32 protein-coding genes and 1 pseudogene are annotated in these 41,627 nt (G+C 65.2%); 13 read left to right on the forward strand and 20 right to left on the reverse strand.

Features of this window, described 5'->3' with window-relative positions; translation table 11 throughout:
• The 4 genes from rimO to AC1DKD_RS09870 all read left to right on the forward strand — a co-directional run.
• Positions 1–892 (forward strand): 30S ribosomal protein S12 methylthiotransferase RimO (rimO, locus tag AC1DKD_RS09855; protein WP_477143227.1); only part of this gene is annotated, 892 nt, incomplete at its 5' end.
• 103 nt (positions 893–995) lie between these two features.
• On the forward strand, positions 996–2,180 hold the full coding sequence (bktB, locus tag AC1DKD_RS09860) for a beta-ketothiolase BktB (RefSeq protein WP_441631216.1): 1,185 nt from the start codon (positions 996–998) through the stop codon (positions 2,178–2,180).
• A gap of 12 nt (positions 2,181–2,192) precedes the next feature.
• Positions 2,193–2,846, forward strand: coding sequence for a hypothetical protein (locus tag AC1DKD_RS09865; RefSeq protein ID WP_441631214.1), 654 nt, complete (start codon positions 2,193–2,195; stop codon positions 2,844–2,846).
• Between the two features lie 105 nt (positions 2,847–2,951).
• Positions 2,952–4,178, forward strand: coding sequence for a cystathionine beta-lyase (locus AC1DKD_RS09870; RefSeq protein ID WP_477111177.1), 1,227 nt, complete (start codon positions 2,952–2,954; stop codon positions 4,176–4,178).
• 60 nt (positions 4,179–4,238) lie between these two features.
• Here the strand turns inward: AC1DKD_RS09870 and serB are convergent, their stop codons facing one another.
• Complete coding sequence (gene serB, locus AC1DKD_RS09875) at positions 4,239–5,093, reverse strand: phosphoserine phosphatase SerB (protein WP_441631210.1); 855 nt, start codon at positions 5,091–5,093, stop codon at positions 4,239–4,241.
• Positions 5,094–5,411: 318 nt separating this feature from the next.
• On the opposite strand from serB, the pseudogene AC1DKD_RS09880 reads away from it, so the two are divergent.
• The 4 genes and pseudogenes from AC1DKD_RS09880 to AC1DKD_RS09895 all read left to right on the forward strand — a co-directional run bounded on the left by AC1DKD_RS09880 (position 5,412) and on the right by AC1DKD_RS09895 (position 11,317).
• Positions 5,412–5,653 (forward strand): annotated as a pseudogene (locus AC1DKD_RS09880) (type II toxin-antitoxin system Phd/YefM family antitoxin).
• Between the two features lie 495 nt (positions 5,654–6,148).
• Complete coding sequence (locus tag AC1DKD_RS09885; protein WP_477111178.1) at positions 6,149–7,042, forward strand: lecithin retinol acyltransferase family protein; 894 nt, start codon at positions 6,149–6,151, stop codon at positions 7,040–7,042.
• Between the two features lie 149 nt (positions 7,043–7,191).
• Entirely contained in the window at positions 7,192–8,952 is a 1,761-nt protein-coding gene (locus AC1DKD_RS09890) for a DUF262 domain-containing protein (protein WP_477143228.1), read from the forward strand.
• 25 nt (positions 8,953–8,977) lie between these two features.
• Positions 8,978–11,317 (forward strand): GmrSD restriction endonuclease domain-containing protein, encoded by a 2,340-nt coding sequence (locus AC1DKD_RS09895; RefSeq protein WP_477111180.1) that lies wholly within the window; start codon positions 8,978–8,980, stop codon positions 11,315–11,317.
• Between the two features lie 278 nt (positions 11,318–11,595).
• Here the strand turns inward: AC1DKD_RS09895 and AC1DKD_RS09900 are convergent, their stop codons facing one another.
• The 4 genes from AC1DKD_RS09900 to mfd form a co-directional block, all read right to left on the reverse strand.
• Complete coding sequence (locus AC1DKD_RS09900; protein ID WP_477111181.1) at positions 11,596–12,984, reverse strand: amidohydrolase; 1,389 nt, start codon at positions 12,982–12,984, stop codon at positions 11,596–11,598.
• A 79-nt stretch (positions 12,985–13,063) separates the two neighbouring features.
• Entirely contained in the window at positions 13,064–14,368 is a 1,305-nt protein-coding gene (locus AC1DKD_RS09905) for an MFS transporter (protein ID WP_441634006.1), read from the reverse strand.
• A gap of 80 nt (positions 14,369–14,448) precedes the next feature.
• Positions 14,449–15,654: an acetylornithine deacetylase gene (gene argE / locus AC1DKD_RS09910; RefSeq protein WP_441634008.1), complete on the reverse strand. Its 1,206-nt coding sequence runs from the start codon at positions 15,652–15,654 to the stop codon at positions 14,449–14,451.
• A 173-nt stretch (positions 15,655–15,827) separates the two neighbouring features.
• Positions 15,828–19,289, reverse strand: a complete 3,462-nt coding sequence (gene mfd / locus AC1DKD_RS09915) for a transcription-repair coupling factor (RefSeq protein ID WP_441634010.1) — start codon at positions 19,287–19,289, stop codon at positions 15,828–15,830.
• A gap of 350 nt (positions 19,290–19,639) precedes the next feature.
• Between mfd and ispD the strand changes: the two genes are divergently transcribed.
• A complete protein-coding gene (ispD, locus tag AC1DKD_RS09920; RefSeq protein WP_441634012.1) occupies positions 19,640–20,416 on the forward strand; it encodes a 2-C-methyl-D-erythritol 4-phosphate cytidylyltransferase in 777 nt (258 codons plus the stop codon).
• Positions 20,417–20,456: 40 nt separating this feature from the next.
• The gene (ispF, locus tag AC1DKD_RS09925) at positions 20,457–20,966 is read left to right on the forward strand and encodes a 2-C-methyl-D-erythritol 2,4-cyclodiphosphate synthase (protein WP_477103203.1); all 510 of its coding nucleotides are present in this window, start codon (positions 20,457–20,459) and stop codon (positions 20,964–20,966) included.
• A gap of 52 nt (positions 20,967–21,018) precedes the next feature.
• On the opposite strand, the gene AC1DKD_RS09930 is transcribed toward ispF, so the two are convergent.
• The 6 genes from AC1DKD_RS09930 to ompR all read right to left on the reverse strand — a co-directional run bounded on the left by AC1DKD_RS09930 (position 21,019) and on the right by ompR (position 27,251).
• Positions 21,019–21,600, reverse strand: coding sequence for a GNAT family N-acetyltransferase (locus tag AC1DKD_RS09930; protein WP_477103204.1), 582 nt, complete (start codon positions 21,598–21,600; stop codon positions 21,019–21,021).
• Between the two features lie 212 nt (positions 21,601–21,812).
• Positions 21,813–22,334, reverse strand: a complete 522-nt coding sequence (locus AC1DKD_RS09935; RefSeq protein WP_035860200.1) for a carboxymuconolactone decarboxylase family protein — start codon at positions 22,332–22,334, stop codon at positions 21,813–21,815.
• Positions 22,335–22,475: 141 nt separating this feature from the next.
• On the reverse strand, positions 22,476–23,024 hold the full coding sequence (locus AC1DKD_RS09940; protein WP_020201245.1) for a peroxiredoxin: 549 nt from the start codon (positions 23,022–23,024) through the stop codon (positions 22,476–22,478).
• Between the two features lie 289 nt (positions 23,025–23,313).
• On the reverse strand, positions 23,314–24,615 hold the full coding sequence (tcuC, locus tag AC1DKD_RS09945) for an MFS transporter (RefSeq protein WP_441634018.1): 1,302 nt from the start codon (positions 24,613–24,615) through the stop codon (positions 23,314–23,316).
• Between the two features lie 550 nt (positions 24,616–25,165).
• The gene (locus AC1DKD_RS09950; protein ID WP_477143229.1) at positions 25,166–26,515 is read right to left on the reverse strand and encodes an ATP-binding protein; all 1,350 of its coding nucleotides are present in this window, start codon (positions 26,513–26,515) and stop codon (positions 25,166–25,168) included.
• A gap of 13 nt (positions 26,516–26,528) precedes the next feature.
• A complete protein-coding gene (gene ompR / locus AC1DKD_RS09955) occupies positions 26,529–27,251 on the reverse strand; it encodes an osmolarity response regulator transcription factor OmpR (protein WP_006576352.1) in 723 nt (240 codons plus the stop codon).
• A 256-nt stretch (positions 27,252–27,507) separates the two neighbouring features.
• Between ompR and AC1DKD_RS09960 the strand changes: the two genes are divergently transcribed.
• On the forward strand, positions 27,508–27,834 hold the full coding sequence (locus AC1DKD_RS09960; RefSeq protein ID WP_441634021.1) for a hypothetical protein: 327 nt from the start codon (positions 27,508–27,510) through the stop codon (positions 27,832–27,834).
• Between the two features lie 163 nt (positions 27,835–27,997).
• Here the strand turns inward: AC1DKD_RS09960 and AC1DKD_RS09965 are convergent, their stop codons facing one another.
• From AC1DKD_RS09965 to hpnD, 3 genes are all read right to left on the reverse strand, one after another.
• Positions 27,998–28,894 (reverse strand): SMP-30/gluconolactonase/LRE family protein, encoded by an 897-nt coding sequence (locus AC1DKD_RS09965; RefSeq protein WP_035871026.1) that lies wholly within the window; start codon positions 28,892–28,894, stop codon positions 27,998–28,000.
• Positions 28,895–28,996: 102 nt separating this feature from the next.
• Entirely contained in the window at positions 28,997–30,271 is a 1,275-nt protein-coding gene (locus tag AC1DKD_RS09970; RefSeq protein ID WP_441634023.1) for a Zn-dependent hydrolase, read from the reverse strand.
• Positions 30,272–30,404: 133 nt separating this feature from the next.
• The gene (gene hpnD / locus AC1DKD_RS09975; protein ID WP_477143230.1) at positions 30,405–31,241 is read right to left on the reverse strand and encodes a presqualene diphosphate synthase HpnD; all 837 of its coding nucleotides are present in this window, start codon (positions 31,239–31,241) and stop codon (positions 30,405–30,407) included.
• Between the two features lie 599 nt (positions 31,242–31,840).
• On the opposite strand from hpnD, the gene AC1DKD_RS09980 reads away from it, so the two are divergent.
• Positions 31,841–32,968, forward strand: coding sequence for an efflux RND transporter periplasmic adaptor subunit (locus AC1DKD_RS09980; RefSeq protein WP_477111182.1), 1,128 nt, complete (start codon positions 31,841–31,843; stop codon positions 32,966–32,968).
• Between the two features lie 10 nt (positions 32,969–32,978).
• Complete coding sequence (locus AC1DKD_RS09985) at positions 32,979–36,092, forward strand: efflux RND transporter permease subunit (RefSeq protein ID WP_477143231.1); 3,114 nt, start codon at positions 32,979–32,981, stop codon at positions 36,090–36,092.
• 53 nt (positions 36,093–36,145) lie between these two features.
• Here the strand turns inward: AC1DKD_RS09985 and AC1DKD_RS09990 are convergent, their stop codons facing one another.
• From AC1DKD_RS09990 to AC1DKD_RS10015, 6 genes are all read right to left on the reverse strand, one after another.
• Positions 36,146–36,556 (reverse strand): DUF3830 family protein, encoded by a 411-nt coding sequence (locus AC1DKD_RS09990; protein WP_035871016.1) that lies wholly within the window; start codon positions 36,554–36,556, stop codon positions 36,146–36,148.
• A gap of 33 nt (positions 36,557–36,589) precedes the next feature.
• A complete protein-coding gene (locus AC1DKD_RS09995) occupies positions 36,590–37,780 on the reverse strand; it encodes an amidase (protein ID WP_477111183.1) in 1,191 nt (396 codons plus the stop codon).
• A 111-nt stretch (positions 37,781–37,891) separates the two neighbouring features.
• Positions 37,892–38,875 carry an ABC transporter ATP-binding protein gene (locus AC1DKD_RS10000; protein ID WP_441634044.1) on the reverse strand — a complete coding sequence of 328 codons (984 nt, stop codon included), beginning with the start codon at positions 38,873–38,875 and terminating at the stop codon, positions 37,892–37,894.
• A 55-nt stretch (positions 38,876–38,930) separates the two neighbouring features.
• Positions 38,931–40,004 (reverse strand): ABC transporter ATP-binding protein, encoded by a 1,074-nt coding sequence (locus AC1DKD_RS10005; protein WP_477143232.1) that lies wholly within the window; start codon positions 40,002–40,004, stop codon positions 38,931–38,933.
• A gap of 4 nt (positions 40,005–40,008) precedes the next feature.
• Positions 40,009–40,893 carry an ABC transporter permease gene (locus AC1DKD_RS10010; protein WP_477111184.1) on the reverse strand — a complete coding sequence of 295 codons (885 nt, stop codon included), beginning with the start codon at positions 40,891–40,893 and terminating at the stop codon, positions 40,009–40,011.
• Positions 40,894–40,931: 38 nt separating this feature from the next.
• A partial coding sequence (locus AC1DKD_RS10015) for an ABC transporter permease (RefSeq protein WP_477143233.1) occupies positions 40,932–41,627 on the reverse strand: 696 nt, incomplete at its 5' end.

Here is a 41,627-nt window from a genome sequence, read left to right on the forward strand (position 1 = left end):
TCGCTGCTCTTTCTGCATCATCCCTTCGATGCGCGGCGACCTGGTCTCGCGTCCGGTGGCGGAAGTCATGCTGGAAGCCGAGAACCTGTTCAAGTCCGGCGTCAAGGAACTGCTGGTGATCTCGCAGGACACCAGCGCGTACGGTGTGGATGTGAAGTACCGCACCGGCTTCTGGGACGGCCGCCCGCTCAAGACGCGCATGACCGAACTGGTCGCGGCGCTGGGCGAACTCGCCGCCAGGTACGGCGCCTGGGTCCGTCTGCATTACGTGTACCCGTACCCGCACGTCGACGAGATCATTCCGCTGATGTCGCAAGGCCATGTGCTGCCTTACCTGGATGTGCCGTTGCAGCACGCCCACCCGGACGTGCTCAAGCGCATGAAGCGCCCGGCCAATGCCGAGAAGACCATGGACCGCATCCGGGCCTGGCGCGAGATCTGCCCCGAACTGACCATCCGCAGCACCTTTATCGCGGGCTTCCCCGGCGAGACGGAGGAAGAGTTCCAGACGCTGCTGGACTTTATCGCCGAGGCCGAACTGGACCGCGTGGGCTGCTTTGCCTATTCGCCCGTAGAGGGTGCCACCGCCAACGATCTGCCAGGCGCCTTGCCTGACGAGGTCCGCGAAGAGCGCCGCGCGCGCTTCATGGAAGTGGCGGAGGAAGTGTCCGCCCGGCGGCTGCAGCGCAAGGTCGGGCAGACCCTGCGCGTGCTGGTCGACGAGGTCAACCAGGATGGCGGTATCGGCCGTTCCTCGGCTGACGCGCCGGAAATCGACGGCCTGGTTTATATCGACCCGCCGGCGCAAGGCTCGCCGCGCTACAAGGTCGGGGAATTCGTCTCGGTGAAGATCACCGGCGCCGATGGCCACGACCTCTGGGGCGAGGTCTGAGCCAGGCAAGGTCCGTGCGCTGCGATAGGTAAAAGTACGCTCGTTCGTTTTTTGCGGCGCGCCGTTATACTGTGCGCTGCAACATCAGCCCTGGAGACACAAAATGACACGTGAAGTGGTGGTGGTGAGCGGCGTCCGGACCGCAATCGGTACCTTTGGCGGCAGCCTGAAGGATCTTTCCCCGACCCAGATGGGCGCCATGGTCGTGCGCGAGGCGCTGGCCCGCGCGCAGGTCAGCGGCGATGAAGTTGGCCACGTGGTGTTCGGCAACGTCATCCAGACCGAGCCCAGGGACATGTACCTGGGTCGCGTGGCGGCAGTGGAGGGCGGCGTCACGATCGACGCGCCGGCACTGACCGTCAACCGCCTGTGCGGCTCGGGCCTGCAGGCCATTGTCAGCGCGGCGCAGACCATTTTGCTGGGCGATGCCGATGTGGCCATCGGCGGCGGGGCGGAGAGCATGAGCCGTGCTCCCTACCTGGCGCAATCGGCCCGCTGGGGGGCGCGCATGGGCGACGCCAAGATGCTCGACATGATGCTGGGCGCGCTCCACGATCCCTTCCACGGGATCCACATGGGCGTCACCGCCGAGAACGTGGCCAAGGAATACGACATCAGCCGCGGCCAGCAGGACGAGGCCGCGCTGGAGTCCCATCGCCGCGCCTCGGCAGCCATCCGTGCCGGCCACTTCAAGGACCAGATCCTGCCGGTCACGCTGAAGGGCCGCAAGGGCGACGTCACCTTCGACACCGACGAGCACGTGCGCCACGACGCGGTCCTGGAAGACATGACCAAGCTCAAGCCGGTCTTCGTGAAGGAAAACGGCACGGTCACCGCAGGCAACGCCTCGGGCCTGAACGACGCCGCTGCCGCCGTGGTGCTGATGGAGCGTGCCGAGGCCGAGAAGCGCGGCCTCAAGCCGCTGGCCCGCCTGGTTTCCTACGCCCACGCCGGCGTCGATCCCAAGACCATGGGCATTGGCCCCGTGCCGGCCACGAAGAAGGCGCTGGAGCGTGCCGGCCTGACCGTGGCGGACCTCGACGTGATCGAAGCCAACGAAGCCTTTGCCGCGCAAGCCTGCGCCGTCACCAAGGCGCTCGGGCTGGATCCGGCCAAGGTCAATCCGAACGGTTCGGGCATCTCACTGGGCCACCCGATCGGCGCCACCGGCGCGCTGATCACCGTCAAGGCGCTGTACGAGCTGCAGCGGGTGCAAGGCCGCTATGCACTGGTCACCATGTGCATCGGCGGCGGCCAGGGTATTGCGGCCATCTTCGAACGCATCTGATCCGAGGCTGACTTGCGGCGCGTAGCGACTCTATCCCTCTCCGTTTCCCTGTCACTGGCAACCGGACTGGCAGCGGCAACGCTGGCTGGCGCCGCGCTGGCCGCCGGCGGCACCGAGCTGTCCACGGGCACGCCCGGCGCCGGTACCGCCGGCAATAGTGCGGGCAGCCCAGAGGGCTTCGGCATCAACCAGGCGATCCGCGAGGGTGAGTCGAAACGCGGCACCCAGCTTTCCACCGGCGCGGCGCCCAAGGCGCTGGCGCCGCGTCCCGAATACGCGTCATTACCGGTCTACGTGGGCACGCTCGGCGACCAGCCGGTGCGCCTGCGGCTCGGGCCCAAGCCCGACGAGCGCGACAGCGTGCATGGCGAGTACAGCGTCGGCCGCGCCGGYGGCGTGCGCGTGCTGGCCGGCGAATATGAAAACGGCGCCTTCCTGATGGAAGAGTCCAATGACGGTACGCACGTCACTGGCAATTGGGAAGGCACCATCGACGGCGCCGGCGTGGTTCATGGCAACTGGACCGACCCCGTCAACCCGGCCATCGTGCTGCCCTTCATGATCCGGCCTTTGGGCGTGCTAGTGATCCCGCCCTTCGACATGACCCCCAACAGCGGCATCACCTACGCGCCGCCGCCGCCGAAATCGTCGATTTCCGGCCGCTGAGGGAGCGGGGCGGATAGCGCCGGGTAAGGCGCACGCAAGCCAACACGCCCCCGATTGCTGGTAAGCTCGAACGTTCATCGAGTCATTGCCAGACAAGGAATCGCCGTGTCCGACCGCCAGCCTCCCGAGAAGTCCGCTGCCCAACCCGCCTACCTGCAGACCGTGGCCGTCCAGCCCGAGCTGGATATCGCACCCGGCTTCGCTTCATTTTCCCCTCCCACGCATCGCGGCTCCACCGTGGTCTTCCGCAGCCTGGCGGAGTTGCGCGCACACGGCGACGGCGCCACGACCTACTGGCGCTACGGCCTGCATGCCACGCCCACCAGCGAAGCGCTGTGCCAGCATCTGGCGCTGATCGAGGGCGCGCGCAAGACGCTGCTGCTGCCATCCGGCCTCGCCGCTATCTCGCAGGTGTACTTCGCGCTGGTCAAGTCGGGCGATGACGTGCTGGTCCCGGACAACGTCTACGGCCCTAACCGCGACCACGGCGAATGGCTGGCGCGGGACTTCGGCGTGTCGGTCCGCTATTACGATCCGATGATCGGCGCCGGGATTGCCGGCCTGATCCGCCCCAATACCCGCCTGATCTGGATGGAGTCGCCGGGGTCGGTGACGATGGAAGTGCCCGACACCGAGGCCATCGTGGCCGCGGCGAAGGCGCGTGGCGTGCTCACCGCGATCGACAACACCTGGTCGGCGGGCGTCTATTTCCGGCCCTTCGACAAGGGCATCGACATCTCGGTGCAAGCGCTGACCAAATACCAGTCGGGCGGCGGCGACGTGCTGATGGGCGCCGTGCTGACCCGCGACGAAAAGCTCCACGACCGCCTCAGGCGTGCCCGCATGCTGATGGGCTGGGGCGTGTCGGCGGACGATTGCTACCTGGTGCTGCGCTCGCTGCCGAGCATGCCGGTCAGGCTGGCGGCACACGACCGCGCCGCGCGCGAAGTGGCTGAATGGCTCTGCCAGCGCCCGGAGGTGGTCAAGGTCCTGCACCCGGCCTTGCCGGACTGTCCGGGGCATGACTTCTGGCGGCGCGATTTCAGCGGCGCCACCGGCTTGTTCTCGGTCGTGCTGCATGCGCGCTATACGCGGGCCCAGGTCGATGCCTTTGTCGAGGCGCTGCGGCTGTTCGCGATCGGCTGGTCGTGGGGCGGAGCGCACAGCCTCGCGGTGCCGTATCACGTCCAGACCATGCGTCCCCAGGGCAGCTGGCCGCCAGCGGGCTGGCAAAACGCCGGCGAACTGGTACGCCTCTACATCGGGCTGGAGGATACCCGCGACCTGATCGCCGACTTGCGCGGCGCGATGGAGTCGCAACTGGTGGCATGACATGGAACGGGCTGCGCCGGACATGATCCGGGGCGGCCCATCACTTGGTCACTTGGTCATTTAATGCGGAAACAGTTGCAGCAAGCCGTCCAGCCCGACGTGGTTGAACGCAACGCTTGCCTGCGCGCGCACCACCGGCTTGGCCCGGAAGGCCACCGACAGGCCGGCCACGGCCATCATCTTGAGATCGTTGGAGCCATCGCCCATGACGATGGCCTGGGACGGCTCCACGCCGATCTGCGCGCACATTTCCTGCACCGTGCGGGCCTTGACGTCGGCATTGACGATCTCGCCCAGCACCTGGCCGGTGAGCTTGCCGTCAATGATCTCCAGCGTATTCGCGCGGGTGACATCGAGTTTCAGCCGAGGCTTGAGCTTCTCGGTGAAATGCACGAAGCCGCCTGAAACCAGCAGGGTGCGCATGCCCAGGGCCTGCACGGTCCGCAGCATGTCTTCCGCGCCGGGCGACAGGCGCAGGCGCTCTTCATACACGCGGTCCAGCACGCTGGCGTCCAAGCCCTTTAGCAGGGCCACGCGGCGGCGCAGGCTTTCGTTGAAGTCGGTGATCTCGCCGCGCATGGCGGCTTCGGTGATGGCCGAGACCTCGGCCTTGAGGCCGCAGAAATCGGCGATCTCGTCGATGCACTCGATGGTGATCAGCGTGGAGTCCATATCCATCGCCACCAGCTTGAAATCCGAGAGCTTGCGGCCGGCGGGCACGATGGCCCAGTCGATGGCACGGGGGGCACAGCAGGCGTCGAGCGCTTCACGCAGGGCGGGCGTCAGTGGTGCGCTGTCGCTGGCCGTTGCCACGGTTTCGTCACGCAGTGCGAGGGAAGGCGCGTGGGCAAGCGTGCGGATGGCATCGATGTCGGCGGAAGCGAGCGGGGCGAGGCTTTGCAGGATCAGGGGCATGGCGGGGGCGCCGCGCGGCGAGGGCGTGGCGGCGGGTGCGTTGAATGCGGAGACCGTGCCGCGCTAGGCGGCGAAGGACAGTATTGTAACTGCCCCTGTGCCTGCCTCATAACGGGCAGCGAATTCGAGGTCGGCAGGTCCGTTGGCCGCACGCAATCGGGCAGCCGGCCGCTGTTTGCAGTGAGCCGTGGCTAAAGTTGCGGGCGTGACGAATGTTGTGATCCCTGCCGGGGCGAGGACGACAAGTGACCGACCGCTGTATGGCGTGTCCCTCTTCAATCTGACTCAGCCCACAAGGCATTGTTTAACTGGACCGATATGCGAACCATCAATCACCATGAGGCGAAGAGGCAACTTTCGCGGCTCCTCGAGAAGGCAGCGAGGGGGCGTTCGTGATTGCCAAGGCCGGCAAGTCACTCGTGAAGGTGATTCCGCTAAACGTGCCAGAGGCCGGCCAGGTGAAACGGCTGGGTTTCATGGTCGGCCAGATCACCGTGCCGGACGATTTTGACCGGATGGGAACTACCGAAATCGAACGGCTTTTCGGCGGCGACGCATGAAGCTGCTACTGCACACGCATCTATTACTGTGGGCGGCAGGCGTCCCGGAGTGCTAGCGGGAGCCAACTTGCAGCCGGCTCCCCCCGCATGCTTACGCCGTCGGCGTGCCGGCCCCGTTGATGTCACCGCCCTCACACCGCGCGGCCAGTTCGCTCAACACCAGCGACAAGGTTGGAAGACCGGACAAAGGAACCGGCAGGGCCGAAGCCCTCCTCGCCAAGCAGTGTGACCAACATGGGTCGAGAGGCGGTTGAATGTCATAGCTGCTTTATATGACCGCTTCCGTTGGAGCCGTTGGCCAATCCGGCACTCGATGCCTCCTTTCCGTCAGGTCTCGGTAGTATGGCCAAACTCGATCTCTCGGCAGTGCCGCCTAGAATTCAGCAACAGCAGTGGGCGGTGGAATTGCCGCGGGAAAGGGTCGCGCCATAACGTATGTAGTGGCCTGCCCAGTGTGACACCCTAAAGTCTGTCTTTCTTGCTTCCGATATACCGATGGCAGATAAACCAACGGTATTTTTGGAAGACATGGCGACTGTCTACGAACTCAAAGGTGGAGACCACATCTACGTCCGGCGTCTCGGATACTCGCACCACGGCCTGTATCTTGGCGATGGTCAGGTAATCCAGTATTCCGGGCACTCGTCTGATGATCTGATGGGCAAGATCGAAGTCGTTCCCATGCATGATTTTGTCGGCGATACAGGAGGTGAGGTCAAAGTCCGGCTATATGAAAAGCGTCGCTTTGGGCGAACTGCCAGCATTGCCCGCGCGCTGGGTCGGCTGGGTGAGAAGCTCTATAACGTCATTCTCAACAACTGCGAGCACTTTGTTACGTGGTGTATCACGGGATGGCACTCAAGCCGTCAGGTCAACAGGGCGGCGAAGTTTGTCTACGATGTTTATCGCTTGTCGCGCGTCACATTGAACACGCTGCTCACGCATTCATGGGCACTCAGCGATCTGCTCGATCCACGTTCGTTGATGTATCGACTTGCCAAGCGCGTGGCAGCGGCGATGGCCAAGAGGGCGACCAAGGCCATCGCCTCGCCGAATGCAAGGATGGCCGCCCGGATATTGACCGAAGGTATCAATGCATCGATGAAGATTGCCGGCGCCACGATCATGCCGGTGGGATTCGCCATTGTCATTGCCGCCCACACGGCTCTGGAGTTATTATCGGCCGCGACCGGCATTCCTGTTCAGAGCCTGCCGCGCGCCATTATCGGGGTAGTCCGGGCGGTAGTGACGAAGATCTGTGCAACAGCGAAGGGCGTCTTTCGCAAGGCCGTCGACATGGTCAGAAGCATTGGCCAGCGGATATGGGATGGAGTCGGAAAGCGGATCGGGGGAATCTTCCGCTGGGCGCAGGACGTGTTGTGGTGGTGAAGATGTGCGTCGTCACGAGGGTCAGGTTGGCTTCACGGTGCTGCCCCGACGCTGTGTGGCGGAGCGTACGTTCGGCTGAATGATTCGCTGGCATCGCCAGGTCAGTGACTACGAGCAGCCTCTATGAAAATAACAGATGGAAGAAGCGGATGACAGCACTCTCTTCGACGACCGCGCCGGTAAGCAGCGGTCAATCGTACGCACTGAAACACAAGACGGTAGGCGACATACGCGGGCATTTCTTCGTGCCGAGCTATCAGCGTGGTTACCGGTGGGATCCATCGGACGTCATGCGCCTGCTCGACGACATCTGGGACAGCGGGGGCAAGGGCTACAGCTTGCAGCCGATCGTCGTGAAGTTGCACCGCAATGCGGAACAGCCCGAGAAGAAGGAGTGGGAGCTGATTGACGGCCAGCAGCGGCTGACCACGCTTTACCTAATCTTCCGATACATGGAGAAGGATGCGAAGCAGGGTTTCGGCGCGCCTTACTCGATTTTCTATCAAACTCGCGCAGGTAGCCAGGAATACCTAAATACGCTCGACGAAGCGATCCACGGTACGAACATCGACTACTTTCACCTCTACCAGGCGTACCAGGCTATCGACACATGGTTCAAACGCCGTGGCGACATCTATGCGCGCAACCATGCGGCGGGAAAGATTCATTGCTACCTGTTCGAATCAGTGCGCGTGATCTGGTATGAGGCGCCATTCGACGTTAAGGCCATTCCTCYTTTCACCCGGCTCAATGTAGGTCGTATCCCGCTAACCGATGCAGAACTCGTCAAAGCCGCGCTTCTCTCCAAGGCACGCAGCGTGTCGCCCGATCGCGCACACGAAATCGCGGCGCAGTGGGACGGCATCGAGCGCGATCTGCATCGCCCGGACATCTGGTCGTTCATTGCCGGCCTGCAATCTGGCGCGGACGACGAACGATACCCCACGCGCATCAGCCTGCTGCTCGACACGCTGGCTGACCAGCAGCCTCGCGACAACGACGCAGGTCAGCGTCATCACACCTTCGACGCGTTGCAGGGACTCATCGAGAAAGACTTCTCGGGCTTCTGGAAAAAAGTTATCGCGCTGCATGCGCAGATTCTCGGTTGGCACGACGTCCCGGGCGCGTACAACCGGATTGGCTACCTCGTTGCCACGGGCGCGAAAATCGGTGATGTCGTCACCGCAGCAAAAGGCAAACGCAAGAGTGAATTCGAGCAATACCTGACGCTCAGTATCAGGGCCCGCCTGGGCGTGGGGGATGACGATCTCGACGATCTCGACTATGAAGAGAAAAAGCGCGGCTATCCGAAACTTCTCGATCTGCTGCTTCTCATGAATGTCGAAACGTGCAGCCGGGCCGGGCTGCGCTTTCCGTTCGTCCAACACGTTGGGCAGAGCTGGTCACTCGAACATATTCACGCGCAGAATGCGGATGCACTCAACAAGGCGGAGCAGTGGCGGACATGGCTCAGCACGCACGAACGCGCGATCGAGGCACTCGGCACGCACAACGAAAGTCGCACACGATTGAATGCGGACATTCAGGCCGCCATCAACGAAATAGATAGCGGCAGGTCTGGCGGGTTCACCGGCGAACGGTTCAACGCGTTGAGCATGCGGATACTGCAACTGCTGAACACCGACACACTGGCGGATCATTCCATTCGCAACCTCGCACTGCTGTCGAGCAGCGACAACAGCCGCCTGAACAGTTCGGTTTTCGAAGTGAAGCGCCAGATGATCCTGGAGCTGGATCGCGCGGGGAAATACGTGCCGCCGTGCACGCGGAACGTGTTCCTGAAGTACTACGCGGCCGCCGATGCGCAGCAACCGCATTTCTGGAGTGAACAGGACAAGACGAGTTATCTCGACGCGATTCGCGACCTGCTCAAACCGTACCTTAGCTAATTTCCGCGGAATTACTTTCTTCTCCATGAATGCTCCTCTATCTCAGTCTTCGGTGCCTTCGGTGTCTTCGGTGCCTCCGTCGCTCGTCAGCTTCGCCACGCTCTTTGGACGGGAAATCTGCAACCTCGTGATAGCCGAGGTCGAGATTCCGCTCATTCAGCGCGATTACGCACAAGGCCGGAAAACACAAGCTGTCAAGCGGATTCGTGAACAGTTTGTCGTTACGCTATGCGACGCGTTGATGCCCGAAGGCGATCCCGTGGACCTCGATTTCGTATTCGGTGACGTGGAAGAGTCTGGCAAGTTCGCGCCTCTCGACGGCCAGCAACGATTGACCACGCTGTTCCTTCTGCAGTGTTATCTTGCCTGGCGAACGGGCGTGGACATCACCCAGCAGCCCTGGTCCCGCTTCAGCTATGCGACGCGACCCGGCGCGCGCGACTTCTGCTCATTCCTCGCGAGCTGCCGTCCGGAATTCGACGGACGCCTGTCCGCATGGATCACGGACCAGCCTGGCTATCTGCCGACGTGGCGACACGATCCGACCATTCAGTCCATGCTGACCGTGCTGGATACGCTCGACGCCACCTTCGCGAAGGCAGGCTTCTCCGACTTTCGTACCGCATGGGAGAATCTCACCAACACGCTGAACCCGGCAATCCGCTTCCACGTGCTGCCAGTAAAGGCAAACGGCCTGACCGACAGCCTGTACATCAAGATGAATTCGCGTGGCAAACCGCTCACCGACTTCGAGAACTTCAAGGCGCATTTCGAAGCACTGTTAAGGAAGGCAGAGGATCCGAAAATAGCCGATGATTTCACCAAGAAGGTCGATACCGTATGGTCCGACATTCTCTGGCCGTATCGCGACACCGGCAATCTCATCGATAACGAGTTCCTGAGCTATTTCCGCTTTATTACCGAAGTCAACGCGTGGCGAGCCAACATCGAATTCAACTCGCGGACGCGAGACGATGATCTGGCAGAGCGGGTCTATGGCGCGCAGGCTTCTCGCGCTAGCGAGAGTGTCGAGTTTCTCTTCCACGCTTTCGACACATGGAAAGACCTGGACATCCGGACGGAGTTCGCCAGGTACTTTCGTGCCAGTACCACGACTTCGAATAACGGCGACGGCGCACTACTCCTGTTCAATCCGATCGATAAAGAAGGTGTCGACTTATTCGGCGCCTGCTGCCGGCACTACGGCAACAACGGATGGACCCTGGCTCATACGCTGCTCTTCTACGGTGTACTGGTGCATCGCAGGGAAGCGGAAAGCGGGCAACCCAACCGACTCCGTCTGATCCGGAATCTGATTGAAGCGTCGAAGGACGAGATCCGCACCGGCGAGCGCAACAGCATGCCGCGTTTGCTGGAAGAGATCGTCGGGATTGTCCATAATGGAGACCTTGCGAAAGTTGTCACGTTCAACCAGGCTCAGGTCAGGAACGAGATCGCGAAGGCCGATATGCTACGCGCCGCGCCGGAACTGGAAGCAGATCTTTACAATCTGGAGGACCACGATCTGTTGCGCGGCGGCCTCACCGTTTTCGATCTCGACACCGCTCATTTCAGCGCGCGTGCCCAGGCGTTTATCTCGACATTCGATAAGGCCGCTCAAGGGCAAAGCTGGAAGGACGTCACCGCCGCACTGCTCGCGAAAGGCGATTATTCGCGTAAAGAGCTGCGTGGGTCGAACCATACTCTGGCGGATTTCGGCGCRCCCCGAAACGACGAGCCCTGGCGTGAACTCTTCCGCGGCAAAAAAGGCGAAAGCACTCACCCGGCCCTGAACCCCTTGGTGGCGTTTCTGGATGACATTATCGGGAATCAGCTCACGCCGGCAGCGATTCGCCAATCCTACCTCGACGCGAGCGGTACTGCCAAAGACTGGCGATACTATTTCGTCAAATACGAGGCAATGCGTGACGGCGCGTCGGGCCGCTACACGCTCAGCCCCAAGGGCGGGTATCAGGCCTGCATGCTGAACAAAGCGCGAATGAGCAGCAACTATCGCGACCCCTACCTGCTTGCGATCGTTGTCAAGAGCGGCCTGGCGAGAAACCGGATCGCCAACGCGGGTTGGCCGAACAGTTTCTCTGGATTCGAAACGGCGCGACGAGCCCTTGTTCTCGTCAATAGCGGCTTGGAGATCCGCAGTGTTGCCGAGGGATGGGAAGTCGCGGGCGTGCCCAGCGCCGCGGTGCATCGCGAAGCCTGGGACAGCACCTGCAAGTCGCTCGGCATGGATACGAGTACCGCTACGCGACTCTACGCGATACCGCAAACCGGTGGCGTCGACAATGAAGATCGAGTCGAGAAAGGCGCCCAACTTTTGCACCACATGGCAGAGTGCGACCTCTGATGTGCCGCTGACAGACCGGGCGTCTCCGGTCTGTCTCAAGCGATTACCTCTGATCGGCGCTGCCGTATGTGGCATTGTGGCATCGATGCTGGGCCCTTGAGCTGGACTCTGTGCTCCGGCCGGATGCCGGCGCGGCTCTTCACAGATATTCGTTTTCGTCTTTCCTATCCTGTACTCGGCTTTCTGTATTGAACGGCCGCAGCCGGAAGCAGTCATCGCCCATAACAGCCTTCCAAACAGACGAGATCACCCCGACCATCGCCCGCCCGGCAATCCCCCTATCGCTGCACCATAGTCATATAGTCGACCGTCAAACCAGCCAACGCCCTGACCCCATTCACCAACGCCGCCTCGTCCACATAAAACTCCGGCGAATGATTCGCGGGTGCCTTGTTCACATCCGTCCCCTTGGGCGTCACCCCCAGGTTAAAGAACAACCCCGGCACCTTCTCCTGATAGAACGAGAAGTCCTCGGAAGCCGTCAGCTTCGGGCTAATCATCCAGTTCCCGTCCCCCGCCACACGCTTGAGCGTGGGCGCCATCTTCTCGGTCAGCGTCGGCTGGTTGACGGTGGCGTTGTAGAGTTCCAGCACCTTGAAATTCGCCTCGGCGCCGGCGCTGGCGGCGATGGCTTCGGTGGTGCGTTTCATGCGGGCGTGGATGTCCTTCCTCATGCCTTCGTGGTAGGTGCGGATGGTGCCCTTCATCTCGACCATTTCAGGCACGATGTTCATGCGGTTGCCGCCATGGATGGTGCCCACGGTGATGACGGACGGTTCCAGCATGGCGTCGACCTGGCGGCTCTGGATGGTCTGCAGGCCGAGCACGATCTGGGAGGCCACCACGATGGGGTCGATGCCACCCCAGGGCAGTGCACCGTGGGTCTGGCGGCCTTTGACGTCGATGCGGAACTGGTCGGCGGCGGCCATGGCGGGGCCGCTGCGCCAGCCGAGCTTGCCAGACTCGATGCCGCTGCTCACGTGCAGGCCGAAGATGGCATCCACCTTGGGATTGTCCAGCACGCCTTCCGCCACCATCTGCTTGGCGCCCCACATATTGCTGCCGTCAGGCTCGAAATCCGCCGGGCTTTCCTCGGCCGGCTGGAAGATGAACTTGACCGTGCCGGGCAACTGGTCCTTCATGCCGGCCAGCACCTCTGCCGTTGCCATCAGGATCGCGACGTGCGTGTCATGCCCGCAGGCGTGCATCACGTCCACCTCCTTGCCCAGGAACAGGCCCTTGGCCTTGGAGGCGAAGGGCACGTCCACGCGTTCCTTGACCGGCAGCGCATCCATGTCCGCGCGCAGCGCCACCACCGGACCCGGCTTGCCGCCCTTGAGCACGCCTACCACGCCGGTCTTGGCTACGCCCGTCTTCACCTCCATGCCGAGCTTGCGCAGGTGGTCCGCCACCAGCCTGGAGGTGCGGACCTCGTAGTTGCCAAGCTCCGGGTGCTGGTGGATATCGCGGCGCCAGGCGATCAGTTGCGCCTCGACCGCCTTGGCGCGGGTGTCGATCTGCGCCTGCAGGCTTTCGCCGCTGGCGCCTTGGGCTTGTGCGGCGGGGACGAGACAGAGCAGGCCGGCGGCCAGCGAGAGTGCGGACAGGCCAGCACGCAGTGTGGAGCGCGTGGACGTTTGGGAACGATGGGCTTGTTGCACAGCCATGAAGTGGTCTCCTTGATTTTGCTGTCGACCCTGAAAAACGGGGCCTGGCCCGGCCCCGCAACCGTATGCGTACCGCGCCTCAGCGGATGCCCAGGCGCGCGCGCGTCTGGCCCAGCGCCACCAGGCTCACCACAGCGCAGGCCATCAGGTAGAAGCTCGGCGCCAGCTTGCTGCCGGTGGCGCCGATCAGCCAGGTCAGGATGAAGGGCGCAAAGCCGCCGAACAGTGTCACCGCGATGTTGTAGGACAGAGAGAGGCCGGTCGTGCGCGTCTTGACAGGGAAGATCTCCGACGCCAGCGCGGGCAGCGCGCCGAAGTACAGCGTCATCATCAGCCCCAGCGCCACCTGCACCGCCAGCATCATGCCGAAGCCAGGATAGTGGCTGAGCAGCCAGAACAGCGGCCAGATCGACACCAGCAGGAGGACCGCGGCGATGCGCATGGGCGCGATGCGGCCGTAGCGATCCGACCAGTGCCCGACCAGCGGCGAGAACAGCATCTGCACCATGCCCGTGGCCAGGGTGGCAGCGAATGCGGTCGAGGGTGGCAGGCCCAGCTGCTTGACGGCATAGGTCGGCATGTACAGCACGAGATAAGTCGACACCGTGGCGACAATCACCACGCCCATCGCCAGCAGCAGGCGTTCCTTCTGGTGGCCAAGCGTGTCGCGCAGCGGCGTGTCGGTGGTTTCGGCATGGAGGAATTCGGGTGTTTCGTCGACATGGCGGCGGATGTAGTAAGCCACCGGGCCGATCAGCAGGCCGAACAGGAAGGGCACGCGCCAGCCCCAGGATTGCATCTGCTCGGGCGCGAGCGTGGTGGTGAGCACGGCGCCGAAGCCCGCCGCGAGCAGGGTGGTCAGGCCCTGGCTGGCGACCTGGAAGCTCGAGTAAAAGCCGCGCCGGTCGGGGGCATGCTCTGCCAGGAAAGCCGTCGCGCTGCCGAACTCGCCGCCTGCGGAGAAGCCCTGGATCATGCGCGCCAGCACGATGCCGACAGGTGCCAGCACGCCGATCGAGGCATAGGTGGGTAGCAGCGCGATGATCAGCGTACCCACCATCATCAGCAGGATCGACAGCGTCAGCGCGGCGCGGCGGCCTTTGCGGTCGGCATAGACGCCGATCACGATGGCCCCCAGCGGCCGCATGAAGAACGACACGCCGAACGTGCCCAGCGTCAGCAACAGCGAGGTGGTTTCGTCGTGGTTGGGAAAGAACAGCGCGGAGATGGTGACGGCGAAGAAGCCGTAGACGACCAGGTCGAACCACTCCAGGGCATTGCCGATGGAGGCCGATATCACCGCGCGCCAGGGATGGCGCGAAACGGGCGCTGCCGCCTGCGCCGCGCCGGTGTTGCCGGTACCGCTTGCCGATACTGCTGTCATGGTGTCTCCCTGTTATTTTTGGACATGACGCAACAACCGGCCCGCCGCGGAGGCGGGCCGTCCACAACGCAAAAAACGGCTTAGTTCACCCGCAGGCTGTCGACCACCTTGTGCAGGAACGACTCGCAGGCGGCGAGTTGTTCCAGTTCGACGAACTCGTCGGGCTTGTGCGCCTGCTGGATATCGCCGGGGCCGCATACCACGGCCGGGATGCCGGCGCGCTGGAACAGGCCGGCCTCGGTGCCATAGGCGACCTTGTTGACGTCACGGTCGGCGGTGAGCGCGCGCACCAGTTGCGTGATGGCTTCCTGCTCGGCCACGTCGAGCGACGGCGCGGCGGCGATCTTGCTGATGGTGAGGCCGGCGTCGCCGTGCTCGGCGCGCATCCTGGGCAGCAGCACCTCGTTGGCGTAGCCCTGGATGCGGGCGAAGATGGCTTCGGGATCGACCCCCGGCAGGTTGCGGAACTCGAACACGAACTCGCACAGCGCCGGGATGGTATTGAGCGCGATACCGCCCTGGATGGTGCCGGTCTGGGCGGTGGTGAAGGGCACGTCGAAGTCGCGGTCGTAGGGGCCGTTGGCCTTGAACTCGTCGGCGATGTCGCGGATGAAGCAGATCAGGCGCGCGGCGTACTCGATGGCATTGACGCCCTTGGGCGTGAGCGACGAATGCGCGGCCTGGCCCTTGACGCAGCAGCGGTAGGCATTGATGCCCTTGTGCGCCACGATCACGCGCATGCTGGTGGGCTCTCCCACGATGCAGCCGGCCGGGCGCACGCCGCGATCGCGCAGTTCGGCCAGCAGGTAGGGCGCGCCCATGCAGCCGATCTCTTCGTCGAAGGACAGCGCGTAGTGCACCGGCTCGCGCAACTTGGCCTGCAGGATGGTGGGCAGCAGCGCCAGGCTGGTGCCGATGAAGCCTTTCATGTCGCAGGTGCCGCGACCGTACAGGCGGCCGTCGCGGATCACCGGCTTGAACGGATCGGTGGTCCAGTTCTGGCCGTCCACCGGTACCACGTCGGTGTGGCCCGACAGCACGATGCCGCCATCGGTGCTGCCGTCTGCGGCGGGCACGGTGACGAACAGGTTGGCCTTGTCGCCCTGCGGGTTGTAGGTCAGGTGGGGGCGCAGACCCTTGGCCAGGAAATGATCGCGCACCGCTTCGATCAGGCCGAGGTTGGAATGGCGGCTGGTGGTGTCGTAGCTGACCAGGCGCTGGGTCCAGTCGAGCGCGCTGCCACGGTTGGCGGCATCGGCAGGCTTGCTGAGGGTATCGGCTTGCATGGCTTGGGGCCTTTGGCTTTGGGTAACGTGTTAACGTGTTAAGTGAACGATGCTACACCGAGGCGGGCTGAAGGTCCATGCACGGTGCACCATCGCCGCCCGCTCCCGCTCCCGCACCCGCGGCAATGCGCCGGAAGCGGGTAGCAGGGTGGCGGGGTAGCGCGGAGCAATGATCAGGCCAGTTGGCGCAACGTATGCTTGATCGTTTGCGCGCGCACTGCAATATCGGGCATCTTGGCCTCGATGCGCAGCTTGTCCTGGCCGGCGAGCTTGATGTGCCGGTTCTTCTGCACCAGGTCGATGATCTTCATCGCATCGATCGGCGGGTTGGGCAGGAACTGCATGCTGATCGCCGCATCGCTGGCGTCGATCTTGCGCACGCCCAGCGGCACGGCGGCAATGCGCAGCCGGTGGGTTTCGATCAGCGCCTGCGCCTGCGGCGGCAGCCGGCCGAAGCGGTCGATCAGCTCCTCCTGGATATCGTCCACGCGCTCGGCCGCTTCGCAGTTGGCCAGGCGCTTGTACAGCGACAGGCGTTCGTGCACGTCGGTGCAATAGTCGCTGGGCAGCAGGGCCGGGGTGCCGAGGTTGATTTCGGTGGTGGCCGCCAGCGGCGCCATCAGGTCGGGCTCCTTGCCGGCCTTGAGCGCCTTGACGGCGGCATTGAGCATGTCGGTGTAGAGCTGGAAGCCGATCTCGTGGATCTCGCCGGATTGCTTGTCGCCCAGCACTTCGCCCGCGCCGCGGATCTCCAGGTCGTGCATGGCCAGGTAGAAGCCCGAGCCCAGTTCTTCCATCTGCTGKATGGCTTCGAGACGGCGCTGCGCCAGCTTGCTCAGGCCGTCCACATCGTGCACCAGCATGTAGGCGTAGGCCTGGTGGTGCGAGCGCCCGACGCGGCCGCGCAACTGGTGCAGCTGCGCCAGGCCGAACTTGTCGGAGCGGTGGATCAGGATGGTGTTGGCGGTCGGCACGTCGATGCCGGTCTCGATGATGGTGGTGCACAGCAGGATGTTGTCGCGGCGCGCGACGAAGTCCCGCATCACGCGCTCCAGCTCGCGCTCGTGCATCTGCCCGTGCGCCACCGCGATGCGGGCTTCCGGTACCAGTTCGGCGAGCTTGGCGCGCTTGTTCTCGATGGTGTCGACTTCGTTGTGCAGGAAGTAGACCTGCCCGCCGCGCTTGAGCTCGCGCAGGATGGCCTCGCGCACCACGCCGTCTTCCTCGCGCCGCACGAAGGTCTTGATGGCCAGGCGCTTTTGCGGCGCGGTGGCGATCACCGAGAAATCGCGCAGGCCTTCGAGCGCCATGCCCAGCGTGCGGGGGATTGGCGTGGCGGTCAGGGTCAGCACGTCGACCTCGGCGCGCAGGGTCTTGAGCATTTCCTTCTGGCGCACGCCAAAGCGGTGTTCCTCATCGATAACGACCAGCCCGAGGCGCTGGAACTTGACATCGTCCGACAGCATCTTGTGCGTGCCGATCACGATGTCGGCGGTGCCGTCGTTGATCTGCTTGATGGCGCCGTCGATCTCCTTCTTGGTCTTGAAGCGCGACAGCTCCACGATCCGCACCGGCCATTCGGCGAAGCGGTCGGAGAGATTCTGGAAATGCTGCTCGGCCAGCAGCGTGGTGGGCGCCAGGATGGCCACCTGCTTGCCGCCCATGACCGCGACGAAGGCGGCGCGCAACGCGACTTCGGTCTTGCCGAAGCCCACATCGCCGCATACCAGGCGATCCATCGGCTTGCCCGAGGTCATGTCGGCAATCACCGCGGCGATGGCGGCGGCCTGGTCCGGTGTTTCCTCGAAGCCAAAGCTCTCGGCGAATTTCTCGTAGTCCCTGGGCGTGAGTTCGAAGGCATGGCCCTGGCGCAAGGCGCGGCGCGCGTACAGGTTGAGCAGTTCGGCGGCCGTATCGCGGATTTGCTGCGCGGCTTTGCGTTTCGCGCGGTCCCACTGGCCGGAGCCGAGCTGGTGCAGCGGCGCGGTGTCCGGATCGGCGCCGGAGTAGCGCGAGATCACGTGCAACTGGTGCACCGGCACGTACAGCTTGCTGCCTTTCTCGTAATCCAGGTGCAGGAATTCCTCTTCGCCCTGGCCCATGTCGAGCGTGACCAGGCCCTGATAGCGGCCGATGCCGTGTTCGCTGTGCACCACGGGGTCGCCGATCTTGAGCTCGGCCAGGTCGCGCACCATCGAGTCGACCGCGCTGGCTTGTTCCTGCTTGCGCCGGCCCGTGCGGCGCGCGGTGCCGGCATACAGCTCGGCCTCGGTGACAAAGGCCAGCGGCGCGATGCCGTCCGCGCCGGCCAGGGCGAAGCCGCTTTGCAGCGGCGCCACCACGATGGAGAAATGCGAGTCGCCGGCCAGGAAGGCGGCAAAGTCGTCGATCGGCTGCGGGCGCAGCCCGCTTTCGCCGAACAGCTGCAGCAGGGTTTCGCGCCGGCCGGCGGAGTCGGCGCACATCAGCACGCGCCGGTCCTTCTTCAGCAGCAGGGCTTCGAGGTTGACCAGCGGGTCTTCGGCGCGGCGGTTGACCGAGACATCGGGCAGCGGTTCGGCCAGCGGCGTAGTGTCCGCACTGGCGGCAGCCTGCAGCACCAGCCGCGCCAGCGGCTTGGCGCCGGCGAAGAACTGTTCCTCCAGCAGGAACAGCGCCGCGGGCGGCAGCAGCGGCCGCTCGCGGTCATGGCGCATGAAGTTGTAGCGCTGCGTGGTATCGGCCCAGAAACGGCGGATCGCCTCGTGTACATCGCCGACGTAGGCGATCTGGCTATCGGCCGGCAGGTAATCGAAGACGGTGGCCGAGCTTTCGAAGAACAGCGGCAGGTAGTACTCGATGCCGGCCGACGGTACGCCGTTGCCAATGTCCTTGTAGATCGTCGATTTGCTCGGATCGCCTTCGAACAGTTCGCGCCAGCGGCCGCGGAAGGCGGTGCGCGCGGCTTCGTCGAGCGGAAACTCGCGGCCGGGCAGCAAGCGCACTTCCTTGACCGGGTAAAGGCTGCGCTGGGTGTCGGGGTCGAAGGCGCGGATGGTTTCGATTTCCTCGCCGAACAGGTCGATACGGTACGGCAGCGGCGAGCCCATCGGGAACAGGTCGATCAGGCCGCCGCGCACGCTGTACTCGCCGGGCCGCATGACGGCGCTGACATGCTCGTATCCGGCCAGCGTGAACTGTGCCTTGAGCGCGGCTTCGTCGAGCTTCTCGCCCTGCTTGAAGAAGAATGTGTAGGCCGCCAGGAAAGCAGGCGGTGCCAGCCGGTAGAGCGCGGTCTGCGCCGGCACCAGCATGATGTCGCACTGGCCGCCCTGGATGTCGTGCAAGGTGGCCAGCCGCTCGGAGACCAGGTCCTGGTGCGGCGAGAAACTGTCGTAGGGCAGGGTTTCCCAGTCGGGCAGCAGGCGCACCCGCAAGTCCGGCGCGAACCAGGGGATTTCCTCGGCCAGTCGCTGGGCGTCGATTGCATTGGCGCACATCACCGCCAGCATCGGCACGCGCTCGCGGTGCTGGCTGGCGTAGGCGGCCAGCGCCAGGGCGTCGGCGGAGCCGGCCAGGCCGGACACGGTGTTGCGCTGGCCGGCCTTGACCAAGGGGAGGTTGGCGAAGGGGGCGGGACGATTGGCTTCAGGCATCGGGTGCGGGCTGGCTTGGTGGCTTGCTTGGGGCGTTGCGGACGTTGCAGGCGGTATGTGCTGTGCGTGTGCGTACGGTTGCGGGCAAGAAAGCGTGCCATGCAACAGCGACACCCCGCCGGCGTTGCGGGCGGGGTGCAGGCGGAGCAGGCGGYGCTCACAGGAACAAAGGCACTGCGCTTTCGTCGCCCGCATGTCCGCGGGCGAAGGCCGTATTATAGAATGCGCTCCGAAATCCGCGTTTTCAATGCCTTGCCTCGCGCCTGCCAGTCGGGTGGCGAGGGTGGAAAACTTGAAAGCCTTGCGCCGTGCTCCGTGCACGGCACCCACCTTGCCCCCTTGCGCTATCCGTGTCTGCTCGCCGTTTTGCCCTGATCCCCTGTGCCGGTACCGGCAGCCGCGCCGGCGGCAGCTTGCCCAAGCAATACCAGACTGTGGCCGGCCGGCCGATGATCTGGTACGCGCTGGCCGCCTTCGCGGCCTGCGATGCCATCAGCGCCACCGCGCTGGTGCTGGCGCCGGACGATATGCCGCTGGAGTCCCGCTTCGGCGCGGCGGCCTTTGCCGGCCTGCGTTTTGACACCGCGTTCGTGGGCGGCGATACGCGTCATGCTTCCGTGCTGGCGGGCTTGCATCACCTGGCACAGCTCGGCGCCACCGACCGCGACTGGGTGCTCGTGCACGATGCCGCGCGTCCCGGGCTCACGCCTGCCATGATCCACGCGCTGGTGCGCGCCGTGGAGGGCGAGAGTGGCGCGGAAGAAGATGGCCCCGACGCCGCCATCGGCGGCATCCTGGCGGTGCCGGTGCCCGATACGCTCAAGCGCGCCGACCCGGCATCCGGCGCCCAGCCGGCTGCCGTGGTGCGCATCGGCGCCACGGTACCGCGCGAGGGTTTGTGGCAGGCGCAGACGCCGCAGATGTTCCGCGTCGGCGTGCTCCGGCAGGCGCTGCAGGAAGCGTTGGCGGCGGGCGCGGTGGTGACCGACGAGGCCAGCGCGATCGAGCGGCTGGGCCTGCATCCGCGGCTGGTCAACGGCTCGCTGCGCAATTTCAAGGTGACCTATCCCGAAGACTTCGCCCTGGCCGAGCTGCTGCTGGGCGAAGACGCCGCCACGAAGCCCTGAAACCCATTCCCTAACCCGATCCTGAAGGAGTGCCGCTCCCATGACCCCATTCGATATCCGCGTCGGCCAAGGCTACGACGTGCACGCGCTGGTGCCCGGCCGCAAGCTCATCCTGGGCGGCGTGGACATCCCCCACGATCGCGGACTGCTCGGGCATTCCGACGCCGACGCGTTGCTCCATGCGATTACCGATGCATTGTTCGGCGCGGCAGGCCTGGGGGACATCGGCCGGCATTTCCCGGATACCGATGCGCGTTTCGCGGGGGCGGACAGCCGTGTGTTGCTGCGCGAGGCCGCTCGGCGGGTTCGCGAGGCCGGCTACGAAATCGGCAATGTGGACGCGACCGTGATCGCGCAGGCGCCGAAGCTGGCGCCGCATATCGGCGCCATGGTGGCAAACCTGGCCGAAGACCTCGGCTTGCCGCCGGCAAGCTGCAACGTCAAGGCCAAGACCAATGAGAAGCTGGGCTTCGAGGGAAAGCAGGAAGGCATCGTGGCGCAGGCCGTGGTGCTGATCTGGCGCGGCACGATCGCGAACACGCAGGACTAAGGCTGACGGCGGGGACGGTGACCGCCGGGCCGGCGTTCGGCCGTCCCGGTGTTCAGCCTTTGGACGTTGTGCCGGCCTCCGCCGCTTTTTCGGGCGACAGGGTGTAGACGTAGTCGATCAACCGGGCCATCTGTCCTGAGCGCGCACCAGCCTCCGTGCGTTTGGCAAAGCCCATTTGCTCGCAAAGCCGGTTGGCGGATTTCATTTCCGGCATGGTCCGCACCAGCAACGCGCTGGCGCCGATATCGCGCGCGCGCTGGATGCAGACCTGCATCAGCGTGCGGCCCAGCCCAAGGCTCCGCGCCTGCGGGTTCACCGCCAGCAGGCGTGCTTCCGGCAGGCCTAGCGTGATGGTGCTGCCGTCCAGTGCCTGCAGGGTGGCGCCCGGGTGGCAGAACAACACCGCACCGCTGATGCCGTGATCGGTTTCCGCCACCCACCACTCCATTTCCGAGGTTGTTGCCGCCAGCACGGATTTCATGCCTTGCTGGAAGGACGCCCGGCAATCCTCCATGATCTCCAGTTCGTATTGGCCATAGGCCTGCTGGGTCACCGCGGCAATGTCGCCCCAGTCGTGCACGGCGGCAAGCCGGTAGTGGAAGCGCGGGGAGGTATGCGAGGGAAGGGAGCTCATGGCGGAGGGGTGAAGACTGTGACCTTTGCTGGATTGTAGGCTCTTCGGTGCACAAATGCAGTCAGTGAATCACCGACTTGGCACACCGGCCACAGGCTTGCGCCGCCACGAGCGGAACGTGTGGCGGGGCCCGTCGGCATAACGCCGCGGGGCCCCGTGGACGCACCATGAAGGCCGGGCCGGCACGTGCCGGCCTGCGGCCCTGTGCGGTCTTATTCCGCGGCGATCACATTGGCGGCGGCCACTACGACGGCAGCAATGCGGCCCACGTCGCGCAGTTGCTGCGCGGTCATGCCTTGCTCGTTCTTGAGCAGCGCGTAGTGCGACTTGATGCAGAAATGGCACTTGCCGACGATGGAGGCGGCGAGCGCATACATCTCGAAGCGGCGCTTGTCCACGCCGCCATGCGTGGCGTACGCATTCATGCGCAGGCCGGCCGGTTGGGTGGCCAGATCGGGGTCGTCCGCCATTTCAACGAACGGATACCAGACGTTGTTCATCCCCATCAGCGCGGCGGCGGTCAGCACCGCGTTGGTTTCCTCGGGCGACAGCACGCCGGCATTGCGGATCGCATCGACAATCACGCGGCTCTTGGCGGCAAACGCCGCAGCCAGGGCTACCGCTACCGCATCGTTGCCCTCGAGCGAGGAGCGGGCGATGGTGCCGTCAAGGTTCAGGCGAATGTCCTTGGCGTAGTCAGGGATGAGGCCTTTAATCGTGCTGAGGAATTCCATACAAATCTCCTATCGGTAGGGGCTCAAAAAACCCGCCATGGCGGGTTTCGAGGTGCGGGCCGGAGCCCGCCGCGCAAATCGTCACAAACCACCGGCCATTGAGCACCGGCGGTTTGTTCAGCATGCCAGCTGGTCGACAGCTTACAGCGTGGCGCCGCCAACAGCGCGGTTGCACGGGCACAGCTCGTCCGTTTGCAGGCCGTCGAGGATACGCAGGACTTCGTCCGGGTTACGGCCGACGTTCAGGTTGTTCACCGACACGTGCTGGATGACATTGTCCGGATCGACGATGAAGGTAGCGCGCAGTGCGACGCCGGCAGCGTGGTCACGCACGCCAAGCTGGTCGATCAGCGAGCCGGTCACGTCGGCGAATTGCCATTGGTCCAGCTTGTTCAGGTCCTTGTGCTCACGGCGCCATGCCAGCTTCACGAATTCGTTGTCGGTCGAGCCGCCCAGCACGATCGCGTCGCGGTCGGCGAAGTCGCCGTTCAGCTTGGCGAAGGCAACGATTTCGGTCGGGCACACGAAGGTGAAGTCCTTCGGGTAGAAGTAAATGATCTTCCACTTGCCTTCGAACGATTTTTCGGTGATGTCTTCGAAGGCCGACTGGCCGTTCTCTTCATGGTTGTTGAAACCCGGCTTGACACCGACGACGTGGAAGGCTTCGATCTTGTCACCAACGGTCTTCATAGACTGCTCCTGGATACGGTTGAAGAGAAACGCTCGCGCTGCCAGCCAGGCCTTGAGGCCCGGGCTGCCGCGCAACGAACATGGATTATGCGTCATCCCCGGAGGCGGGGCTAATTGATATTCTCAAAGAGCCCGATAGCCAGGCGCGGGGGGCCGCGTGTCCGGCAGCGCGCGCGCCGATCGACGATGGTGGCGGCGCCATGTTGCGGCGCGATGTCAGCCGCCTCCGCCGCTCGCGCAGCCCTGCCGGAAGGGGGAGTCTACCCCAGCAGGGCCGCCGTGGCGTAGCTCAGACCGTCCTGGCCGCCGGTTCGACGTAGGCGTGCTGCCGTCCGCCGCGGAAAATCACCAGCGTGGCGATAAGCCCGCACGCAGCGGCGAACATCAGCCACAGGCCSGGCGCGGCCTTGTTGCCGGTGCTGTGGATCAGGTAGGTCGAGATGGCCGGCGTGAAGCCGCCGAACAAGGCCGTGGCGAGGCTGTAGGCCAGCGAGAAGCCGGCAGTGCGCACCGCGGGCGGCATCACTTCGGTCAGCGTCACCACCATCGCGCCGTTGTAGCTGCCATACAGGAAAGACAGCCACAGCTCGACCATCAGCAGGCGGCCGAAAGACGGCTCAGCCACCAGCCAGGACACTGCCGGATAGGCCGTGAGCAAGGTGAGGATGGTGAAGATCACCAGCAGGGGCTTGCGGCCCACGCGATCCGACAAGGCACCCATCAGCGGCAGCCAGATGAAGTTGGACAGCCCAACGCACATGGTGACGATCAGGTTGTCCACGTCGTCGAGCTTGAGCACGGTCTTGCCGAAGGTCGGCGTGTAGGCGGTGATCATGTAGAACGACACCGTGGTCATCACGACCATCATGCAGCCGGCGATGATGATGCGCCAGTTCTCAAGCATCGAGCGGTAGATCTCGCGGATGGCGGGGCGATGCTTGCGCGTCTTGAATTCCTCGGTTTCCTCCAGCGAGCGGCGGATCAGGAACAGGAAGGGCACGATCAGGCAGCCGATCAGGAACGGCACGCGCCAGCCCCATTCACCCATCTGCTCGGGCGACAGCATGGCATGCAGGACCACGCCGAGCAGGCCGGCAAAGATCACCGCCACCTGTTGGCTGGCCGACTGCCAGGCCACGTAGAAGCCCTTCTTGCCGGGCTTGGCGATCTCTGCGAGGTAGACCGACACGCCGCCCAGTTCCACCCCTGCGGAGAAGCCCTGCAGCAAGCGGCCCGCCAGCACCAGCAATGGCGCGGCCACGCCGATCGAGGCATAGCCCGGCACGCAGGCGATCAGCAAGGTGCCCAGCGCCATCAGGACCAGGGTCAGGATCAGCCCCTTGCGGCGGCCGTGATGGTCGATATACGCGCCGAGGATGATGGCGCCGAGCGGACGCATCAGGAAGCCCGCGCCGAAGGTCGCGAGCGAGAGCATCAGCGACGCGAACTCGTTGCCGCTGGGGAAGAACGTCTTGGCGATGGCGGCGGCATAAAAGCCGTACACCATGAAGTCGTACATTTCCAGGAAGTTGCCGCTGACGACGCGGAACACGGTGCGGAACCCGTGTTGCTGGGTGGGGGAGTTTGACATTTGGCTGTCTCTCGCAGATGCCGCCGGTTGGTTCCGGAGGCTTGATTTTGGTCGGCTGCCAGCCAGGATCCGGGATCAGCTATGCGGGGGACTGGCTTTGGCTGGGCTTGGGTTTGGGGGTGTCCTGCTGATGGCGGCAAGTTTGCGCCGGGGGGGCTGTCATTACGCTGTCAAATGGCTTTCAGTTTGATATCAAATGCTGTCGAAAGCCTGTCAGCGGAGGGGGGCGGTGGGGTGTTGTTGGCGTTTGTGATTTAACGTCAACTGTAACTGCTTAACTTCAAAGTCAATGGCTTAAAGTCAAAGGCAGTTTCACCTCCCCTGCGGGGAGGCGACCTACTTTCTTGTCTCGCCAAGAAAGTAGGCAAAGAAGGCGCCCCATACGGGATGAGCAAACCTTCACGGCTCGCTTCGCATCGCGGGATGGTGTGGCCCGCCCGTCGGGCGCTTCTCACGGCTAAACCGAATCGCGGATCGGTTGCGGCGCCTTGATTTGAGATCTTGCGCAGTGCGAGCGCTGGGGTTTGGGGTCGGCGGGGCTGCGCGCGTTTTACGCCCGCCTGAAAAACGCACTGACAACCAGCCCCGTAGCCGGCGCTGGCCGGTTGGCCAACATCAAGCGCCCGCCATTCCGCTGCAGGATACGGTTGACAATCGACATGCCCAATCCCGCCCCCTTCGCTTCGCTGCGCGCGCCATCCAGCCGGTAGAACGGTCGCGTCAACAAAGGCAACTGGGCTTCTGGCACACCATTGCCATGGTCGGCCACCGTCAGCACGGCTTCTTTGTCTTCTATCCGCGTACTGATCTCGACGACCGCCACCCCGTTGTCTTCATCCTTGGCATAGCGCCGCGCGTTTTCAACGAGGTTGTCGAGGATGCGCTGCACTTCCATGCGGTTGGCAACGGCCATCACGGGGGCGCTGGCGCGTACATGCACGCGCACATCGTCGTGCGCGCCATAGACGCCGACAGCATCCTGGACAAGGGCGGACAGGTCGACGGGTTCGACCGTCTCCAGCGCCGGCCGGGCGTAGTTGAGGAATTGCCCGATGATGGCGTCCATCTGTTCGATGTCGGCAATCATGGCCTCGCGTGTGGTGTCATCCACGGGCGACATTTCGGTTTCCAGCCGCAGCCGCGTGAGCGGTGTGCGCAGGTCGTGCGAAATGCCGGCCAGCATGACCACGCGGTCGTCGTCGAGTTGGCGCAGGTCGCGCACCATCTGGTTGAAGCTGTGGTTGGCCTGCGCTACCTCGCTGGCGCCGTGTTCGGGCAGTGTGGGCGGGTCGCCCCCGCCGCCGATGGCGCGCGCCGCGTTGGCCAGCCGCTTGAGCGGGTGGTTGACCAGTGACGTGATAAAGGCGGCGCCGATGATCGACAGCAGCAGCGCGGCAATACTCCACCAGAGCCACTGGATGCCGGGCACGCGTTCGAACCGTTCGGGGCTGATCGCGACCCAGTAGTCGTCGCCTTCGATCTCGAAGCTGACCCAGACACCCGGGATGTCGTTCACCGTGGTCGCGATCACGGTGCCTTCGCCAAGCCGGCTGCGAATCTCCTGCTRCACCAGTGGGGTCAGGAAGGGATTTGTCGTCGCTACCGTGAAATCGTCGTCTTTCTCACGCGGGTAGACCTTGATGCCTTCGTTCTGCACCAGGTCGAGCAGCAGGAAGCGCCGCCGCGCGGGGTCGGAATAGAGCAGGGCTGCGCGCGTGAGCTTGACCACGCTGACCACCTGCATGGCGACCTGCTGGGCGCGCGGAGCGCGTTCGAAGAGCCGATAGCTCTGGAACCAGATACCCAGCGAGATCGCCAGCAAGAGGGCGATCAGCATGAAAGTTCGCCAGAACAGCGAACCGAACAGGCGCGTAGCCGTGCGGCTGATGACAGTCGCCACGATCCGCGGCGCCTTACTTCACGCCATCGGGGATGAATACGTAGCCGAGGCCCCAGACCGTTTGTATGAAACGCGGGTTGCCCGGATCGGGCTCGATGAGCTTGCGCAGGCGCGAGATCTGCACGTCGAGACTGCGGTCGAATACCTCGTACTCGCGGCCACGCGCCATTTCCATGAGCTTCTCGCGCGACAGCGGCTGGCGCGGATGCCGGGCGAAGACCTTGAGCACCGAGAACTCGCCGGTGGTCAGGGTGATCTCTTCGTCGTTCTTGGTCAGCGTGCGCGTAGCGAGGTTGAGCACGAAGTCGCCGAAAGCGAAGGTTTCCGGTGTTTCGGAGGGGGCGCCGGGGACTTCGGCGGGGCCCTTGCGGCGCAGCACCGCGTGGATCCGCGCAATCAGCTCGCGCGGGTTGAAAGGCTTGGGCAGGTAGTCGTCGGCACCCATCTCGAGGCCGACGATGCGATCGACATCCTCACCCTTGGCGGTAAGCATGATGATGGGCGTCTGGTCGTTGGCGCCACGCAGCCGGCGGCAGATCGACAGGCCATCCTCGCCCGGCATCATCAGGTCGAGTACTAGCAGGTCGAAACGCTCGCGCAACCAAAGCTTGTTCATCGCGGTGGCGTTTTCTGCTACCAGTACCGTGAAGCCCTGTTCGCCAAGGTAGCGGCGCAGCAGGTCGCGCAGACGGGGGTCGTCGTCTACGACGAGAATCTTGTGACTGGTATTTTCCATGGCGGTATCTTAGCGACAAACGCTTTCGGTCAAAATGGCTTAACAAAAGGTTACATACTTTACCGCGTGGTATGCGGGCGCGCATCTACCCTGCGTTTACACTGCCGCATACCGTTTCCGCAGCCAGTCCCACGGGTTTTTCGTGGGTTTCCGCCGTGAAAACTCACTGCCATGAGGCGGCGAGGCGGGGCTACCGGATTTCCGGCTTCCGGCGGTCCTGCTACTGCCGCTTCCGAAGCCAAAACCGCCATTATCAATGAAAGTCACCCGCAAGCGCGCCGGGCGTACCCTTTACCGCGCCGGCGCGGCTGTCGCGCTGCTCCTTGCTGCCAGTGCGGGATACCCGCAATCGCCTGGCATGGCGCACTTGCTGCCTGGTCCCGGCAAGGCCGGACTCCGTGAGGGCGGCCCGCACAACGGGCAAGATGAGGCGCGCGCGCGCGCCGGAAAGTACCGCACCGAGCGCGATCTGAACGAGCGTTTGCCCCGCGCACTCCCAAACGACAAACTTTCGCCGGACGATCGGCGCAAGCTGCGCCAGAACCTGTATGAACTGGGGCGGGAGATGTACCAGGGCGGCTAGGCCGCGCATATGACGCAGCTTGGCATAGTGCGCGGCATCCGGATATCGGGGTGCGTCCTACTTCTGGCCTGTAGGCCCGCCTGCAGCCGCCGCCAGCGTCCAGCCCRCGGCGTCCCGGTCCTTCCCAAGACTTTCCCGCCGGTTGCCGTGCCGGCGGCCTCTTTCAGGGCAGGCCGGCGTGCGGCACTTCCACTTCGGTCATCAGGATATGGCCCAGGCGGGAGGCGCGGCGCTCGGCCTCATCGAAATTCGGCGCCGCGGCCAGGAACAGCGTGGTGCCTCGCGGGCCACCCAGGGCTGCCGCGAATATGCCCGTCCCGCAGGCGATCTCTTCAGCGATATGGCCGCCGGGCATCACCCGCAATACACGATTACCGATAGCGTCGGCCACCCACAGCGCGCCTTCCGCGTCCTGCGCGCAGCCATCCGGCGCGACCTTGGCGCCGCCCAGCACCTGAGCCAGCTCGGTGCCGGCAGGCTGGCTGCCGAACAGCGCCCAGTCGCGGCGGGGGCCAAGCGAGCCATCCGCGTGCAGATCGAACGCCGAGATGCGGTTGCCAAGCGTCTCCCCAACCACCAGTGACTTGCCGTCCGGCGTAATGACCGAGCCGTTCGGAAAGAACAAGCCGTCGGCCACCACGGTGACCGTGCCATCGGGATCGACCCGCGCCAGGCTGGCGGTGCGCATGGGCGCGCCGGCCATCAGGTCGAAGCCGAAATTGCCCACATAGGCACGGCCGTGCTGGTCCACCACCATGTCGTTCACATGCCCGCTGGCCACTGCTGACAGGTCGGCATGCACGCTGAGGCTGCCGTCCGCTTCGCGCCGCAGCAGCTTGCGGTCGCGCATCGAGACGATCAGCAGGCGCCCGTCCGGCAGCCAGCCGAGGCCCGAAGGCTGCTGCGGTACCTCGGCGATCGGCTCGACGGTGCCATCCAGGCTCACCGCCATCACCCTGTGCGTGTAGAAATCCGAGAGCCAGAGCCGGCCCTCGTGCCAGCGCGGGCCTTCCAGGAAGGTGTGTCCCTCGGTCAGTACCGACAATTCGCGGCGCGCCATGCGTGTCTCCTTTGTGATCTTTCGATCTTTCGATCTTGTGATTGGATGTGCCTACATCCAATACGATTTGCGCCGGGATCGCAAGCGTGCCGCAGTGGGGTGTCAGGCGCGCGGCTGGAAATGCCGCAGGAAGTCGACGAAGGCCTCGGCGGCCTGCTGGGCGTCGTCCGCGGTGATGGTCTCGAGCGGGTTGTGGCTGATGCCACCGTTGCCGCAGCGCACGAAGAGCATCGCCACGTCGGTAATGCGCTGCATCATCATGGCGTCGTGCCCCGCGCCCGAGGGCAGTTCGTAGGCTTGCAGGCCGCGCTTTTTCAGCACCGCGCCAAACTGGTCCATCAGCCAGCGCGCGCAGGGCGCGTTGTTCACCGGCGCCACGCGTTCCACCTCGGCAACGAGGCCGCGGCGCGCGGCGATCGCCTGGATGCCGGCCACGATGTCGGCAATGGCGGCCTCGCGGATGCCATCCTCGCCAGCGCGGATGTCCATGGAAAACACGCATTCGGCGGGGATGACGTTGCTTGAGCCGTTCGGCACCTGCAACTGGCCCACCGTGCCGACCAGCGCAGGCACCTCGGCGCAGCGCCGTTCCACCAGCAGCACCATTTCGGCGGCGGCCGCGGCGGCGTCCTTGCGCATGGTCATGGGGGTGGTGCCGGCGTGGCTGGCCAGGCCTTGCACGCGTACCTGGAAGCGGCTGCTGCCTGCAATCTGCGTGACCACGCCGAGCGGCAGGCCGTGGTGCAGCAATACCGGGCCTTGCTCGATATGGACTTCGACAAAGCCATGCAGGGTAGCGGGGTCCACCGCCGCGGCTTGCAGGGCTTCAATGGTGCCCGCGCCCGGCAGGCCAGAGGCGGCCAGCGCTTCGCGCAGCGTCACGCCATCGGTGTCGGTGCGGTCCAGCAAAGCCGGGTCGAAGCGCCCGGCCAGCACGCTGCTGGCCAGGAAGCTGGTCTTGAAGCGCAGCCCTTCCTCTTCGGCGAAACCCACCACGTCAAAGTGATAGGGCAGGCGGATGCCGGCGGCATTGAGCGCGCCCACCACGGCAACCGGCAGCAGGATGCCGAGCCGGCCGTCATAGCGGCCGCCGTTGCGCACCGTGTCGAAGTGCGAGCCGGTCATCAGCACGCGCGCCGCATCGCCCACGGCCGGGTCGGCGGCATAGCGGCCGATCACATTGCCGATGGCATCGATGCGAACCTGCATCCCCGCCGCCTCCATCCATTCGGCCAGCCGCGCCTGCGCGGCGCGGTGGGCGGGCGTCAGGTAGGCGCAAGTCAGGCCACCCTCCATGTCCGAGAAGCACGCCAGGGCGGCAGCCTGGTCAAGAATGGCCTGGCCAAGCGGAAAGGGGGGCTGGGGAGATTGGATCATGGCAGTTGCGCGGAAGGGAAGGCAGAGACAATGCGGAAATCCTCACGCCCGGAAGCGGGCGTGAGGACTCGTGATGATACCCGGAGGCGGGCCGCCAGGAGCCCGTCGCGCCCGGCTGGCACTCAGGCGGCAGTCAGCGATTGCCCATCCAGGTCTTCCATGCGATCCAGAGCTTGCGCATCGGCGTCAGCGAGATGCGCTGGTTCAGTACCTGGAAGCCGCTGGCCTCGACTTCATCAAGCAGTGTCTGGTAGATCGCGCCCATCACCAGGCCGGCGCGCTGGGCGCGGCGATCGGCGCGGGGCAGCAGCGCCAGCGCTTCCCGGTAGAGTGTGCGAGCCTGTTCGGCCTGGTGGCGCATCAACGTCACGAAGCGGTCCGAATGGATGGCCTGGTTGATCTCGGACACGGGTACCTCGAAGCGCTGCAGCGTGTTGACCGGCAGATAGATCCGGCCGCGCCGGGCGTCCTCGCCGACATCGCGCAGGATATTGACCATCTGCAGCGACAAGCCCAGCTTTTCCGCGAATTCGAGCGTGCGCGCATCTTGATAGCCCAGGATGCGCGCGCTCATGGTGCCGACCACGCCGGCCACGCAATGGCAATAGCGCGCGAGCGCGATGTCATCAAGGTAGCGCGACTGGGTCAGGTCCATCTCCATGCCTTCGAGCACTTCGCCGAACATCGACTGCGTCAGGCCGTACGCCTGCACGTGCGGCTGGAGCGCCTTGGTGACGGGGTGGGTGGGTGCGCCATTGAACATCTGGCCAAGCTCGCTGCGCCACCAGGCGAGCKGTTGGTGGGCAACGCTGGCGTCCTGGGTGTCGTCCACCACATCGTCGACTTCCCTGCACCAGGCGTAGAGCGCGGTGATGGCCTGCCGCCGCTCCGGCGGCAGGAACAGGAAGCTGTAATAGAAACTGGAGCCGCTCTGCGCGGCTTTTTCTTGGCAATACTGATCGGGCGTCACGCCGGTCTCGGGTCGGTGATTGGGGGGCTTTATGACTGCGGGCGTCGCCGCGGCCTGTCTGGCGGAACATGGGGGCCGGCCTGGGTGCAACCGGCAGCACGCGTTTTCGCGGGACGCGCCATGGCAGCGCCAAGAGCCGGGAACGTGGGCGACAGCCGCCCCGCGATCCGTGGCGAGGCCGCGCGAGCGACGGGCCGGATTGTAGCATTTGCCCTCTAATGGCCTTGCGGTGCGTCATCGGCGCCAGCCAGCAGCGATGGCTGGCGCGGCAGGCTGCGCGCCAGCCGGCAACAATGGCGTCTGCGACGTTACGCCGCGCCGCGCCCCGATTTTTTGCGCCACATTGGCTCGCCGGCGTGTTTGTCACCTGAATAGTGCTTTTTTCGTTGCATGTTCTTCCGGTGTGGTTTGACGCCTTCGGGTGGTCCCCTATATATTGCTGACCGGCGAGTTATTAATTAACGCGCCGCCTTCCGCAGTGCCCGCTGTTTCACCGATTCCTCGCTTAACTCATGCCAGTGCCTTCTCCCAGGCCGGAAGTTGCGGCCGTCGATGTGCCTTTTTCCACTCTGGTGGATGCCAGCGGAGCTGCTGCGGCGATGGCGGATACCGCTCGCCGCGCGCTGCCGGCCCGCGCGCGGCTCATGGTGCCGGTACTTGCCGGCTTGCTGGTGCTGGGTGGCTGTAATCGCCAGCCCGAGCGCCCACCTGAAATCCGCCCCGTGCGGTTGATGCAGGTGCGGCCCGGCGCGGGCAAGACCGATCTCGAGTTCTCCGGCGACGTGCGGCCCCGGATCGAATCACGGCTGGGCTTTCGCGTCGGGGGCAAGATCGCTGCCCGCCTGGTCGATGTGGGCGCCACAGTCCGCAAGGGCCAGCCGCTCGCACGGCTCGATCCCACCGACCTGAGCCTGGCGGAAGCGGGCTCGCGTGCCCAGTACGACGCGGCCAGGACCGATCGCGACCTCGCCGAGGCCGATCTCAAGCGTTACAACGAGCTGTTCGCCAAGAAATTCATCAGCGCCGCCGAGCAGCAACGTCGCCAGGCCACCTATGACTCCGCCGTCTCCCGCCTGCGCCAGGCCGAGGCAGGGCTGCGCAACCAGTCCAACCAGACTACCTATGGCGTCCTGACCGCCGACGCCGACGGCGTGGTGACGCTGATCGAAGCGGAGGTTGGCCAGGTAGTCGCGGCAGGCCAGTCGGTTGTCCGGGTGGCGCAAACCGCCGAGAAAGAGGTGGCGGTCGGGTTGCCGGAAGATCAGGTCGAGCGCCTGCGGGGCATTTCCGACGTGACGGTGCGGACCTGGGCCGAGCCCGGCCGTCCCCTGCCAGGCCGCGTGCGGGAGATATCCCCGATGGCCGACCCGGTTACGCGTACCTATGCGGCCCGCATCAGCGTGCCCAACCCGCCGCCGGACTTCAAGTTCGGCATGACCGCCGTGGTGACATTCACCCGCACCGGCGACAACGCCACGCTGCGCGTGCCGCTTTCCGCGCTGCTGCAGCAACAGGGTAGCAACCAGGTCTGGGTGTATGACGCTGCCAAGGGCACCGTGCAGCCGGTCGCGGTCACCCTGGGCGAACTGCAGGGCAACGAGGTCCAGGTCAGGCAGGGGCTGTCCGCCGGGCAAACCATCGTCACCGCGGGCGTGCACCTGCTCAAGCCCGGCCAGAAAGTGAGGCCGCTGCAGGCGGTGGCGTCCGCGCCGGCCGTGCGCAACTAGGGCGCGCAGCATGGACCATTCCCGTTTCAATCTCTCCCGCTGGGCCCTGGAGCACCAGCCGCTGACCCGTTACCTGCTGGTGGTGCTGCTGCTGGGCGGGCTCTTCGCGTTCTTCCAGCTCGGCCAGGACGAAGACCCGCCCTTCACCTTCCGGGTAATGGTGGTGCAGGCGTTCTGGCCTGGCGCCACCGCCGAGCAGATCGCGGTGCAGGTCACCGACAAGATCGAGCGCCAGTTGCAGGAGGTGCCCTACGCCGACAAGATCCGCAGCTTCTCCAAGCCCGGCGAGACCACGGTGATCTTCCAGCTCAAGGACACCGCGCCGGCAAAGGACACCGCGCAGATCTGGTACACGGTGCGCAAGAAGRTCGGSGACATCGCSCAGACSCTGCCGCMGGGCGTGCGCGGSCCRTTCTTCAACGAYGARTTCGGCGAYGTSTACGGCTCGATCTACGCGCTGTCCGCCGATGGCTTCAACTACAAGGAACTGCGCGAATACGCCGACCTGGTGCGCCAGCAACTGCTGCGCGTGCCGTCGGTAGCCAAGGTCGCGCTGATCGGGCTGCAGGACGAGAAGGTCTATATCGAATTCAACCAGGCACGCTTTGCCCAGCTCGGCCTGGACATCAATGCAATCGCGGACCAGATCTCCCAGCAGAACAGCATGACCGCCAGCGGCGTGCTGGTGACGCCTGGCGACAACCTGCAGGTGCGCCTGTCGGGACAGTTCGCCAAGGTGGCCGACCTGGAAAACCTGGTGCTGCGCGGCCCCAACGGCACCGCCAACATCCGCCTGGGCGATATCGCCCATGTCTACCGCGGCTATGTCGATCCGCCGGCGAGCAAGATGCGCTTCCAGGGCAAGGAAGTGATCGGGCTGGGCATCTCGATGGAGAAGGGCGGCGACATCATCGCGCTGGGCAAGAACCTGCGCGCCGCGACGGATGGCTTGCGCGGGCAGTTGCCGGTCGGCATCGAGCTGGATCAGGTGCAGAACCAGCCCGACGCGGTCGAGCGCTCGGTTGGCGAGTTCGTGCATGTGTTGATCGAAGCGGTGGTGATCGTGCTGGGCGTGAGCTTTGTCTCGCTCGGCCTGCATACCAGGCCGCTGCGGCTGGATGTGCGGCCGGGGCTGGTGGTGGCGCTGACCATTCCGCTGGTGCTCGCCGTCACGTTCCTCTTCATGAACATGTTCGGCATCGGGCTGCACAAGATATCGCTCGGGGCACTGATCGTGGCGCTCGGGCTGCTGGTCGACGACGCCATCATCGCGGTGGAGATGATGGTGCGCAAGCTGGAGGAAGGCTTCTCCAAGATGGAGGCGGCCACGTTCGCCTACACCTCCACCGCGATGCCGATGCTGACCGGCACGCTGATCACCGCCGCCGGCTTCCTGCCAGTGGGGCTGGCGCGTTCGACCGTGGGCGAGTACACCTTCGCCATCTTTGCCGTGACCGCGATGGCGCTGGTGCTGTCGTGGCTGGCCGCTGTCTACTTCACGYCCTACCTGGGCTACCTACTGCTCAAGTCCCGGCCGGCCGGCGAGGGCGAGCAGCATGAGGTGTTCGACACGCCGTTCTACAACCGCTTCCGCCAGTTGGTGAACTGGTGCGTGACCTGGCGCAAGACGGTGATCGTCATCACCCTGGTGGCCTTCGGCCTTGGCCTGTACGCCTTCAAGTTCGTCGAGAAACAGTTCTTCCCGGATTCGAGCCGGCCGGAGCTGATGGTGGAATTGTGGATGCCCGAGGGCACCAGCTTTGCGCAGACCGAGGCCGAGGCCAAACGCTTCGAGGCCGCGCTGCGCGGGGACCGCGAGATCGCCAGCCTGACCACATTCGTGGGCAGCGGCGCGCCGCGCTTCTACCTGCCCCTCGACCAGATATTTCCGCAGACCAATGTGGCGCAGGTGATCGTGATGCCGGCCGGGGTGGCACTGCGCGACCGCGTGCGGCAGCGCGTCGTCAGCCTGCTGGCGAGCGATTTCCCGCAGTTGCGCGGACGCGTCAAGCTATTGCCGAACGGGCCGCCGGTACCTTATCCGGTGCAGTTCCGGGTCATCGGGCCGGATGCCGCCGGCGTGCGCAAGCTGGCCGACGAAGTCAAGGCCGTGATGAGCGCCAACCCGAATACGCTGGGCGTCAATGACAACTGGAACGAGAGCGTCAAGGTGCTGCGCCTGGATATCGACCAGGACAAGGCACGCGCGCTCGGCGTCAGCACCACCGCCATCGCGCGCGTGACGCAGACCGTGCTGAGCGGCGTGGCCGTGGGGCAGTATCGCGATGGCGACAAGCTGATCGACATCCTGATGCGCGCGCCGCGCAACGAACGCGACGCCATGTCCGACCTGCAGAACATGCAGGTACCCACCGCCAGCGGCCGCGTGGTGCCGTTGACCCAGGTCGCGCGCATCGCTTTCCGCTCCGAGCCTGGCGTGATCTGGCGCGAGAACCGCGACTTCGGCGTGACCGTGCAGTCCGATGTGGTCGAAGGCATCCAGGGCCCCACCGTGACGGCGCAGATCAATCCCAAGCTGGACAAGCTGCGCGCCACGCTGCCGGCGGGCTACCRCATCACCGTGGCCGGGGCGGAAGAGGAAAGCGGCAAGGCTGGCGCGTCGATTGCCGCGCAGCTGCCGCTGTGCATCTTCATCATCTTCACGCTGCTGATGCTGCAGTTGCACAGCTTTTCGCGCTCGCTGATGGTGTTCCTGACCGGGCCGCTGGGGCTGATCGGGGCGGCCGCCACGCTGCTGCTGCTGAGCGCGCCGATGGGCTTTGTGGCGCAGCTTGGCATCACCGCGCTGCTGGGCATGATCATCCGCAACTCGGTGATCCTGGTCGACCAGATCGAGCAGGACATCAGCGCCGGCGCGCCGGTCTGGGAAGCCATCGTCGAGTCGGCCGTGCGCCGCTGCCGCCCGATCATCCTGACCGCCGCGGCCGCCGTGCTGGCCATGATCCCGTTGTCGCGCTCGGTGTTCTGGGGGCCGATGGCGGTGGCGATCATGGGCGGGCTGGTGATTGCCACGGCGTTGACGCTGCTGTTCCTGCCGGCGCTGTATGCGGCGTGGTTCCGGGTGAAGGCGCCGGAAGCGGGCGCGGCAGTCCTGGCGCGCTGAACATGCCCGGGATCGTGCTCGGACGGCTGGCGCCGCCGAGTACGCATCGCGCCTTACATCAATTCAAAACTCACATCCTGCGCCCCTTCCCACAGCACCTTGGTGCCCAGCGCGCGCAGGTTCTCCTTGCCTTCCACGATCGTCAGGAAATGGTTGCCCGCCAGTTGCCCCATCTTGCTGGCGAAGCAGCAACTGCCGTACGCCAGGATGATCTCGGTTTCGCTGTAGCCGCCGGGGTAGAACAGGATGTCGCCCACCGACGGGTGGCTGGTGTGGTTCTCGAAGTCCACGCCCAGCTTGAATTCGCCCAGCGGAATCCAGCAGCCTTCGCCGCTCCAGCGGACGTGGATCAGCTTTTGCCGGTAGGGCAGCAACTTGGTGAAGGCCGCCACGGTCTGTGGGGCATCGGGATTGGTTTCGGCGACAAACTGGTAGCCGCCGGCGGTGATACGGATTCGGGCCATTCTGGCTCTCCTTGGGGGAATCGGGGCAGTGGTTCAGCTTAGTGCCATCACCAGCTTTTCTGCAAATGCAATCAGGCTGCGGTCGCTGCCGGCGGGGCCCATCAGCGAGACGCCGAGCGGTGCGCCGGCGCGGCCGGCCAGAGGCAGGCTCAGGTGGGGAAAGCCGGACAGGGGCGCCAGGCAGAGGGTCTGGGCGGAGCGGTTGCGGTAGGTTTCCAGTTCTTCGCCAGCGGCGTCCGACAGGGGCGCGATGTCCGGCATGGTCGGCAGGATCAGGATGCCATCGTTGCCGAGCAGCGCCGCGAGGTGGGCGGTGAAGGCGCGGCGGATGGCACTGGATGCTTCGAACTGCGCGGCCGTGACGCTCTTGGAGAAGGCAAATCGTGCGGCCACGTCCGCGCCGAGCTGCAGGCCGTACTGCTCGATCATGGCGCCGTCGGTTTGCCAGGCTTCCCAGCCCTGCACGTAGCGGAAGGCCCACCAGATATCTTCCAGCGCGCGATCCGCGACCGTGACGGGGGTGGCTTTGCCGAAGGCGGCCTCGATGCCGCCGACCACCGGTAGCAGCGCGTCCAGCGCGGCAGGGGTGGGCATGCGGAACAGGTCTTCGGCGAGCAGCAGGCGCGGGCTGGCGGGCAGCGGCCTTGCATCGTCCCCGAGCAGCACGCCGGCCACGCGCGCAAAGGTGCCGATATCGCGGGCGAAGAAGCCGCAGGTATCGAAACTGTCACACAGGGCCAGGCATTGCGCGAGCGAGATGCGGCCGTGCGTGGGGCGGATGCCGAACAGTCCGCAATGGCTGGCCGGGGCGCGCACCGAGCCGCCGGTGTCGGTGCCTAGCGCGAAGTCGCATAGCCCGTTGGATACCGCCGAGGCCGAGCCCGACGACGAGCCGCCGGTGATGCGTCCCGGTGCCGCGCCGTTGACCGGCGCGCCGTAGTGGGCATTCTTCCCGTTCATCGAGAACGCCAGTTCATCGGTGTGGGTCTTGCCGACGAAGGCGGCGCCGGCGTCAAGCAGGCGCTGCACGGTTGGGGCGGTGGCGGTCTTGATGCCCGACATCGCCAGCACATGGGGGTTGCCCCCGCCGGTGGGGTAGCCGGCCACGTCGAACAAGTCCTTGGCGGCAAAGGTGAGGCCGGCGAGCGGCCCGCTCGCGGCGTTGGCGACMGGCGCTGCCGGGTAGGGAAGGAAGGCGTGGGAGGGATGGCTGGCCAGGTTCATGGATGCGGTTAGCGGTGTGGGAAGCAATCAGTAAAGGTGATATTGGCACGGACTGCACGGCGGGCAAAGCATGCAACTTGTGACCGTGCGCTCTTGAACGGAGCGCACGGCTCAAGCCACGGCCTGCGCGATGGCAACTGGCTCGGCGGCCAGTACGCAGCTTACGCGATGACCACCGCCCAGCGCGACGCTCTGCGGCACCGCCTGCAGGCATTGCGCACGCGCCTGCGGGCAACGCGGGGCGAAGCTGCAGCCGGGCGGCAAGGCGGACAGGTCGGGCGGCGAACCGGCAATGGTCTGCAGCCGCTGGCCCCGGTCCATGCCGTGCTGGCGGCTTTGCAGCAGTGCCATGGTGTAGGGATGGCGCGCGGCCCGCAGGATGGTGCGGATCGGGCCTTCCTCGACAATGCGCCCACCGTACATGACGGCCACGCGGTCGGCGATCTCCACCGCCGCGCCGATGTCATGGGTGACGAACACGATCGACAAGCCCAGCTCGCGCTGCAGTTCCCGCAGCAGGATCAGCACCTGGATCTGCACGGTGGCGTCCAGCGCGGTAGTGGGCTCGTCGGCCAGCAGCACCTTCGGGTTGGCCGACAGCGCCAGCGCGATCATGGCGCGCTGGCGCATGCCGCCSGACATCTCGTGCGGATARGCSGCCAGCCGCCGCTCCGGGCTGGGAATGCGCACCGCCTCCAGCGCCCGCAGGGCGCGCTGGCGCGCTTCGGCGGCGGACACGCGGGCATGGGTGCGAATGCATTCGATGATCTGCTGGCCAACCGTGTAGACGGGGTCCAGCGCCAGCAGGGGCTCCTGGAACACCATCGCAACGGTGCCGCCGCGCAGGCGGGCCAGCCCGCGCGAATCCAGCGCGGTGACGTTGGCGCCGTTGATGCGGATCTCGCCTTCCATGCGGGCGCGGCGCGGCGGATGCAGCCGCATCAGCGCACGCAGCGTCACGCTCTTGCCCGAGCCGGATTCGCCGATCAGGGCGAGTGCCTCGCCCGGCGCAACTTCCAGCGATACGCCGTTGACGGCGCGGATGGTCTTGCCGCCGCCGGAGAAGGTGACGCGCAAATCGCGCACCGATACCATGGGCGCGGCAGTTTGCGGTTCTGGAGTGGGGTTGGATGCAGTCACGATGAGGCCCTCAAATCGTTGCAGCGAGCGGACCGGCGGCCGCCGGCAGATGCCGGCTGTGGCCGCCGTCGGCGTTGGCCATCAGGCAGGCCACGGGATGCCCGGCCAGCGCATCCGACAGTACCGGCGCGCGGCGCGAGCACACGTCCTCGGCCATGGCGCAGCGTGGATGGAAGCTGCAGCCGGACGGCGGGTTGATCGGGTTGGGCGGATCGCCCGCCAGCGGCGCGACCAGCGTGCGGCGGTCCGGATCCATTGCCGGCATCGAGGCCAGCAGCGCGCGGGTGTAGGGATGCGATGGGTTGGCGTACAGGGTCTCGGTATCGCCCACCTCCACCACCTTGCCCAGGTACATCACCATCACGCGGTCGCACAGGTAGCGGATCACGTTCAGGTCGTGGCTGATAAAGACATAGGTGAGGTCAAACTCGGCCTTGAGGTCGAGCAGCAGGTTCAGCACCTGCGCTTCCACCGATTTGTCGAGTGCCGACACGGCTTCGTCGAGGATCACCAGGCGCRGGCGCAGTACCAGCGCGCGCGCGATGTTCACGCGCTGGCGCTGCCCGCCGGACAACTCGTGCGGATAGCGTCCGGCGAAGCGCRTCGGCTCCAGGCCCACGCGATCCAGCAGGGCGCGGGCACGCGCGGTGGCTTCGGCGGCGCTGATGCCGTGCACGCGCGCCGTAAAGGCAATGGATTCCTCGATCGTCAGGCGCGGGTTGAGCGAGGAGTAGCTGTCCTGGAAGACCATCTGTACCTGGCTGCGGTAGCGCTTCATGGGCAACTGGGCCGATCCGACGCCCAGCGCATCGAAGATCAGCTCGCCCCTGTTTTGCTCGATCAGCTGCATCAGCAGCCGCGCGGTGGTGGACTTGCCGCAGCCGGATTCACCGACCACGCCCAGCGTCTCTCCCTTCCTGACTTCGAAGCTGACGCCATCGACGGCGCGAACCTCGCCGCCGCGCTGCCAGGGAAGCTTCGATTTGAGCGGAAAGTGCTTGATCAGGTCGCGCGCGATCACCAGCGGCTGCGCCGGGCCGCCCACATCGGCATTGAGCAGGGTATCGGTCATGGCATCGGTCATGGCATCAGTCCTTGATTTCCATCGCCGAGCGGATGCCGTCGGCGAGCAGGTTGAAGGAGATCGAGGTCAGGAAGATCATCGCGCCGGGCAGGGCGGCGACCCACGGCTGCGTATAGATCGCCGTGCGCAGCGTGTTGAGCATCAGGCCCCATTCCGGCTCGGGGGGCTTGACGCCAAGGCCCAGGAAGGACAGGCCCGAGGCCAGGATCATCGAGACCGAGATCAGGCTGGTGGCATAGACAAAGATCGGGCCCAGCACGTTGTTGAGCACATGGGCGCGCACGATGGTCAGCGACGACGCACCCGAGGCGCGCGCCGCGTCGACGAACTCGCGGTTGCGTACCTGCGTGGTCACGCTTTCCGCCACGCGCACGATCTGCGGCACGAACACGATGGTCAGCGACAACAACGCATTGCCCACACCCGCGCCCAGCGTGCCCGACAGCGCGATGGCCAGCAGCACCGAGGGGAAGGCGTACAGGATGTCGACCAGCCGCATGATCACGGTATTGGTCCAGCCGCCGGCGTAGCCCGCCACGATGCCCAGCGCGCTGCCGACCACGAAGGCGATCAGCACCGGCGTGATGCCCATGAACAGTGACAGGCGGGCGCCCAGCATCAGGCGGGACAGCATGTCGCGCCCGAGTTCGTCGGTGCCAAGCAGGTAGTGCTCGGTGCCGACGGGCTTGAGGCGCTTGAGGATGGAAGCGGCGTAGGGATCCGCCGGCATCAGCACTGGCGCGAAGATCGCCATCAGCACCAGCGCCAGCAGGATCAGCGCGGCCAGCATGGCCAGCTTGTTGCGCAGCAGGCGCCGGCCTACGGTGGTCCAGTAGCCTGGCGAACGCTGCACGACAGGCAGCGCGGGCTTCGTCAAAGTCATTTCCATGGGGACTCCCGGTTTCCTTGATGGCGTCAGTTACGGCGTCAGTTGCGCTGGATGCGCGGGTCGAACAGGGTTTGCAGCGCATCGACCAGCAGGTTCAGCAGCACGAAGAACACGGCGAGCACGAGGATGGTCCCCTGCAACAGCGGGAAGTCGCGCTGGAAGATCGCCGAGTTGAGCAGGAAACCCGTGCCGGGCCAGGAGAACACGGTCTCGATCAGGATGGAGCCGCCCAGCAGGTAGCCGAGTTGCAGGCCCATCACCGACAGCGCGGTAGGCGCCACGTTCTTCAGCACATGGCGGAACACCGCCAGCTCCGACAGGCCGCGCGCCTTCAGGCCGACGATGAATTCATTGGAGAGGATTTCCGCAACGAGCGCGCGGATGGTGCGGGCCACGATGCCCATCGGGATCACCGACATCGTCACGGCCGGCAGCACCATGTACTGGATATGTTCCCAGTCCCACGCCCAGTCGCCGGAACCACCCGGGCCCGCTCCCGTGGGGGGCAGCCAGCCGAGGAAGACCGAGAACACGATCACCAGCACCATGCCCAGCCAGTAGTGCGGCATGCTCACGCCGAACACGGACAGGAAGGAGGCGGTGCGATCCGCGGCGGAATCCCGGAAGTAGYCGGCCACGAAGCCGAACAGGCAGCCGAAGGTAAAACCGATCAGCGTGGCCACCGTGGCGAGCCGGACCGAGTTGATCACCGCCGTCATCACTTCGCTCATCAC

Source organism: Cupriavidus sp. 05T313 (genome assembly GCF_056396665.1).

Bases quoted from the DNA above. Each gene is read 5' to 3' on its own strand.
- AC1DKD_RS09980 (WP_477111182.1), top strand. From the start codon at position 31,841: ATGGCGGATACCGCTCGCCGCGCGCTGCCGGCCCGCGCGCGGCTCATG.
- bktB (WP_441631216.1), top strand. From the start codon at position 996: ATGACACGTGAAGTGGTGGTGGTGAGCGGCGTCCGGACCGCAATCGGT.
- AC1DKD_RS09885 (WP_477111178.1), top strand. From the start codon at position 6,149: ATGGCAGATAAACCAACGGTATTTTTGGAAGACATGGCGACTGTCTAC.
- serB (WP_441631210.1), bottom strand. From the start codon at position 5,093: ATGCCCCTGATCCTGCAAAGCCTCGCCCCGCTCGCTTCCGCCGACATC.
- AC1DKD_RS09965 (WP_035871026.1), bottom strand. From the start codon at position 28,894: ATGGCGCGCCGCGAATTGTCGGTACTGACCGAGGGACACACCTTCCTG.
- AC1DKD_RS09960 (WP_441634021.1), top strand. From the start codon at position 27,508: ATGAAAGTCACCCGCAAGCGCGCCGGGCGTACCCTTTACCGCGCCGGC.
- AC1DKD_RS09930 (WP_477103204.1), bottom strand. From the start codon at position 21,600: ATGAGCTCCCTTCCCTCGCATACCTCCCCGCGCTTCCACTACCGGCTT.
- AC1DKD_RS09990 (WP_035871016.1), bottom strand. From the start codon at position 36,556: ATGGCCCGAATCCGTATCACCGCCGGCGGCTACCAGTTTGTCGCCGAA.
- argE (WP_441634008.1), bottom strand. From the start codon at position 15,654: ATGCAAGCCGATACCCTCAGCAAGCCTGCCGATGCCGCCAACCGTGGC.
- AC1DKD_RS09905 (WP_441634006.1), bottom strand. From the start codon at position 14,368: ATGACAGCAGTATCGGCAAGCGGTACCGGCAACACCGGCGCGGCGCAG.
- AC1DKD_RS09935 (WP_035860200.1), bottom strand. From the start codon at position 22,334: ATGGAATTCCTCAGCACGATTAAAGGCCTCATCCCTGACTACGCCAAG.
- AC1DKD_RS09970 (WP_441634023.1), bottom strand. From the start codon at position 30,271: ATGATCCAATCTCCCCAGCCCCCCTTTCCGCTTGGCCAGGCCATTCTT.
- ompR (WP_006576352.1), bottom strand. From the start codon at position 27,251: ATGGAAAATACCAGTCACAAGATTCTCGTCGTAGACGACGACCCCCGT.
- AC1DKD_RS10010 (WP_477111184.1), bottom strand. From the start codon at position 40,893: ATGGAAATGACTTTGACGAAGCCCGCGCTGCCTGTCGTGCAGCGTTCG.
- AC1DKD_RS09900 (WP_477111181.1), bottom strand. From the start codon at position 12,984: ATGGCTGTGCAACAAGCCCATCGTTCCCAAACGTCCACGCGCTCCACA.
- ispF (WP_477103203.1), top strand. From the start codon at position 20,457: ATGACCCCATTCGATATCCGCGTCGGCCAAGGCTACGACGTGCACGCG.
- AC1DKD_RS09940 (WP_020201245.1), bottom strand. From the start codon at position 23,024: ATGAAGACCGTTGGTGACAAGATCGAAGCCTTCCACGTCGTCGGTGTC.